The organism is Microlunatus aurantiacus, from assembly GCF_039536605.1.
Classification (GTDB): domain Bacteria; phylum Actinomycetota; class Actinomycetes; order Propionibacteriales; family Propionibacteriaceae; genus Microlunatus; species Microlunatus aurantiacus.
In genome coordinates this window covers 226,170-283,285 of the sequence record NZ_BAAAYX010000002.1, presented here as the reverse complement: position 1 = coordinate 283,285, position 57,116 = coordinate 226,170, and the positions used below count along the sequence as shown (strand labels likewise).

General features: G+C 71.2%; 52 protein-coding genes and 2 pseudogenes (2 of these 54 cut by a window edge). 30 read left to right on the top strand and 24 right to left on the bottom strand.

Features of this window, described 5'->3' with window-relative positions; translation table 11 throughout:
* A protein-coding gene (locus ABD714_RS01490) for a peptidase (protein WP_344810488.1) crosses the window boundary here: on the bottom strand, positions 1–284 show its start. The gene continues 304 nt to the left of window position 1, outside the view; the window shows 284 of its 588 coding nt (coding positions 1–284); its start codon is at positions 282–284; the stop codon falls past the left edge of the window.
* A 161-nt stretch (positions 285–445) separates the two neighbouring features.
* Between ABD714_RS01490 and ABD714_RS01485 the strand changes: the two genes are divergently transcribed.
* The 7 genes and pseudogenes from ABD714_RS01485 to ABD714_RS01455 all read left to right on the top strand — a co-directional run bounded on the left by ABD714_RS01485 (position 446) and on the right by ABD714_RS01455 (position 7,422).
* Positions 446–1,525, top strand: a complete 1,080-nt coding sequence (locus ABD714_RS01485; protein WP_344810487.1) for a LolA family protein — start codon at positions 446–448, stop codon at positions 1,523–1,525.
* Positions 1,522–2,541 carry an ABC transporter ATP-binding protein gene (locus tag ABD714_RS01480; protein ID WP_344810486.1) on the top strand — a complete coding sequence of 340 codons (1,020 nt, stop codon included), beginning with the start codon at positions 1,522–1,524 and terminating at the stop codon, positions 2,539–2,541. Before ABD714_RS01485 ends, ABD714_RS01480 begins: the two co-directional genes overlap by 4 nt.
* Complete coding sequence (locus ABD714_RS01475) at positions 2,534–3,409, top strand: ABC transporter permease (protein ID WP_344810485.1); 876 nt, start codon at positions 2,534–2,536, stop codon at positions 3,407–3,409. Before ABD714_RS01480 ends, ABD714_RS01475 begins: the two co-directional genes overlap by 8 nt.
* Before the next feature lie 153 nt (positions 3,410–3,562).
* Positions 3,563–5,107: a M28 family metallopeptidase gene (locus ABD714_RS01470; RefSeq protein ID WP_344810484.1), complete on the top strand. Its 1,545-nt coding sequence runs from the start codon at positions 3,563–3,565 to the stop codon at positions 5,105–5,107.
* Between the two features lie 120 nt (positions 5,108–5,227).
* On the top strand, positions 5,228–5,971 hold the full coding sequence (gene trmB, locus ABD714_RS01465; RefSeq protein WP_344810483.1) for a tRNA (guanosine(46)-N7)-methyltransferase TrmB: 744 nt from the start codon (positions 5,228–5,230) through the stop codon (positions 5,969–5,971).
* A pseudogene (gene truA, locus ABD714_RS01460) lies at positions 5,968–6,789 on the top strand (tRNA pseudouridine(38-40) synthase TruA); the annotation flags it as partial. The gene trmB and the pseudogene truA, both read left to right, overlap by 4 nt.
* Positions 6,790–6,819: 30 nt before the next feature.
* Complete coding sequence (locus ABD714_RS01455) at positions 6,820–7,422, top strand: class I SAM-dependent methyltransferase (protein ID WP_344811258.1); 603 nt, start codon at positions 6,820–6,822, stop codon at positions 7,420–7,422.
* A 5-nt stretch (positions 7,423–7,427) separates the two neighbouring features.
* On the opposite strand, the gene ABD714_RS01450 is transcribed toward ABD714_RS01455, so the two are convergent.
* Positions 7,428–9,011, bottom strand: a complete 1,584-nt coding sequence (locus tag ABD714_RS01450; protein ID WP_344810482.1) for a hypothetical protein — start codon at positions 9,009–9,011, stop codon at positions 7,428–7,430.
* A complete protein-coding gene (locus tag ABD714_RS01445) occupies positions 8,981–9,772 on the bottom strand; it encodes an ABC transporter ATP-binding protein (RefSeq protein ID WP_344810481.1) in 792 nt (263 codons plus the stop codon). The genes ABD714_RS01450 and ABD714_RS01445 overlap by 31 nt, the downstream gene beginning before the upstream one ends.
* Positions 9,773–9,955: 183 nt before the next feature.
* Here ABD714_RS01445 and ABD714_RS01440 point away from each other — a divergent pair, with 183 nt between their 5' ends.
* From ABD714_RS01440 to ABD714_RS01430, 3 genes and pseudogenes are all read left to right on the top strand, one after another.
* On the top strand, positions 9,956–13,039 hold the full coding sequence (locus ABD714_RS01440; protein ID WP_344810480.1) for a glycosyl hydrolase: 3,084 nt from the start codon (positions 9,956–9,958) through the stop codon (positions 13,037–13,039).
* A gap of 212 nt (positions 13,040–13,251) precedes the next feature.
* A pseudogene (locus ABD714_RS01435) lies at positions 13,252–14,010 on the top strand (S41 family peptidase); the annotation flags it as partial.
* A 153-nt stretch (positions 14,011–14,163) separates the two neighbouring features.
* Positions 14,164–14,787, top strand: a complete 624-nt coding sequence (locus ABD714_RS01430) for a superoxide dismutase (RefSeq protein ID WP_344811256.1) — start codon at positions 14,164–14,166, stop codon at positions 14,785–14,787.
* Between the two features lie 251 nt (positions 14,788–15,038).
* On the opposite strand, the gene ABD714_RS01425 is transcribed toward ABD714_RS01430, so the two are convergent.
* Positions 15,039–15,854, bottom strand: coding sequence for a Type 1 glutamine amidotransferase-like domain-containing protein (locus ABD714_RS01425; protein WP_344810479.1), 816 nt, complete (start codon positions 15,852–15,854; stop codon positions 15,039–15,041).
* Positions 15,855–15,892: 38 nt separating this feature from the next.
* Here ABD714_RS01425 and ABD714_RS01420 point away from each other — a divergent pair, with 38 nt between their 5' ends.
* Positions 15,893–17,353 carry an NAD(P)/FAD-dependent oxidoreductase gene (locus tag ABD714_RS01420; RefSeq protein WP_344810478.1) on the top strand — a complete coding sequence of 487 codons (1,461 nt, stop codon included), beginning with the start codon at positions 15,893–15,895 and terminating at the stop codon, positions 17,351–17,353.
* Here the strand turns inward: ABD714_RS01420 and ABD714_RS01415 are convergent.
* The gene (locus tag ABD714_RS01415; RefSeq protein ID WP_344810477.1) at positions 17,304–18,851 is read right to left on the bottom strand and encodes an ATP-dependent DNA ligase; all 1,548 of its coding nucleotides are present in this window, start codon (positions 18,849–18,851) and stop codon (positions 17,304–17,306) included. The two genes, ABD714_RS01420 and ABD714_RS01415, sit on opposite strands and share 50 nt — an antisense overlap.
* Before the next feature lie 654 nt (positions 18,852–19,505).
* Positions 19,506–19,847 carry a hypothetical protein gene (locus ABD714_RS01410; RefSeq protein WP_344810476.1) on the bottom strand — a complete coding sequence of 114 codons (342 nt, stop codon included), beginning with the start codon at positions 19,845–19,847 and terminating at the stop codon, positions 19,506–19,508.
* On the opposite strand from ABD714_RS01410, the gene ABD714_RS01405 reads away from it, so the two are divergent.
* Genes ABD714_RS01405 through ABD714_RS01385 form a run of 5 tightly spaced genes read left to right on the top strand, consistent with a single transcriptional unit; the run spans position 19,827 to position 25,342 of the window.
* A complete protein-coding gene (locus ABD714_RS01405; RefSeq protein ID WP_344810475.1) occupies positions 19,827–21,653 on the top strand; it encodes an ABC transporter substrate-binding protein in 1,827 nt (608 codons plus the stop codon). The two genes, ABD714_RS01410 and ABD714_RS01405, sit on opposite strands and share 21 nt — an antisense overlap.
* A 32-nt stretch (positions 21,654–21,685) precedes the next feature.
* Positions 21,686–22,696 (top strand): ABC transporter permease, encoded by a 1,011-nt coding sequence (locus ABD714_RS01400; protein WP_344810474.1) that lies wholly within the window; start codon positions 21,686–21,688, stop codon positions 22,694–22,696.
* Entirely contained in the window at positions 22,696–23,658 is a 963-nt protein-coding gene (locus tag ABD714_RS01395) for an ABC transporter permease (protein WP_344810473.1), read from the top strand. Before ABD714_RS01400 ends, ABD714_RS01395 begins: the two co-directional genes overlap by 1 nt.
* The gene (locus ABD714_RS01390) at positions 23,658–24,530 is read left to right on the top strand and encodes an ATP-binding cassette domain-containing protein (RefSeq protein ID WP_344810472.1); all 873 of its coding nucleotides are present in this window, start codon (positions 23,658–23,660) and stop codon (positions 24,528–24,530) included. Before ABD714_RS01395 ends, ABD714_RS01390 begins: the two co-directional genes overlap by 1 nt.
* Positions 24,530–25,342: an ABC transporter ATP-binding protein gene (locus ABD714_RS01385; protein WP_344810471.1), complete on the top strand. Its 813-nt coding sequence runs from the start codon at positions 24,530–24,532 to the stop codon at positions 25,340–25,342. The genes ABD714_RS01390 and ABD714_RS01385 overlap by 1 nt, the downstream gene beginning before the upstream one ends.
* 81 nt (positions 25,343–25,423) lie before the next feature.
* On the opposite strand, the gene ABD714_RS01380 is transcribed toward ABD714_RS01385, so the two are convergent.
* The 12 genes from ABD714_RS01380 to ABD714_RS01325 form a co-directional block, all read right to left on the bottom strand.
* Positions 25,424–26,467, bottom strand: a complete 1,044-nt coding sequence (locus tag ABD714_RS01380; RefSeq protein ID WP_344810470.1) for an NAD(P)-dependent alcohol dehydrogenase — start codon at positions 26,465–26,467, stop codon at positions 25,424–25,426.
* A 189-nt stretch (positions 26,468–26,656) separates the two neighbouring features.
* A complete protein-coding gene (locus ABD714_RS01375) occupies positions 26,657–27,268 on the bottom strand; it encodes a sensor histidine kinase (RefSeq protein WP_344810469.1) in 612 nt (203 codons plus the stop codon).
* A gap of 303 nt (positions 27,269–27,571) precedes the next feature.
* Positions 27,572–28,186, bottom strand: coding sequence for a 50S ribosomal protein L17 (rplQ, locus tag ABD714_RS01370; protein WP_344810468.1), 615 nt, complete (start codon positions 28,184–28,186; stop codon positions 27,572–27,574).
* Between the two features lie 92 nt (positions 28,187–28,278).
* Positions 28,279–29,304 carry a DNA-directed RNA polymerase subunit alpha gene (locus ABD714_RS01365; protein ID WP_344810467.1) on the bottom strand — a complete coding sequence of 342 codons (1,026 nt, stop codon included), beginning with the start codon at positions 29,302–29,304 and terminating at the stop codon, positions 28,279–28,281.
* 148 nt (positions 29,305–29,452) lie between these two features.
* Entirely contained in the window at positions 29,453–30,058 is a 606-nt protein-coding gene (gene rpsD, locus ABD714_RS01360; protein WP_344810466.1) for a 30S ribosomal protein S4, read from the bottom strand.
* Between the two features lie 27 nt (positions 30,059–30,085).
* Positions 30,086–30,490: a 30S ribosomal protein S11 gene (rpsK, locus tag ABD714_RS01355; RefSeq protein ID WP_344810465.1), complete on the bottom strand. Its 405-nt coding sequence runs from the start codon at positions 30,488–30,490 to the stop codon at positions 30,086–30,088.
* Positions 30,491–30,531: 41 nt separating this feature from the next.
* Positions 30,532–30,906: a 30S ribosomal protein S13 gene (gene rpsM, locus ABD714_RS01350; RefSeq protein WP_344810464.1), complete on the bottom strand. Its 375-nt coding sequence runs from the start codon at positions 30,904–30,906 to the stop codon at positions 30,532–30,534.
* A 251-nt stretch (positions 30,907–31,157) separates the two neighbouring features.
* A complete protein-coding gene (gene rpmJ, locus ABD714_RS01345; protein WP_020575560.1) occupies positions 31,158–31,271 on the bottom strand; it encodes a 50S ribosomal protein L36 in 114 nt (37 codons plus the stop codon).
* 71 nt (positions 31,272–31,342) lie between these two features.
* Positions 31,343–31,564 carry a translation initiation factor IF-1 gene (gene infA / locus ABD714_RS01340; RefSeq protein ID WP_013862060.1) on the bottom strand — a complete coding sequence of 74 codons (222 nt, stop codon included), beginning with the start codon at positions 31,562–31,564 and terminating at the stop codon, positions 31,343–31,345.
* 130 nt (positions 31,565–31,694) lie between these two features.
* Positions 31,695–32,570, bottom strand: a complete 876-nt coding sequence (locus ABD714_RS01335; RefSeq protein WP_344810463.1) for a GTP-binding protein LepA — start codon at positions 32,568–32,570, stop codon at positions 31,695–31,697.
* 103 nt (positions 32,571–32,673) lie between these two features.
* The gene (locus tag ABD714_RS01330; protein WP_344810462.1) at positions 32,674–33,039 is read right to left on the bottom strand and encodes a DUF1707 SHOCT-like domain-containing protein; all 366 of its coding nucleotides are present in this window, start codon (positions 33,037–33,039) and stop codon (positions 32,674–32,676) included.
* On the bottom strand, positions 33,036–34,073 hold the full coding sequence (locus ABD714_RS01325) for an LLM class flavin-dependent oxidoreductase (RefSeq protein WP_344810461.1): 1,038 nt from the start codon (positions 34,071–34,073) through the stop codon (positions 33,036–33,038). The genes ABD714_RS01330 and ABD714_RS01325 overlap by 4 nt, the downstream gene beginning before the upstream one ends.
* An 86-nt stretch (positions 34,074–34,159) precedes the next feature.
* Here ABD714_RS01325 and ABD714_RS01320 point away from each other — a divergent pair, with 86 nt between their 5' ends.
* From ABD714_RS01320 to ABD714_RS01305, 4 genes are all read left to right on the top strand, one after another.
* Complete coding sequence (locus ABD714_RS01320) at positions 34,160–35,149, top strand: LacI family DNA-binding transcriptional regulator (protein ID WP_344810460.1); 990 nt, start codon at positions 34,160–34,162, stop codon at positions 35,147–35,149.
* Between the two features lie 87 nt (positions 35,150–35,236).
* Complete coding sequence (arfA, locus tag ABD714_RS01315) at positions 35,237–36,769, top strand: arabinosylfuranosidase ArfA (protein ID WP_344810459.1); 1,533 nt, start codon at positions 35,237–35,239, stop codon at positions 36,767–36,769.
* 135 nt (positions 36,770–36,904) lie between these two features.
* Positions 36,905–38,065: an ROK family transcriptional regulator gene (locus ABD714_RS01310; protein ID WP_344810458.1), complete on the top strand. Its 1,161-nt coding sequence runs from the start codon at positions 36,905–36,907 to the stop codon at positions 38,063–38,065.
* Positions 38,066–38,093: 28 nt separating this feature from the next.
* Positions 38,094–41,126 carry an alpha-mannosidase gene (locus ABD714_RS01305; RefSeq protein WP_344810457.1) on the top strand — a complete coding sequence of 1,011 codons (3,033 nt, stop codon included), beginning with the start codon at positions 38,094–38,096 and terminating at the stop codon, positions 41,124–41,126.
* Positions 41,127–41,196: 70 nt separating this feature from the next.
* Here ABD714_RS01305 and ABD714_RS01300 read toward each other — a convergent pair whose 3' ends face one another.
* Entirely contained in the window at positions 41,197–42,189 is a 993-nt protein-coding gene (locus tag ABD714_RS01300) for a sigma-70 family RNA polymerase sigma factor (RefSeq protein WP_344810456.1), read from the bottom strand.
* 109 nt (positions 42,190–42,298) lie between these two features.
* On the opposite strand from ABD714_RS01300, the gene ABD714_RS01295 reads away from it, so the two are divergent.
* Complete coding sequence (locus ABD714_RS01295) at positions 42,299–42,694, top strand: VOC family protein (RefSeq protein WP_344810455.1); 396 nt, start codon at positions 42,299–42,301, stop codon at positions 42,692–42,694.
* Positions 42,695–42,697: 3 nt separating this feature from the next.
* Here ABD714_RS01295 and ABD714_RS01290 read toward each other — a convergent pair whose 3' ends face one another.
* Positions 42,698–44,788, bottom strand: a complete 2,091-nt coding sequence (locus tag ABD714_RS01290) for a prolyl oligopeptidase family serine peptidase (protein ID WP_344810454.1) — start codon at positions 44,786–44,788, stop codon at positions 42,698–42,700.
* A gap of 107 nt (positions 44,789–44,895) precedes the next feature.
* On the opposite strand from ABD714_RS01290, the gene ABD714_RS01285 reads away from it, so the two are divergent.
* Complete coding sequence (locus tag ABD714_RS01285) at positions 44,896–45,516, top strand: TetR/AcrR family transcriptional regulator (RefSeq protein ID WP_344810453.1); 621 nt, start codon at positions 44,896–44,898, stop codon at positions 45,514–45,516.
* A gap of 132 nt (positions 45,517–45,648) precedes the next feature.
* Positions 45,649–48,333, top strand: a complete 2,685-nt coding sequence (locus ABD714_RS01280; RefSeq protein ID WP_344810452.1) for a PEP/pyruvate-binding domain-containing protein — start codon at positions 45,649–45,651, stop codon at positions 48,331–48,333.
* Between the two features lie 75 nt (positions 48,334–48,408).
* On the opposite strand, the gene ABD714_RS01275 is transcribed toward ABD714_RS01280, so the two are convergent.
* Complete coding sequence (locus ABD714_RS01275) at positions 48,409–48,909, bottom strand: anthrone oxygenase family protein (RefSeq protein ID WP_344810451.1); 501 nt, start codon at positions 48,907–48,909, stop codon at positions 48,409–48,411.
* Positions 48,910–49,000: 91 nt separating this feature from the next.
* Between ABD714_RS01275 and ABD714_RS01270 the strand changes: the two genes are divergently transcribed.
* From ABD714_RS01270 to ABD714_RS01240, 7 genes are all read left to right on the top strand, one after another.
* The gene (locus ABD714_RS01270) at positions 49,001–49,927 is read left to right on the top strand and encodes an AraC family transcriptional regulator (protein WP_344810450.1); all 927 of its coding nucleotides are present in this window, start codon (positions 49,001–49,003) and stop codon (positions 49,925–49,927) included.
* Positions 49,924–50,541 (top strand): LysR family substrate-binding domain-containing protein, encoded by a 618-nt coding sequence (locus tag ABD714_RS01265; RefSeq protein ID WP_344810449.1) that lies wholly within the window; start codon positions 49,924–49,926, stop codon positions 50,539–50,541. The genes ABD714_RS01270 and ABD714_RS01265 overlap by 4 nt, the downstream gene beginning before the upstream one ends.
* An 81-nt stretch (positions 50,542–50,622) precedes the next feature.
* Positions 50,623–50,988: an ArsR/SmtB family transcription factor gene (locus tag ABD714_RS01260; protein ID WP_344810448.1), complete on the top strand. Its 366-nt coding sequence runs from the start codon at positions 50,623–50,625 to the stop codon at positions 50,986–50,988.
* Positions 50,985–51,479 carry an SRPBCC domain-containing protein gene (locus tag ABD714_RS01255; protein ID WP_344810447.1) on the top strand — a complete coding sequence of 165 codons (495 nt, stop codon included), beginning with the start codon at positions 50,985–50,987 and terminating at the stop codon, positions 51,477–51,479. Before ABD714_RS01260 ends, ABD714_RS01255 begins: the two co-directional genes overlap by 4 nt.
* The gene (locus tag ABD714_RS01250; RefSeq protein ID WP_344810446.1) at positions 51,476–52,036 is read left to right on the top strand and encodes a TIGR03086 family metal-binding protein; all 561 of its coding nucleotides are present in this window, start codon (positions 51,476–51,478) and stop codon (positions 52,034–52,036) included. The genes ABD714_RS01255 and ABD714_RS01250 overlap by 4 nt, the downstream gene beginning before the upstream one ends.
* Positions 52,037–52,141: 105 nt before the next feature.
* Positions 52,142–53,524, top strand: coding sequence for a hypothetical protein (locus ABD714_RS01245; protein ID WP_344810445.1), 1,383 nt, complete (start codon positions 52,142–52,144; stop codon positions 53,522–53,524).
* Positions 53,525–53,663: 139 nt separating this feature from the next.
* Positions 53,664–55,448, top strand: a complete 1,785-nt coding sequence (locus ABD714_RS01240; RefSeq protein ID WP_344810444.1) for a hypothetical protein — start codon at positions 53,664–53,666, stop codon at positions 55,446–55,448.
* 162 nt (positions 55,449–55,610) lie between these two features.
* On the opposite strand, the gene map is transcribed toward ABD714_RS01240, so the two are convergent.
* The 3 genes in view from map to secY are tightly spaced (at most 5 nt apart) and all read right to left on the bottom strand, a layout consistent with a single transcriptional unit that may run on beyond the window.
* The gene (map, locus tag ABD714_RS01235) at positions 55,611–56,435 is read right to left on the bottom strand and encodes a type I methionyl aminopeptidase (protein WP_344811255.1); all 825 of its coding nucleotides are present in this window, start codon (positions 56,433–56,435) and stop codon (positions 55,611–55,613) included.
* 5 nt (positions 56,436–56,440) lie between these two features.
* A complete protein-coding gene (locus tag ABD714_RS01230; protein WP_344810443.1) occupies positions 56,441–57,049 on the bottom strand; it encodes an adenylate kinase in 609 nt (202 codons plus the stop codon).
* Positions 57,049–57,116, bottom strand: partial view of a preprotein translocase subunit SecY gene (secY, locus tag ABD714_RS01225; protein ID WP_344810442.1) — the 3' end only. It continues 1,240 nt past the right edge of the window; the window shows 68 of its 1,308 coding nt (coding positions 1,241–1,308); its start codon lies beyond the right edge, outside the window — the gene reads right to left on this strand; it ends in the stop codon at positions 57,049–57,051. Before secY ends, ABD714_RS01230 begins: the two co-directional genes overlap by 1 nt.

Here is a 57,116-nt window from a genome sequence, read left to right as displayed (position 1 = left end):
AGACCGACGGCGCCCGCCTGAGGATGGTCCGGCAGCTCCTCGCGGACCCGGAAGACCGTGCTCATCGGCAGCATCCCGGGCACGGCCGCCATCCGGACGGCGAGGACGAGGAACTTCGCCCACTCGACCGTGTCCTGGGGCCAGCGCCCGATCAGCAGGAAACCGTAGAGGGCGCCCTTCGACTGCAGCGGCGCCACCTCGATCGATGACCGGAAACCATCCATGATGCCTCCCCACTCATCCCCCAGCAGGTCCCGGCTGGGGCCGGGCTCCTCATGCTCCACATCGGACGGCTGCAGCACAAGAGGGCGCGACCGCGGCTGTCGATACCGTGACGAGACTGAAACACCCGATGTCAGGCCGGTCACGGCCCCGGTCGAGGACGATCGCGGGGTCGATCCGGCCGACCCCTCCGATTACGGCGATTCCGCGTCACAATGGCTGCATGCTCACTCGTCAGTGGCTGCGTTGGCTCGTCCCGCTCGCCGCCGTCCTCGCCATCGTCGCCACCACCCTGGTCGCCGGGAACGCGTCCGCCGACGAGAAGCTGCCGCCCCGCAGCGCCGAGCAGCTCCTGGTCGACCTGCAGCAGGCGCGGGTGGACGGCTTCTCCGGCACCGTCCAGCAGTCCGCCGACCTCGGCATCCCGGCCCTGCCGGGCATGGGCGACCAGGGCGACGACTTCTCCTCGCTGATCTCGGGCAGCCACACGCTGCGGGTCGCGTACGCCGGGAACGACCGGTCGAAGGTGGCCCTGCTGGGCGATCTCTCGGAGACCTCGGTGATCCGCAACGGCTCGGACGTGTGGACCTGGTCCAGCAGCGACAACGCGGTCACCCACGCCACGATCGACGCGGCCGACCGCCCGAGCACGGACCGTGAGCTCCCGGCCGATGCGCCCAAGACCCCGCAGGAGGCCGCGACGCGCTTCCTGGCCGCGGTCGGACCCACCACGCAGGTGGGTGTCGCCACCGACACCACCGTGGCGGGCCGGCCGGCGTACGAGCTGGTGCTGACGCCGAAGCAGACCGGGTCGCTGCTCAGCAGCGTCCGGATCGCCGTCGACGGGACCGAGCACGTGGCCCTGCGGGTGCAGGTGTTCGCCGGCGACCGCCCCCAGCCCGTCGCGGCGATCGGCTTCACCGAGGTCGACTTCGCCACCCCGGCGGCCGCCGAGTTCGCCTTCACCCCACCGAAGGGGGCGAAGGTCACCGAGGTCACCCCGGACGACCACGCCGACCGGAGCACGCCCGACACCGCCGAGGCCGCGAAGCCGAAGGTCGTGGGTGAGGGCTGGACGACAGTGGTGGTCGGCACGCTGCCGAAGGGTGAGGTGCCGTCGGGCGCCGAGAACGGCGAGGGCCCGGATCTGCAGACCTACCTGGCTCAGCTGCCCAGGGTGTCCGGGAGCTGGGGATCGGGTCGGCTGCTGGCCGGCACCGCGTTCTCTGCGGTGATCACCGACGACGGTCGGGTCGCCGCCGGCGCGGTGGGACCCGAGCTCTTGTACGACGCCCTCGGGTGAGTCCGCCCTCCGACGTGTCAGCGTCCGTGGTGGCACGGACCGCCACCGAGGCTGACCACTCGGCACCCGTGCGGACCCGGGGCCTGACGAAGCGGTTCGGTCACCAGATCGCGGTGGACGACGTGGACCTGGTGGTGCCGGCCGGCGCGGTCTACGGGTTCCTCGGCCCGAACGGCTCGGGCAAGACGACCACCATCCGGATGCTGCTCGGGCTGATCAGCCCGACCTCGGGCACCGTCGACCTGCTGGGCGCCCCGATGGCCGGCGCCGGCCGCAGCGAGGTGGCCGTGCTCCGCCGGGTCGGCGCCCTGGTCGAGGGGCCGGCCTTCCACCCGTACCTGTCCGGTCGGGCCAACCTCCGGCGCCTCGAGGCTGCCGACCCGTACGCCGACGCCCGCACCAGCAGCGCCCGGGTGGACGCGGCGCTGGACCGGGTCGGCCTGCTGGTCGCGGCCCGGAAGCGCTATCGGGCGTACTCGCTGGGGATGCGGCAGCGGTTGGCCATCGCCAGCGCGCTGCTGGTGCCGCGGGACCTGCTGGTGCTGGACGAGCCGACCAACGGCCTCGACCCCCAGGGCACCCGGGAGGTCCGTCACCTGGTCTCCGACCTCGCGGCGGACGGCACCACAGTCCTCGTGTCCAGCCACCTGCTGAGCGAGGTCGAGCAGATGTGCGACCACGTGGGCGTGATGGACGCCGGTCGACTGGTCGCCCAGCAACCCCTGGCCGAGCTGCACGCCGGAACCGCCGCCCGGGTCCGGGTGCGGACCACCGCCGGTGGGGCCGATCCGACGCTGGCCACGCTGACCGCTCTCGGCCTGACCGCCGCGGAGCGCCAGGCCGCTCCGGGCGACCTGGCCACGGTCACCGCCGCGCTCGGCGGCGTCGAGCTGGACCGGATCGTGCCCGCGCTGGTCGCCGCCCGGGTCCCGGTGCTCGGCTTCGAGGTGGTCGCGGCCAGTCTGGAGGACGTGTTCGTGTCCCTCACCGGAGAAGGGTTCGAGGTCAGTGGCTGAGCCCGAGGTGCTCGGCGGAGAGCAGGCCGGGTCCCGCGCCCCGGCCGCCGCGGCCCGCTGGCTGCCGACCCGCTTCCTGGTCTCCGAGCTCGAGCTGATCTTCCGCCGCCGGCGCAACCTGGCCGGGCTGGCCGTGCTGGCGGTCGTGCCCATCATCCTGGCCGTCGCGGTGAAGACCGCCGGTGGCGGCGGCGGTGGTCCCGACTTCATCGACGCGATCCTGGGCAACGGGCTGTTCGTGGCGTTCGCGGCCCTCACCCTGGAGCTGCCGCTCTTCCTGCCGCTGGCGGTGGCCACCATCGCCGGCGACTCCGTCGCCGGCGAGGCCAACATCGGCACCCTGCGCTACCTGCTGACGGTGCCCGCGGGGCGCACCCGGCTGCTGGTCGTCAAGTACGCCGCGATCACCGTCTTCGCCTTCGCCGCCGCGCTGCTGGTCGCGCTGGTCGGCAGCGTCATCGGGCTGGCGCTGTTCGGCGGTGGGGAGATGGTCCTGCTGTCGGGCACCACGACCTCGTTCGCGGGAGCGGTGGGCCGGCTGCTGCTCACCGTCGCGTACGTGGGGTGTGGTCTGGCCGCCCTGGGCGCGATCGGGCTGTTCGTGTCCACCCTCACTGAGCAGCCGATCGGCGCCACGGTGGCGGTCGTGCTGATCAACCTGATGATGATCATCTGCGACACCATCGAGCAGCTGTCCTGGCTGCACCCGTGGCTGCTCACGCACTGGTGGACGGCGTTCGGCGGGCTGCTCCGCGACCCGATGGCCACGGCGGAGCTGGAACGCGGTCTGTTGACCTTCGCCGCCTATGCGGTGGTGTTCTGGCTGCTCGCCTGGGCTCGGTTCACCACCAAGGACGTCACGAGCTGATTCCTCGGTTTCTTTCGCCGACCACCGGAACTCGAACGGCAATTGTTCACCGCCGAAATCTTGACCCCGACAGAATCTGTCGCTTAGGTGAGCAGGGTCACACAGCGCGGCCACAGCCGGCGCTTCCTCACCTACCTCCCCCCGAGAGGCACCATGAGACCCTCCCCCACCCGACGCGTCGCCACCGCGGCGGTCGCCGTGCTGAGCGCCGGCGCCCTGTCCGTCGGCTTCCTGGCCGCCCCGGCCGAAGCAGCCGCTGACCCGGCCACCCGACTGGCCGAGCGCCTGGTCCGCCAGACCAACGGCGGCGATGCCAACCGCCACCTGATCGCCCTGCAGCGGATCTCCGACCGCAACGGCGGCAACCGGGCCGCGCCCGACGGCGAGAGCGCGGCGGCGCCGGGCTACGAGGCCAGCGTGGAGTACGTGTCCGGTCAGCTGCGCCGCGCGGGCTACCTCGTCGACGTCCAGGACTTCACCTATCCGGTCGAGGTCGAGCTGGCCGCGTCGATCACGGTCGGCGGCACCGCGTACCGGATCGACAAGATGAACGAGAGCATCGACACCCCGGCCGGCGGGATCACCGGCCCGATCCGGGTCGTGCCCGAGGACGCCACCACCGGCTGTGAGGCGACCGACTTCGCCGGGCAGGTCTTCACCGGCTCCGTGGCGCTGATCCGGCGCGGCGGCTGCACCTTCGAGCAGAAGTCGCTGAACGCGGCGGCGGCCGGTGCGGTGGCAGCGGTCATCTCCAACAACACGGCCGGTCCGCTGAGCAACGTGACCATCACCAACACCGGTCCCATCCCGGTGGGTGGGATCAGCCAGGCTGACGGCACCACGCTGGCGGCCCAGGCCGGCGCGGCGGCCACTGTGGAGATGCGCTACGAGGAGCAGACCCGGACCAGCCAGAACGTGATCGCCGAGACCCGGACCGGCAAGCGCAACAACGTCGTCATGGCCGGTGCCCACCTGGACGCCGTCTACGCGGGCATCAACGACAACGGCTCCGGCTCGGCGGCCCTGCTGGACGTGGCGCTCAAGCTCGGCGGCTCGCCCAACGTGGGCAACCGGGTCCGGTTCGCCTGGTGGGGCGCCGAGGAGCTCGGTCTGATCGGGTCGTCGGAGTACGTCAAGAGCCTGACGTTCGAGCAGCAGCTCGACATCGCGCTCTACCTGAACTTCGACATGGTGGCCTCGCCCAACGCGGCCTACTTCGTCTACGACGGCGACAACTCCGACGCCGTGGGCGCCGGCTCCGGACCGTACGGCTCGGCGCAGATCGAGAAGACGTTCACCGACTTCTTCAGCGACCGGCTCGGGATCGAGACCGAGGGGACCGACTTCTCCGGGCGTTCCGACTACGGCGAGTTCATCGCCAACGGCATCCCCGCCGGCGGTCTGTTCAGTGGCGCCGAGGGCATCATGACCGCGGCGCAGGCGGCCAAGTGGGACGGCACGGCCGGGATCGCCTACGACCCGTGCTACCACCAGGAGTGCGACAACCTGGGCAACATCAACCGGGAGGCGCTGGACCGCAACCTGGACGCGATGGCCTGGTCGGTCGGCCTCTACGCCTACTCGACCCAGGAGATCAATGGCGTGCCCCCGCGGGCCCAGCGGTTGACGATGCGGTCGGCGGCGAAGAACAAGATGAAGCTGGCCGGCACCTACGTGCCCAGCGACAAGGCGGCCTGACCACAGCCGGTCTCCCGTCCCCCGTCACCGGTCCGTCGCGCTCGTCGCGGCGGGCCGGTGGCGCGTTCAGGGCCCGACCGAGCGCGCGCGAGCCGGGCGGGCACTGGGTAGGGTCTGGCCGTGACCGAGCCGACCCAGCTGCCTGCGCGCGCCCCCCGGGTGCACCGGGAGGTCACCTCCTTCGTCCGGCGCAGCACCCGGATGCGGCCGGTCCACCAGCGCGCCTGGGAGCGTCTCCGGCACGCGTACGTGGTCGAGGTGCCGCAGCGCGCGACCAGCACCTCGGTCGCTCCTGGCCACGCCCTGGACCTGGCGGCCGTCTTCGGCCGGGAGGCCCCGCTGGTGGTGGAGATCGGCCCGGGGACCGGTGAGTCGCTGGTGGCCATGGCCGCCGGCCGCCCCGAGGTCGACGTGCTCGCCTTCGAGGTCTACCTGCCCGGCGTGGCCCGCGCCGTCCACCGGCTGCACGAGACGGGAGTGGGCAACGTGCGCCTGCTGCAGACCGACGCGGTCGACGGTCTGACCCACCTGCTCGGGCCGGCCAGCGTGACCGAGCTCTGGACGTTCTTCCCCGATCCCTGGCCCAAAGTGAAGCACCACAAGCGGCGCCTGGTGGACCGCGCGTTCGCCGACCTCGTGGCCGAACGGCTGCGCCCGGGCGGGCACTGGCGGCTGGCCACCGACTGGGCCGACTACGCCGAGCAGATGCGCACGGTGCTGGACGCCCACCCCGACCTGGTCTCCGCCGCCTCCTCGGTCGACGGCTGGGCCGACCGTCACCCCGACCGCCCGCTGACCCGCTTCGAGCAGCGCGGCCTCGACGCGGGCCGCACGGTCCGCGACCTGCACTACCGGCGTCGATGAGCGCCCTCGAGGCCCTTCCCCTCCGGCGGTGGCGGCTGGACGTCCGCTACGACGGCACCGAGTTCTCCGGCTGGGCCGCTCAGCGCGACCGGCGCACCGTCCAGGGCGAGCTCGAGCTCTGGCTGGGTCGGGTGCTGGGCCTGCCCGAACCGCCGCGATTGGTGTGTGCCGGCCGGACCGACGCCGGGGTGCACGCCCGCGGCCAGGTGGTGCACGTCGATCTCCCCCCGTCCGCGCTGCCCGACCCGGCGTCCGTGCTCCGGCGACTGCGTCGTGCCCTGCCCGCGGACCTCGCGGTGACCTCGGTGCGACCTGCCCCCGAGGGTTTCGACGCGCGCTTCGCGGCGCTCTGGCGCCGTTACTGCTACCGGATCAGCGACTCCGAGTCGGTGCCGGACCCGCTCCGCCGTCGCGACACGACCGCCATCCCGCGCCCGGTGGACGCGGCCCGGCTGGACCAGGCCGCGCAGACCCTGCTCGGGCTGCGCGACTTCGGCGCCTTCTGCAAGCGCCGCGAGGGGGCCACCACCGTGCGTACGCTCCTCGAGCTGTCCGCCCGACGAGGACCGGACACCCTGATCGAGGTGACGGTGCGCGCCGACGCGTTCTGCCACTCGATGGTGCGGTGCCTGGTCGGCGCCCTGGTCGAGGTCGGCTCCGGACGGCGGACGGTCGCGTGGCTGACGGGGATCACGGCCGCCGCGGTGCGCAACAGCGAGGTCCCGGTGCTGCCGGCCCAGGGCCTGACGCTGGAGGAGGTGGGCTATCCCGGCGACGCCGGGTTGGCCGAGCGGGCCGCCGCGTCCCGGAGTCTGCGCATCCTGCCCCCGACCCCCCCTGGAGACATCGTGACCGAGCACTACTTCAGCGGCACGCCGACCGGTCCGGAGCACCGCCGGGACGTCACCGTCGAGCTGTTCGGCCGGACCGTGACGGTGGCGACGGCCAACGGGATCTTCGCCGGCGAAGGACTCGACCGGGGCACGGCCGTCCTGCTGCGCCACGTGCCGCCGCCGACCGGGAGCCCCCGGATCCTCGACCTGGGGTGCGGCTGGGGACCCATCGCCCTCGGTCTGGCGCTCGCCTGTCCGGGCGCCACCGTCGACGCCGTCGACGTGAACGAGCGTGCGCTGACCCTGTGCCGCGACAACGCCGGCCGGCTGCGGGTCGCCGGCCGGGTCCGGGCGGTCCGGCCCGACGAGGTGGGCGAGGGGACCAGGTACGACCAGATCTGGTCCAACCCGCCGATCCGGATCGGCAAGGCAGCCCTGCACGACCTGCTGCTCCGCTGGTTGCCCCGGCTGGAGCCGACCGGGGTCGCCCACCTGGTGGTCGGCAAGAACCTCGGCGCGGACACCCTCGCGACGTGGCTGACCACCGAGGGTTTCCCCTGCACCCGGACCGGCACCGCCAAGGGGTTCCGGGTGCTGGCGGTGCAGCCGCGCCGCTGACCGGCTCAGTGCTCCGAGACGCTCGAGAGCACCTCGGGCCAGCGTCGGTCCAGCACCGCGCCACCGCGCACCACGCCCTGCCACAGCACGACGCCCCCGATCACCAGGCCGAGGCCGAGGCCGAGCCAGTCCAGCCCCGGCACCCAGGACGACCCGATCACCAGGGCGATGGTGGGCACGGCCAGCAGCAGGCTGACGCCGCTGGTCACCCCGAACGCGGCGAGCGACGGCAGACCACCGCTGCTGCCCTTCTGGAAGGGGCTGGCGCCCGGGGGTGGGGCCGGCCACTGCCACAGCGTGCCGACGAAGGAGCCGACGCCGAGACTCACCAGGGTCAGGGTGACGCTGACCGCCAGCACCGCCGGCCAGACCCACCACGCACCCGACAGCAGCAGACCGAGAACGGTCAGCACGACCAGCACCGGGCCGAACACGGTCACCGTGGACAGGACCCGGCCCAGCCGGTCCGCCGCGCCGCGGACCCCGGTGGTGGCGTGCAGCCAGAGCGCGCTGCCGTCGTAGCTGAGGTCCTGGGCCATGCTGGCGCCGATCAGCCAGCACAGCAGCGTCGGGGCGAAGGCCGCCACCAGCGGCTCACCGTCCGGGTTCGCCAGCTGCGCCACCATCACGATCACCGGGCCGATCAGGAAACCGGCGATCCCTGCCACGTAACGGGGATCGCGCCGCCAGTAGCGCAGCGTCCGCGCCGCCACGGCTCCGGCCGGGGTGGCCGGGTAGAGACGGTCGACCAGGTGACCGGCACGCATCCGGCCGGCCCCCCGCAGCGCCTCCAGCGGCTCGGTCAGCCGCTTGTCGAGATGGTGCTGCCAGGTCAGCCACAGGGCCGCCACCAGTCCCAGGGCCAGCAGCAGGCGGACCCCGGCGAGCAGCCAACGACCCTCGGCGACGTCGGCCGGAACGGCCCAGACCCAGCCGAACGGTGTCCAGCCCGCCACGGTGGCGGCGTCCCCCAGCACTGCCAGCCACCGGTCGAGACCCACCCCGGCCAGCCCACCGAGCAGGTTGGCCCCCACCCCGAGCAGCAGGCCCAGACCGGCCAGCCCGACGAACGCGAAGTCGCGGAAGCGCCGGGAGCTGAGCACCGCGGCGAAGGTCGTCGTGCCGGCGCGGGAGAACAGGAAGCAGGTGACCACGCCGATCGGGATCGCCACGACCGTGGCCAGCACCGGAGCCGGACCCCGCCACCAGCTCACCAGCAGGCCGAGCGACACCAGCACGGTGGCCACCCCGGTGCTGCCGACCAGCCCGGACACCAGCAGCCCCGGCATGATCTGCCGGGCCCGTACGGGCAGCAGGGCGAACCGGGCCGGGTCCAGGGTCTCGTCGACGCCGAACACCAGCAGCGACAGCACCAGCCAGCCGGCGGTGAGCGCCGCGAAGGCCACCACCGTCGCGTCCGCGGTCACCGCCACCGACGTCCAGCGCAGGGCGACCAGACCCACCAGCGCCACCACCACGAGGCCGAGCGCGTAGACCAGCCCGAGGATCAGGCCGACGGTCCGCCAGACACTGCGCCGGAGCGCGTTGCGCAGCAGGCTCAGCTTGAGCCGGACGAGGATCGCAACCACGACAGGGCCTCCTCTCCGGCCGCCGTGTAGCCGACCAGCTCCAGGAAGCGCTGCTGGAGGCTGGAGGATCCCCGCACCTGGTCGAGCGTCCCGGCGGCCAGCACCCGACCCTGGGCGACGACGGCCAGCTGGTCGCACAGGCTCTCGACCAGCTCCATCACGTGGCTCGACAGCACCACCGTGCCGCCGCCGGCGACGTAGCCCCGCAGGATGGTGCGGATGTGCTCACCGGAGACGGGGTCGACCGACTCGAACGGCTCGTCCAGGATCACCAGCCGGGGTGCGTGGATGAGGGCACAGGCCAGCCCGATCTTCTTGGTCATGCCGGCCGAGTACTCGACCACCAGGGTGTTCGCGTCGTCGGCCAGGCCGAGGGCGGCCAGCAGCTCCGCGGAACGGGAGACGATGTCGGTCTCGGGCACCCGGCGCAGCAGCCCGACGTAGCGCAGCAGCTCCTGACCCGTGAGTCGGTCGAACAGCCGCATCCCGTCGGGCAACATGCCGATCAGGCCCTTGGCTCCGGCCGGATCGCTCCACACGTCCCGGCCCAGGATCTCCGCTCGGCCGGCGTCGGGCCGCAGCAGCCCGGTGGCCATCGACAAGGTCGTGGTCTTGCCGGCACCGTTCGGCCCGACCAGTCCGAAGAGGCAGCCAGAGGGCACGGTCAGCTGCAGTCCGTCGACGGCGACCTTGGTGCCGAACCGCTTGACCAGGCCGGTCAGGGCGAGGGCCGGCGGCCGGGATCGGGGAAGCTCGCTCATGCCTCCAGTGAACACGGCCGCCCCGGTAACTCCTTTCCGGAATGAGACCTTGTGAGGTTCGTCATTGACGTGGCTCACATTTTCTCGTTACCTTGATTTAACACTGAGAGCGCTCCCACGGTCTCGGTTTCTCTCCCCCACCCACCCGCTCAGCCAGTCTTCATCCCCCGAGGAGACTCCCCCATGGCAACGCTGCCGCCCCCCTTCTCGAGCGACCCCGAACACGGGTCCTCGACCTCCCCCCACCCCCTCGCCACCCCCGCGCCAGCCGGGCCGGGACCCTCCCACCCTCGACGCCGGCGCTCCCGGTTGGCCGCCTCGTTGGTGGCCCTCAGCCTCGCCGCCGGCACGCTCGTAGCCGGTGTGGTCACCCGACCGGCCGAAGCCGCCGTCACCAGCGTCGGAGCGGGGTCGTACACCACGACCCTGCCCGCCGGGAAGTCCCTGCCGACCGGCTGCGGTGACATCTCGACCAACCCCCGTGGCGCCCTGACCGCCAACGCCCCGAAGGGACCGGTGCCCACCAACGACTGGTGGTCCTCGATCCTGTTCAAGAAGACCGACTGCGCGTTCGGCGAGCCGCTCTACGCCCACCCGGCCGCGTACGACACGTATCCCGGCGGTCTGGGCATCTCGTACACCGACAAACCGACGATCACCGGCACGGCGACCGGCGTCGGGGAGTACAAGTTCAGCTACACCCGTGACCTGCTGGTCGGCGTCGCGGGTCTGACGGCCGGGCGCGTCCAGGTCGACGACTGGTCGGACTGGACCGTCACCCCGGCGTGGACCGACGGCACCCGGTCCCTCAAGGCGACCATCGGTCACGGCCTGCCGTTCTCCTACTTCGACGTCGACGGCGGCGGCAGTGCGCAGATCAGCACCGACGGACCGCCGAAGGTGTGGGCGACCAGCGGTTCCATGATCGGCTTCAGCATCCGCGACCACGACTACGTCGCGTACGCCCCGAGCGGCGCGAGCTGGGTGGTCAACGGTTCGTCGATCACCTCGACGCTGGGTGGCAAGGACTACTTCAGCGTCGCGGTGCTCCCGACCAAGGCCGCCGACAGCGACAGCACCCGGACGACCCTGGCCACCTCGTACGGCCGGTACGCCCAGGCCCACGTCACCGGCACCAAGATCAGCTACCAGTACTCCCCGAGCACCGGCAAGGTGAACAGCACCTACGCCTTCACCACCGAGGCCAAGGAGGGCAGCGAGAGCAAGACCGTCGTGTCGCTCTACCCGCACCAGTGGAAGGACCTGGCCGGCGGGTCGCCGATCAGCCAGACCTACGTCTCCCCACGTGGGCTGATGAAGAACCTGGTCGGCGTCTCCAGCTTCGCGACGTCGATGACGTACCACGGGATCCTGCCGGAGCTGCCGGCGGTGGCCACCTCCGCGGGGGCCGACAAGGCCACCCTCGTCAACTACCTGAACCAGGTCGCCAACGACCCGGCCGGGGAGCAGAAGCCGGACACCTACTGGGCCGGCAAGGGTCTGGGCCGCTCGGCCCGGATCGCCGAGATCGCCGACCTGGTGGGAGAGACGGCCATCCGGGACAAGGCGCTGACGGCGATGAAGCGGACCCTGGAGAACTGGCTGACGGCGTCGGCCGGTGAGAACGACCACCTGTTCTACTACGACAAGAACTGGGGCACCCTGATCGGCTACGAGGCCAGCTACGGGTCCGACCAGGAGCTCAACGACCACCACTTCCACTACGGCTACTTCATCGCCGCGGCGGCCACGGTGGCCAAGTTCGACCCGAGCTGGGCGAAGTCCAGCCAGTACGGCGGCATGATCGACCTGCTCATCCGCGACGCCAACAACTACGACCGGGACGACAACCGCTTCCCGTACCTGCGTGACTTCGACATCTACGCCGGTCACGACTGGGCGTCGGGCCACGGGGCGTTCGCCTCCGGCAACAACCAGGAGTCCAGCTCGGAGGGGATGAACTTCGCGGGGGCCCTGATCCAGTGGGGTCAGGCCACCGGCAACACCGCCGTCCGGGACGCCGGGATCTACATCTACACGACCCAGGCCGCGGCCATCGCCGACTACTGGTTCGACGTCGACAACGACATCTTCCCGGCGTCGTTCCAGCACAGCACGGTCGGCATGGTCTGGGGTGACGGCGGCGCGTACGCCACCTGGTTCACCGCCGATCCGGAGAAGATCCAGGGCATCAACCAGCTGCCGATCACCGGCAGCCACCTCTACCTGGGTCTGCACCCGGCGTACAACAAGATCAACTACGACGAGGTGGTCCGCAACCGCGGGGGCGAACCCACTGCCTGGCAGGACATCCTGTGGGAGTTCCTGGCTCTCGGTGACCCCGACCTGGCGCTCAGCAAGTTCACGGCGAACCCGAACTTCCTCTCCGAGGAGGGTGAGTCCAAGGCCCACACGTTCCACTGGATCCGCAACCTGGCCGCTCTGGGCAACGTGGACTCCGGGATCACGGCGGACAACCCGCTGGCCGCGGTCTTCACCAAGAACGGGCAGCGCAGCTACGTGGTCGCGAACATCTCCTCGGCCGCGCTGACCGTCACGTTCTCCAACGGGACCAAGGTGACGGCTCCGGCCGGCAAGACCGTGGTCACGGGGGCGATCACCTGGAGCGGCGGGAACGCGTCCGCGACTCCGGGCACCGACCCCACGCCGACGCCGGACCCGACCACCCCGACGCCGGATCCGACCACCCCGACGCCGGACCCGACCACCCCGACCCCGACGCCGACCACCCCGACGCCGGACCCGACCACCCCGACCCCGACGCCCACGGCGCCGGGCCAGGCGGGACGGTACTTCCTGACCGCTGACCAGAAGCTGGCCACGAGCGCCCCTGCTCCTGGCACGGTGACCCTGGTCGGGGCGAACTGCCAGTGCGACGGGGCGCCGGAGAAGGCCAAGGTGTTCACCGCCACCGGCGTGAACGGGACCTGGACCGGTGCCGCCGCTGCCTTCGACCTCGCGATCGATGCGGGCAGCTCGGTGGGCAACGCCAGCCAGGTCCGGATCTCCTACGACCTGACCGGCAACGGGTCGTTCGACCGGGTGGAGACCTACCGGTACTTCGCCACCGACCCGGTGCCCGGCTACGAGCACTACACCCAGGACCGGCAGCTGCTCGGCGCCACCGGGACCATGGGCGGGCTGACCGGCGGCACCATCAAGGTCGAGGTGTGGAACGCGATCGGCAACCAGCCGACCACCCTCGGCGTCGGATCGCTCTCCCGGCTGGACCTGCCGCTGCGGTGACCCGGATACTGCGGTGACCCTGACGTCGGGTCACCACAGCTCGAGCCCACCCGAAGGGCTGACGACGACCACGGCACCCACCGGACAGTTCCGGTGGGTGCCGTGGTCCGTCCACGACCGGCCGTTGCGAGCGGGACCAGTACCGTGTCGGGCGGGGTGGCGGCGACAGGTCGGACGACCAGCCAGAGGCGAACGAGCGAGGTGATCGGAGCGTGGCGGTGGACCCCCGGCTGGTCGAGTCACTCGCCACCACCATCGAGCGTCACTACGTCTTCGCGGAGCAGGCCCGTGAGATCGCCACAGTGGTCCGGTCCTGGACGCCCCCGACCGACGAGGTCCCCTTCGAGGAGTGGACTCGCGTCCTCCGGGGCTTCGACCGGCACTTCCGCGTCCGGTCCTCGGTGCCGGCGCCCGCGCCCGCGCCGGGCGCCGAGTCCGTCCGCGATGTTGCGCGCTTCCTGCGGACCGAGGCTCGCGACCGCGTAGGGATCCTGCGGGTCAAGGAGTTCGTCGACCCGGACGCACCCGGGCGGCGGGATGAGGCCGGTGCCGCACTCCGCTGGCTGAGCTCGTTCGATGCGGCGATCATCGACCTGCGGGCCAATCCAGGCGGCTGGCCCTCGATGGTGTCCGTGCTCGCCGGCCCCCTGCTCGGACCCCTCCCCGTCCACGTCGTCGACTTCGTCTCACGTACGGCCTCGGAGACGTCCTTCACGGAGCCCCGGCCGGAGCTTGTCGCGCTGGCGGAGATGCCGGTCGCCGTCCTGATCGACCGGGCCACGGCGTCGGCGGCCGAGAGCATGGCCTATCTGCTGCGGAGCACGGGACGGGCCGTCGTCGTCGGCGAGACCTCGGCGGGTGCCGCCAACCCCGGGGACTGGTTCGACACCGGTGCGCGAGCCGCGGTCTTCGTGTCCACGGGGGCACCGGTCGATCCACGGACCGGGAGCAGCTGGGAGGGCGTCGGCGTCGTCCCGCACGTCGCCGCAGACAGCGACCGGGCCGAGGTGGTGGCCCTCACGGTCCTCGCGGACCGACCGACCACCACGGAGCGGTCGGCCGCGGTCCCGGGCCACGGACTAGGATCGAGAGCGATTTCACCTGCGTCCATCACGAGGAGAGCAATGGCTGACTACGTCCTGCCCGATCTGCCCTACGACTACGGGGCACTGGCTCCGCACATCTCCGGCGAGATCATGGAGCTCCACCATGACAAGCACCACGCCGCCTACGTCAAGGGCGTCAACACCGCGCTCGAGCAGCTGGCCGAGGCGCGCGACAGCGACTCGTTCGGCAGCCTGGTCGGTCTCGAGAAGACCCTCGCCTTCCACCTCGGTGGACACATCAACCACTCGGTCTTCTGGCCGAACCTGTCCCCGGACGGGGGCGACAAGCCCGACGGCGCCCTGGGCGCGGCCATCGACGAGTACTTCGGGAGCTTCGACAAGTTCCGCGCCCACTTCGAGGCGAACGCCAACGCCATCCAGGGCTCGGGCTGGTCGATCCTGGTCTGGGACGCCCTCGGGCAGCGGCTGAACATCGTCCAGCTGTACGACCAGCAGGCCAACGTGCCGCTCGGCCAGGTCCCGATCGTGCTGCTCGACATGTGGGAGCACGCGTTCTACCTGCAGTACAAGAACGTCAAGGCCGACTACGTCAAGGCCTGGTGGAACGTGGTCAACTGGGCGGACGCCCAGACCCGGTTCGCCGCCGCCGTGGCGCAGACCCCGGGGCTGATCACGCCCTGATCGACGACCATCGGCAGTGAGCGCGGCGTCCACCCCCGGGGTGGGCGCCGCGTCGTCGTTTCACCCCTCGTCCCGGCGCGCCCCACATCGTACGGCGGCCGGACCAGGCGCAGACTGGTGCCGTGAGCGACCTCGGGCTCTGGATCCACGGGAGCGGCGACCACCCCCTCGTGGTCGTGCACGCACCGGAGAGCGTGAGCGCAGCGCGGTGCACCAGCCGGGGCTCGATCGGTGCGGGCTCGTCGCACGTATCAGCCGGAGCGCGCCCGGAGTCCAGATGGGTGTGACCGAGACCGTGCCGCCGAACGCCGCAGGACCCGCACCCCGTCGCCGTCGCCCGTCACGAACCACGCCTGCCCGGCGCCGGCGACCGCGGCAGTCCCCGGCCCCGCGGCTTCGTCGGCGGTTGGGTCGAGGATGACCACCGTGTTCTCGTCGACAGCGATCCCCGCCGCCGCCGCACCGGTGTCCACCGCCGCGACCAGGCGCGACAGCGTGCCCCACTGGGCCGTGTGCACCTCGATGGTGGCCGCGACCAGACCGAGACCGTCGACCACGGTGACCTGGTCGAGGTCCTCGGCGTTGTCCTCGTGCGTCACCGCCGTGGTCCCGACCTGCCAGCCGCCCAGCAGGGCGCGGGCCGCCGCGATCATCGCCCCGGCGGAGAACCCGGCGTACGGCAACCCGTCGGCCACAGCGGTCCGGATCACGCCGGCGTACGGCAGGAGCGCCCGGTGGTAGTCCGGGGTGACGCCGCCACCGACGAGCAGCCCGTCCAGGCCCGACCACCAGGGCTCGGTGGGCGCGGCGCCGTCGCCGAGAGCGAGCGGCGCACCGGGGCTCGCGGAGACACCGACCACGTCGACCGGTGCGCACCGCCGGAGCGCCTGCCGGAACCAGTCCACGCCCTCGGCGTGACCGTCGGCCTCGGTCACGACCACCACGGCGACCCGGGGCGAGGACCGTCCGGCCGCGGTGGCCCGCCCGACGCACTCGGCCACGAACTCGCCGTAGACGATCACGGCGGCCCCGAGATCCCGACCGCCCCCCACCAGGTGCACGCTCATGGATCCCGGAGCGTAGCCGCCCGAGAGCGGGTGGGCTGATGGCCCCCGGGGGCGACCCGGGCGCCACCACGTCGGCGAACCCGAGCCACGCCGTGATCATCGGCGCGAGCATGGCCGGGCTCTGCGCAGCGGCGGCGCTGGCGCAGCAGGGCCTCACCGTCACGGTGCTGGAGCGGGACCGGTTGTCCACCGAGCCGGGGCACCGGCGGGGCGTCCCGCAGGACACCCAGGCCCACGTCCTGCTCTACCGCGGCATCACGGTGCTGGAGCAGCTGCTCCCGGGGTTCCGCGCGGAGCTGCTGGCGGCCGGGGCGGTGGCGTACGACTCGGGACGGATGCCGTGGCTGGGCGAGTACGGCTGGCTGGACACCGACCTGGACGGCTACGAGGTCGTCTCGGCCACCCGCCCGCTGATGGAGGCGGTGACCCGGCGACGGGTGGTCGCCCTCACCGGCGTCCGGCTGCGCGACGGCGTGACGGTCACCGGTCTGACTCCGGCGTCCCCGGGCTGGCGGGTCCGGATCGGGAACGGGACCGACGGGCCCGAGGCCGCTGCCGAGACGATGTCCGCGGCCGACACGATGGCCGACGGCGACGAGGTGGTGGCCGCCGACCTGGTGGTCGACGCCTCCGGCCGGTCCTCCCGGCTGGACCGCTGGGGCGTGGTGGCCGAGCCCCCCGCCGTGGAGGAGGTGGACGCCCGCGTGGGGTACGCCAGTCGTCTCTACCGCGCGCATCGCCAGCTCCCTGTCCGGACGGGCGTGATGATCCTCGCCGACGCCGGCTCCGGCACCGCCGGGCTCGCGCTGCCGGTCGAGCACGGTCGGTGGCTGGTCGCCGCGGCCGGGTTCGGCGAACGACGACCGCCCCGTGACACCGCCGGCTTCGTCCGGTTCCTGTCGGGCCTACGGGACCCGGCGCTGGCCGATCTGGTCGCTCTGCTGGAGCCCGCCGGGGAGGTCAGCATCCACCGCCAGACCGCCAACCGGCGCCGACGCTGGGACCGCGTGGCCGACTGGCCGGAGGGCCTGCTGGTGGTCGGCGACGCTCTGTGCTCGCTCGACCCCGTCTACGGCCAGGGCATCACCGTGGCTGCGCAGCAGGCGTGCGCTCTCGGCGAGGCCGTCCGCCGGGGGCGCCCGGTGGACCGCCGCCTGCAGCGCCGGCTGGTGGACCTCACCGCCACCCCGTGGGCGATCGCCACCACCGGTGACCGGCGGCAGCCGACCTGCACGAGCGAGCCGGGACCGGCGGAGCGGGTCAGCGCGGGCTGGGTGGCACGCCTGTCCCGACTGGCGGCCACCGGGCACCCCCGGGCCACCGCCGCCCTGCTCGCGGTCAACAACCTGATGGCTCCCCCGTCCTCCCTGCTGCACCCGGCCCTGCTGCTGGCGGGCGCGCGACCGTCGCCGACCGCCCGGCTGGCCCGGCCGGCGGTGCTGGACGACCTCAGTCGGCTTCGTCGTCAACCGCCACCGGCGGACCCAGCAGCCGCTTGACCTCGTCCAGGGTGTCGGCCTCCGCAGGCGACTTGTCGGGCCGGTAGCGCAGCACCCGGGCGAAGCGGAGGGCCACCCCACCGGGGTAGCGGGTGGAGGTCTGCAGACCGTCGCAGGCGATCTCCACCACCGTGGTGGGGGCGACGTGGACGACGTGCCGGTCGCGTCGCGTGGCGATCTGGGTGAAGTGCTCCGTCTGCCAGCGCAGCAGCTCGTCGGTCATGCCCTTGAACGTCTTGCCCAGCATCACCGGCTCGCCGGTGACCCCGTCCCGGGCGGCGAGGTGGATGTTGGAGAGCCAGCCGTCGCGCCGTCCGTATCCCCACTCGACCGCGGTGACCAGCAGGTCGAAGGTGTGGCGCGGCTTCACCTTGATCCAGGAGGCCTGTCGGCGGCCCGCGGCGTAGCCCGCTTCCGGCTGCTTCACCACCACGCCCTCGAAGCCGCGGGTGACAGCGGAGTCGAAGACCTCGGTGAGCTCCGCGACCGTGGTCACGGTGGTCCGCTCCACCCGCAGCTCCGCGGGCAGCAGCCGGTCGAGCTCGGCCGCGCGCTGCACCAAGGGAGCGTCCAGCAGCGTACGACCGTCGACGTGCAACAGGTCGAAGAAGAACACCCGCAGCGCCAGGCCGTGCGCACCGTCATCCCCGCGGGTGGCGGTGCGGGACGCCACCAGCTGGAAGGCCTCGGGACGCCCGTCCGGCCGCAGGGCGAGCACCTCCCCGTCCAGCACCAGCTCCTCGGCCGCGAGGGTGCGGACCGCCGCCACCACCTCGGGCAGCCGCTCGGTGATCTCGTCCAGCGACCGGGTGAACACCGACACCTCGTCGCCGCGGCGGTGGACCTGCACCCGGATGCCGTCGAGCTTCACGTCGACGACGACCGGTCCGCCGGTCTTGGCCAGCGCCGCTTCCGGATCCGGTGCACTCGCCGCCAGCATCGGCTGCACCGGGGTGCCGACCGTCAGACCGACGGCCGCCAGCGCCGCGGCGCCCCCGGAGGCCAGCAACCGGGCGGCCTCGGTGGTCGAGGACAGCAGCATCGCCGCGCGCCGGAGGACGGCGGGCTCCACCCCGTACGCCTTCGCCATCCCCTCCTGGACCAGGGCGTCCATCGCCCCCTGTCGCAGGTCGCCGAGCACCAGTCCCCGGAGGAAGCCCTGCTCCCGCTCGGTGGCCCGGGCGAACAGCTCCGCCGCCAGCGCGCTGCGGCGGCCGGCCGACCCGGCCCCCGAGAGGCCGGCCATGCCGGCGAACGCGGTGTCCACCTCGACCAGGGTCAGGCTGGGCCGGTCCGCGGGCGGAGGTGGGGCGGTCAGGCCCCGCCAGCCCAGCCCCGTACGCCGCTGCCGCAACGCTCCGCCGAGGTAGCTGACCGCGATCTCCAGGTCACCCGGTCCCGCCTCGGCCAGCACCTCCGCCAGCAGGTCCCGCTTCGCGTTGCGGGAGCGGGTCGCGCTCAGGGCGGTCCAGGTCTCGGCGAGTCGATCGAGCAGCACCGCCCCATCCTCGCCCGGACCACCGACACCCTGCGGCTTCCCGGCTCGAACATTCCGTCACTCGACGGCTTCCTCCGCCCCACGGAGCCCCTGGACTCGAACATTCCGTCACTCGACGGCTTCCTCCGCCCCACGGAGCCCCTCGGCTCGAACATTCCGTCACTCGACGGTTTCCTCCCCCACGGACGCCGTACGCTGCGTGGTTCTCCGTCGGGTGACGGAATGTTCTGCGACCGTGGGACACGAAGGCGGGCCGACGGACCACGTCAGCAGGCCGGAGCGACTGGGCCGCGAACCTCAGCGGCGCGACTCCGGGAGGGCGAGATCCAGGTCACGATTCGGTAGCTTCGGGGGCTGACGGAGATCTCTGTCGGCGGAAGACCGTTCCTCGTGGGGAAGTGGTATACCCTCCGGTGTAGGAGCGCTCTCACAACGACGCTCCACAACGATGCGGTTACTAAATGAGCGTTAGGCATTGACACCGAACCGGTTAAGTGGTGTGTTGTCACCTGAACGTTCGTTGAGAGTGGGGGACGCGATGACGCAGACCACGGGGGTACTCCGCCGTGCCTGTTTCCCTGCCGTCTCTCGCCCCGGTCTCGTCCCGGCTCACCGTTCACCTGCGCGGCGTCAGGCCGCGCAGCACCCGACGGCTCACCCCCGTGCCGGGGGAACCCGCATCCCCGATCGTCCGGCGACCGCCCCACCCGTGGCGGCCCCGTCCGGATCGATCGTCCTGTCCGCGAGGGCAACCACCAGTTCGGCCGTCGGCCGGAGCACGACAGGTTCGGCCTTCGGCCGGAGCACCTCAGGTTCGGCCTTCGGCCGGAGCACCTCAGGTTCGGCCTTCGGCCGGAGCACCTCAGGTTCGGCCTTCGGCCGGAGCACCTCAGGTTCGGCCTTCGGCCGAGACACCCACGGATCGGCCGTCGGCCGTGACGACAGTTGCATCACGCGTTTCCAAGGAAGGAAGCAATGAACGATCAGCAAGATCACGACTTCACCGGTGAGGACCTCAAGTCCGCGGTGGCCGGCTGGTCCCCGAACCGTCGCCGGTTCCTGTCCGTCGCCGGCCTCGCCGTCGGCGGTGCCGTCATCGGCACCACGGCGGCCGGCTGCGGCACCGCCCAGACCGGGAACAGCACCGGGAGCGGCACCGACGCCAAGGGTCGGGCCGGCGCTGCCGGCGAGACCCTGTTCGTGGCCGGGTTCCAGTGGGGCCCGCCCACCAACTACAACCCGTTCGCGCCCTCGCCGGCGTGGCCCACGGCAGGTGGCCAGAGCCAGCTGATCTACGAGTCGCTGGTCCGGTTCAACCTGCTGGACGGCTCGCTCACCGGCGGCCTGGCCAAGGAGATCCAGGAGCCCGACGCGAACACCTTCGTGCTCCCGCTGCAGGACGGCACCAAGTGGTCCGACGGCTCCGAGCTGACCGCGGAGGACGTGGCCTTCACGTTCGACCTGGCCAAGCAGACCTCGCTGTCGTTCTCCACCATCTGGAACTACGTCGACAGCATCGAGGCCACGGACGCACGCACGGTCACCATCAAGATCAAGGCCAAGCCGAACAACCCCGGCTTCGTGAAGAACGTGCTGGCCGGCACCTTGATCGTGCCCAAGTCCTACTGGAGCAAGGTCGCCGCGGACAAGATCACGGCCGACACGAACCTGCAGCCGATCGGCTCCGGTCCGTTCAAGCTCGACAAGGGCGACCAGACCCAGATCAACCTGAAGCGGGACGACGCCTACTGGGGCAAGGACGTCTTCGGCACCCCGGCGATGACCACCGTCAACCACCCCATCTTCAAGAGCAACAACGACGGCGACCTCAAGCTGGAGAGCGGCGAGATCGACGTCTCGCAGCAGTTCACGGCCCAGATCTGGAAGATGTGGGAGGACAAGAAGGCCCCGGTCGGCACCTGGCTGAAGGACAAGCCGTACTACGTGCCGGGCAACATCCCGCTGATCATCTTCAACCTGACCGTCAAGGGTCTGGACAACCCGCTGGTGCGCAAGGCGATCGCCCACTCGATCGACTACGCCAACATCGCCAGCACGGCCATGTCGGACTACTCCGACCCGGCCAACGCCTCCCTCATCATCCCGACCGGCTACGAGTCGAAGTTCTACGACTCCGCCGCCGTCGAGTCCGAGGGCTGGAAGTACGACAAGGACAAGGCCGTCGAGATCCTCGAGGGCGAGCTCAAGGCCAAGAAGGGGTCCGACGGCATCTACGTGCTGCCCGACGGCACCAAGCTCGGCGGCTGGAAGGTCATCTGCCCGACCGGGTGGACCGACTGGAACACCGCGCTGGAGATCGTCGCCAAGTCCGCCCAGGCGGTCGGCATCGGCATCACCACCGAGTTCCCGCAGGCGCCGACCTGGACCCAGAAGATGCAGAACGGTGACTTCGACATCGTCATGAACGGCTACTCCGGTGTCTCGCCGGCGAGCCCGTGGATCCGGTTCCGGGACGCGCTCGACGACCGTGGCGTCGCCGACGTGGGCAAGCGGGCGGACTGGAACTACGGCCGCTTCAAGAACGCCGACGTGCCGGCTCTGCTCGACACGGCCGCGGGCGCCGCCTCCGACGACGAGGCCAAGACCGCCCTGTCGGCGCTGGACAAGATCTACCGCGAGGAGATCCCCTGCGTCCCGTTGATGTACCGCCCGCTGGAGTTCTACGAGTTCAACCAGAACAACTGGGAGAACTTCCCGACCGAGGAGAACCCGTACGCTCCGCCCATGTGGCAGGGCGCCGGCATCGGTTGGTTGTTCAAGATCAAGCGCGTCGGCAGCTGAGCGACTGATCCCCTAGAGGCGGAGGCACCCACATGAACCTGGCGCGCTACTTCATACGCAAGATCGGCTGGTACCTGCTCGTATTCTTCGCAGCCCTGGTCATCAACTTCATCCTCCCTCGACTGATACCCGGGAACCCCGTCGATGCGCTCGTCGCCTCGATGACCCGCGGTGGCGGTGCGAGCGGAGATGCGGTCAAGGCCATCTACGAGAACTACATGCGGGAGTTCGGACTCGACCAACCGATGTGGAAGCAGTTCCTCACCTACGTGGGCAACGTGCTGCAGGGCAACCTCGGTACGTCGTTCGCGCAGTACCCGGCTTCGGTCAACACGCTGATCGGCCAGGCGCTCCCCTGGAGCGTCGCAATCCAGCTGCCGGCCATCATCGTCGGCTGGATCGTCGGGAACATCGTGGGTGCCATCGCCGCCTTCAAGGGAGGGTGGTTCGACCGGGGGATCTTCCTCTCGTCGCTCTTCCTCTCCTCCATCCCCCCGTACTGCCTCGCGATCATCCTGCTGTTCGTGGCCGCTGTGCAGCTCGGCTTCTTCCCGGTCGGCGGCGCCTACTCCTTCGGTCTGTCGCCGGAGTTCTCGCTGGCCTTCTTCGGTGACGCCATCACCTACTTCTGGCTGCCGTTCTGGTCCATCGTGCTGGTCTTCATCGGTGGCCAGGCGGTCGGCATGCGGTCGATGGCGATCTACGAGAACGGCGCGGACTACGTCAACTACGGTCGCGGTCTGGGTCTGCGCGACAGCACCACCGTCCGCTACATCTTCCGGAACGCGATGCTCCCGCAGATCACCGGTCTCGCCCTGTCCATCGCCGGCATGATCGCCGGCGCGCTGATCATCGAGCTCGTCTTCTCCTACCCCGGGCTGGGCACGCTCCTGTTCAGCGCGATCGGGCAGAACGACTACCCGGTGATCCAGGCCATCCTGCTCATCCTGACGCTGGCCATGCTGGTGGCGAACTTCTTCGTCGACCTCCTGTACGGCATCATCGATCCCCGAATCCGGGCCGCACAGAGTGGAGACCGCTGATGAAGTCGGTCAGCTTCACCCCCCGTTTCTACGTCGCCGCGGCGATCATCGTCCTGGTCGTGCTGATCGCGATCTTCGGACCTCTGCTCGTGCGGACCGACCCCAACGCCACGATCGGTGGGCTCTACGACGAGCCGGCCGGCTGGGGCCCGCTCCTGCTGGGCACCGACAACGAGGGCCAGAGCGTGATCGCCAACCTGGTCTACGGGACCAGGACCTCGCTGATCGTCGGTCTGCTGGCCGGCACCATCGCCACCGTGCTGGGGCTGGCCATCGGCCTGGTCGCCGGCTTCAAGGGCGGCCTGGTCGACAACCTGCTCTCCAGCCTGACCAACATCTTCCTGGTCATCCCCGTGATCATCGTGGTCATCCTGCTCAGCGTGGCTCTGGACAACCGGAGCATCTTCACGCTGGCCTTCGTGATCGGCATCGGCTCCTGGCCCTGGTTGGCGCGAGCCGTCCGGGCCCAGACCACCAGCGTGCGCACCCGGGAGCACATCGACGTCGCGATGATGTCCGGAGCGAACTTCTGGTCCATCCTGATCCGCGACGTCCTGCCCTACCTGCTCTCGTACGTGGTGATGGCCTTCGTGCTCCAGGTGTCCGGCGCGATCCTGTTCGAGTCGACGCTGAGCATGCTCGGCCTCGGTCCGAGCGGCGCGGTGAGCCTCGGCGTGATGCTCTACTGGGCGATCGCCTGGGGTTCGGTGCGCACCGGCGCCTGGTGGGCCTTCGTGCCGCCGACGGTGATGCTGACGATCATCTCCTTCTCGCTGCTGCTGCTGCAGTCCAGCCTGGACGAGCTGTTCAACCCGCGCCTCCGGCGCGGCAAGATCAAGAAGAAGGCGGCCGCGACGAAGTACCAGATCCCGGCTGCCGAGGGCCCCGCTCCCCAGCTCACCGCTGCGGGCGTGGTCGAAGGTCCGGCACCGATCGACGACAACCAGGGAGGTCGGGTCTGATGGCGGAGCTGCTGAACGCGCAGAACATCCGTGGCGTCTACTACACCCCGACCGGTCAGGAGGTGGTGGGCGTCGACGACGTCTCGATCCAGATGGCCGAGGGCGATGTGCTGGGGCTGGCCGGTGAGTCGGGCAGTGGCAAGTCCACCCTCGGCTCGATCATCTCGCTGACCGCCCGACCGCCGCTGGTGGTCGAGCACGGCACCCTGGCGATCGACGGCAAGGCCCAGGACCTGTCCGACATGGCCGGCATCCCCCGGACCTGGCGCGGTGCGGTGGTCTCCATGCTGCCGCAGGGCGCCATGAACTCGGTGAGCCCGACCATGCGGGTCCGTGACCTCGTGTTCGACGTGATGAAGGCCCACGACGGCAAGATCAAGAAGGACGAGGCCCTGGACCGGGCCCGGGACCGCCTGGTCACGCTCGGTCTGCCCACCCGGGCGCTGGATGCCTACCCCCACCAGCTGTCGGGTGGCATGAAGCAGCGTGTCGTCACCATCATCAGCACGCTGCTCAACCCGCGGCTGCTGGTGGCCGACGAGCCGACCTCGGCCCTCGACGTGTCCTCGCAGAAGGCGCTGATCGAGATGCTCCTGGAGATGCTGGAGAAGGAGATCATGTCCGGCGTCATCTTCGTCACGCACGACCTGCCAGTGCTGCGGACCGTCGCGAACCGGATCGCGGTCATGTACCAGGGCAAGGTCGTCGAGTCCGGACCCACCAACGTGATGGTGGACGACCCGGAGCATCCGTACACGCGGGCGCTGCTGAGCTCGGTCCTCACGCCCGAGCCCAAGTACGCCAAGATCAGGATCGAGGGCATGCGCGCCTTCGACCGGGAGTCGTTCAAGGCTCCGGAGGTGAAGCACTGATGGACGGGATCTTCACGGCCCAGAACCTGACCAAGACGTTCGGCAGCGGGACGGGGGCGGTCACCGCCGTCAACGACGTCTCCTTCGCCCTGAAGAAGGGGCAGATCACCACGATCGTCGGTGAGAGCGGCTCGGGGAAGTCGACCATCGCGCGGATGGTGCTCGGTCTGCTGCCGATCACCTCGGGCACCTTGACCTTCCAGGGCAAGGACGTCACCAACCCCAAGGGCAAGGACCGGGCGAGGTACTGGCAGGACGTGCAGGCGGTCTTCCAGGACCCCTTCTCGGCCTTCAACCAGTTCTTCACGGTCAAGACGCTGCTCCACCGGTCGATGCGGCTGCTGAACGAGAGCGTCGGCCAGGATCGTCTCGAGGAGGCCCTCGGGCACGTCGGGATGGACCTGTCGGTGCTCGACCGCTACCCTCACCAGCTGTCCGGTGGCCAGCGCCAGCGGGTGATGATCGCCCGGGCGCTGATGCTCCGGCCGACGCTGCTGGTGGCGGACGAGGCCACCTCGATGCTCGACGCGTCGCTGCGGGTGAACATCCTGAACGTGCTCACCGACCTGCGCGACGAGCTGGACATGACGGTGCTGTTCATCACCCACGACATCGGCCAGGCGTGCTACGTCGCCGACCAGGTGCTGGTGATGGAGCACGGCGTCATGGTCGAGCAGGGCACCGTCGACAAGGTGATCTTCAACCCCGAGCACGACTACACCAAGAAGCTGGTGGCCGACGTGCCCAAGCTGCACCAGGAGATCGAGCTCAACATCGGCGATCACGAGGCCGCGGCCGTCGACCTGGCCTGACCTCCGTCAGTACCGCAGCGGCCCCGCCACTCCTCGAGTGGCGGGGCCGCTGCGTCTCTCGGCGTGACGTGCCGGCCGGGGTCAGGCCAGGGTCGAGATGTCGATCACGAACCGGTAGCGCACGTCGGAGGTGAGCACCCGCTCGTACGCCTCGTTGATCCGGTCGGCGGCGATCACCTCGACGTCGGCTGCGAGCTCGTGCTCCGCGCAGAAGTCCAGCATCTCCTGCGTCTCGCGGATGCCGCCGATGCCGGAGCCGGCGAACGAGCGGCGGTTGCCGAAGAGCGAGAACACGTGCAGCGGCAGCGCCTCCGGCGGGGCGCCGACGTTGACCATCGTGCCGTTGAGGGCCAGCAGCCCGAGGAACGCGTCGATGTCGATGGGGGCGCTGACGGTGTTGACGATGAGGTCGAAGCCGTTCTTCAGGTCCTCGAAGGTCGCGGGGTCACTTGTGGCGTAGTAGTGCTTGGCTCCGAGCCGTAGACCGTCCTCCTGCTTGCGCAGCGACTGCGAGAGCACCGTCACCTCGGCGCCCATGGCGTGGGCGATCTTGACCGCCATGTGGCCCAGCCCACCCAGGCCGACCACGGCCACCCGGGAGCCCGGTCCGACCTTCCAGTGCGACAGCGGCGAGTAGGTGGTGATGCCGGCGCAGAGCAGCGGGGCCGCCGCCTCGTACGGGATGGTCTCGGGCACCCGCAGGACGAAGTCCTCGTCCACCACGACGTGGGTGGAGTAGCCCCCCTGGGTGATCGTGCCGTCGCGGTCGACGGCCGCGTAGGTGCCCACGTTCCCGTTCAGGCAGTACTGCTCCTCCCCCGCCCGGCAGTTCTCGCACTCCCGGCAGGAGTTGACCATGCAGCCCACCCCGACCCGGTCCCCGACCGCGTGCCGGGTCACCCCGGAGCCGACCTCGGTCACCTCACCCACGATCTCGTGACCGACGGTGAGCGGATAGGCGACCTCGCCCCACTCACCGCGCACGGTGTGGATGTCGGAGTGGCAGATCCCGGCGTAGCGGATCGCGATCAGGACGTCCTTGGTCCCGACGTCGCGCCGGTCGATGGTCGTCGGGACGAGAGGGTCGGTGGCCGACGGTGCGGCGTAGGCGTTGACGGTGAGCAAAGGGTCTCCTCTGTGACGAGCTGGCAGCCTCCCATCGTAGGTCGGCGACGTCGGATCGGGTCGGTCGAAGGGGGTACTGACAGGGCACCCTTCCCCTCGGGGGCGCCGGTGGCGTCGACGTCCCCGGACCGTCGCGGGACGATCCCGCGGTTCCCGTCCGGGCGGACGCTCCCGACCCGTGGACCGGGCTCAGGCCGAGGGGTCGCCGGCCGGCGGCTCGGTCCGCCGTTCCGGAGCTCCTGCGACAGCCCGTTCGGGGAGCCAGATGACGAAGGTGCTGCCCCTGCCCCGGACAGCGGCGAGGACGAGGCGACCGTCGTGGCTCTCGACGATCTGCCGCGCGATGGCCAGTCCCAGCCCGGAGCCAGGTGACTCGGCACCGCGGTGGAACCGGTCGAACACGCGCGAACGGTCCTCCTCCGCGATGCCGGGACCCTGGTCGGTGACCGCGACCCAGGCCCAGCCGAGCCGGCTTCCGATGGCGACGGTGATCGTGCTGTGCGTGGGAGCCAGCCGGATCGCGTTGCCCAGCAGGTTGGCGAGCGCCCGCTCCAACGCGGCCCGGTCGGCGAAGACGACCGGGCCCACCGCGGCTCGCAGCTCGATCCACAGCGACCTGCCGGCCGCGACGGCGGCGTGCTCGCCGACCACCGCTTCGGCGAGGCCGGCGAGGTCCACGTCCGCGTCGGCGAAGGCGGTGGACCGTCGGCGTGCAGAGGCGAGCAGGTCGTCGAGCAGTTGCACGTCGACGAACAGCCACCGCATCCCCGGGGCAGCCAGCACGACCAGAGCCAGCACCACGGCCGGGAGCGCACGCCGCCCTCGCTCGGGGCCGCCGGGGGCCCCGACGACGGGCAGCGGTCCCGATCCGATCCGGCCATCGTGTCGCCTCTTCCCGCACTGGTGGCGGGCCGCCGTCCGGCGACCCGCTCACGCATCCTGCGCGGGTCGGCTGTGACCTCCGACGGATGCCCCTGTGGGGGACCTGTGCGACCTCGGCCCGAGCGCGCAGGACACCTCGTGGACGGCCAGACCGCCCGTGGACGACGAGACGGCGCCCTCCCCGAGGGGAGGACGCCGTCTCGATCGCGTACGCGGGCTGGCTCAGGCCTTGTCGGTGGCCTGCGCCTCTTCGGCGGAGGTGTCGTCACTCGGCTTCTCCTGGTCGGAGACCGCTTCGTCACGCTCCTCGGTGCCCTCGACCAGGTCGCCGGCCGGGGACTCGTCAGCGCTGCCCGGCGACGCCGGGCTGTCGGCGCTGTCCGGGCTGTCGGGACTGTCGGACGAGACCGGGCTGACCGGTGCCGCCGGGGCCGCGGCCGTCGCGCCGGCGGCGGCCGGGGTCGACGTCCTGGCCGTGACGGGCTCGGTGACGAGCTCGATCAGCGCCATCGGGGCGTTGTCGCCCTTCCGCGGGCTCACCTTGGTGATCCGGGTGTAGCCACCCGGACGGTCGGTGAAGGTCGGGGCGATCTCGGTGAACAGAACGTGCACCACACCCTTGTCCCGCACGGTCTTGAGCACCTCACGGCGAGCGTGGATGTCGCCGCGCTTCGCCTTGGTGATCAGCTTCTCCGCCACCGGCCGCAGCCGCTTGGCCTTGGTCTCGGTGGTCAGGATCCGCCCGTGCTCGAACAGCTGGCTGGCCAGGTTCGCCAGGATGATCCGCTCGTGAGCGGGGCTGCCGCCCAGGCGCGCGCCCTTGGCTGGTGTTGGCATCTCAGTTCTCCGTCTTCTTCTTCATGATCAACTCGTCAGCTCGTCAAAGATCGCGCGAGCGGAGTGAGCACCAGCCCGTGCGGCGAGCACTGTCAGTACTGCTCGGTCTCGGTGAAGTCGGCTTCCTCTTCTTCGTCGAGGTCGTCGTAGCGTCCGATCGCGCTCAGCGGATCGAAGCCAGGTGCGCTGTCCTTCAACGACAGCCCCATCTCGTGCAGCTTCAGCTTGACCTCGTCGATGGACTTGGAGCCGAAGTTGCGGATGTCGAGCAGGTCCTGCTCACTGCGGGAGACCAGCTCGGACACCGTGTGGATGCCCTCGCGCTTGAGGCAGTTGTAGGACCGCACCGTCAGGTTCAGGTCCTCGACGGGCAGCGCCAGATCGGCGGCCAGCTGCTCGTCGATCGGCGACGGGCCGATCTCGATGCCCTCGGCCTCGACGTTCAGCTCACGGGCCAGACCGAACAGCTCGACCAGCGTGCGACCGGCGGACGCGACCGCGTCGCGCGGACGGATGGCGGGCTTGGACTCGACGTCCAGGATGAGCTTGTCGAAGTCGGTGCGCTGCTCGACGCGGGTGGCCTCGACCTTGTACGTGACCTTGAGCACCGGCGAGTAGATCGAGTCGACCGGGATCCGGCCGATCTCGGCGTCGATGGTCTTGTTCTGGACGGCGGAGACGTAGCCACGGCCACGCTCCACGACGAGCTCCATCTCGAGCTTGCCGTTCTCGTTCAGGGTGGCGATGTGCAGGTCGGGGTTGTGCACCTCGACGCCGGCGGGCGGGGCGATGTCGGCCGCGGTCACGGCACCGGCACCGGCCTTGCGCAGGTACATCGTGACCGGCTCGTCCTCCTCGGAGGAGACGACCAGGCCCTTGAGGTTCAAGATGACCTCGGTGACGTCCTCGACGACGCCCTCGATCGTCGAGAACTCGTGCAGGTTGCCGTCGATCTTGATACTGGTCACGGCCGCGCCCGGGATGGACGACAGCAGCGTGCGACGCAGCGAGTTACCGAGCGTGTAGCCGAAACCGGGCTCCAGCGGCTCGATCACGAAACGGGAGCGGAAGTCCGACAGGACCTCCTCGGACAGCGACGGGCGCTGAGCGATCAGCATGGTGTTCCTCTTCCCCTGCGAGAACCTCTATTTGATCTCACAGAACCTGGGTCCATCCGGGACCCGGGTGTGATGCGTCTCTGAGCTGTCAGACGCTGTGGTGGCGTGGGCGACCACAGCGACTGACAGCTCGGAGAGGGTGGAGTGCTTACTTCGAGTAGAGCTCGACGATCAGCTGCTCCTGGACGTCGATCACGATCTGCTCGCGGATCGGCAGCGAGTGGATCAGGATCCGCATCCGGTTCGGCAGCGCCGTCATCCACGCCGGGACGTCGCGCTCGCCGTGCGTCTCGCGGGCGACCACCAGCGGGGTCAGGTTGAGCGACTTCTCCTTGACGTCGATGACGTCGTGGGTGCTCACCCGGTACGACGGGATGTTGACCTTCTGGCCGTTGACCACGAAGTGGCCGTGGACCACGAGCTGACGGGCCTGCCGACGGGTCCGGGCGAAGCCGGCCCGGTAGACCACGTTGTCGAGCCGCGACTCCAGGATCTGCAGCAGGCTGTCACCCGTCTTGCCCTGGCTCTTGTTGGCCTCGACGTAGTAGCGCCGGAACTGCTTCTCCAGCACGCCGTACGCGAACCGGGCCTTCTGCTTCTCACGGAGCTGGAGCGAGTACTCCGACTCCTTGGTGCGACCCCGACCGTGCACGCCGGGCGGGTAGGGACGGCGCTCGAACGCCGTGTCGCCACCGACCAGGTCAACACCCAGCCGACGCGACTTCTTGGTCATGGGACCGATATAGCGAGCCATGTTTCGTTAGTCCTGTTCGTTTTCGGGTCAGACGCGGCGGCGCTTGGGCGGGCGGCAGCCGTTGTGCGGGATGGGGGTCACGTCGGAGATCGCACCGACCTCGAGGCCCACGGCCCCGAGTGAGCGGATGGCGGTCTCGCGGCCCGAACCCGGACCCTTGACGAACACGTCGACCCGCTTCATGCCGTGCTCCATGGCCCGACGTCCCGCGGCCTCGGCGGCCATCTGCGCGGCGAACGGGGTGGACTTGCGGGAGCCCTTGAAGCCGACGGTGCCGGCCGAGGCCCACGCGATCACCGCACCCGTGGGGTCGGTGATCGAGATGACGGTGTTGTTGAACGTGCTCTTGATGTGCGCCTGACCGGCGACGACGTTCTTCTTCTCCTTGCGCCGGACCTTCTTGGCGCCGGTGTTGCGGCCTGCTGTAGCCATGTGTGCCTAACTCTCCTGGGTCTCTACTCGCACAAGCCCGCTCAGCGGGCTTTCTTCTTGCCGGCGACGGGCTTCCGCGCGCCCTTGCGACCGCGGGCGTTGGTCCGCGTCCGCTGACCGCGGACGGGCAGGCCGCTGCGGTGACGACGGCCCTGGTACGAGCCGATCTCGACCTTGCGACGGATGTCGGCGGCTACCTCGCGGCGGAGGTCGCCCTCGGTCTGGTAGTTGGCCTCGATCCAGTCACGCAGAGCGACCAGCTGGTCGTCGTCGAGCTGGTGGACGCGGGTGTCGCCACTGATCTCGGTGGCGGCGAGAGTCTCCAGGGCACGGGTGTGGCCGATGCCGAAGATGTAGGTGAGAGCGACCTCGAGCCGCTTGTCGCGCGGGAGGTCGACCCCGATGAGACGTGCCATCAGGCGGTACTGCCTTTCGAATGACGTACGGGCTCGGGACTGCCGAGGATCCGACGCGGAGGTGTCTGCGTGATGCGTCCCCGTACGTTGCCCACCCGGTGTGGTTCGGGTGGCGGGGCCCCGGCCTCCGACCGGGGGTGAACCCGGATCTCTCCGCTGACGGGGAGACCCGGGGGTGCTATCACGTTGGTGTTGTTCAGTTGTGGCTTGGTTGCCGGTGACCTGATCAGAACCCCGGCGAGCTCAGAGCCTCAGCCCTGACGCTGCTTGTGCCGCGGGTTCTCGCAGATCACCATCACGCGACCGTGCCGGCGAATGACCTTGCACTTGTCGCAGATCTTCTTCACGCTCGGCTGGACCTTCATCGAGCTACTTTCTGTCGGCGCCGAGCCCGCCGGAGCGAGCTCGAGTGAGGGTGGACACGGGGCCTTCGGTGTTACTTGTGCCGGTAGACGATGCGACCCCGGGTGAGGTCATAGGCGGAGAGCTCGACAACCACTCGGTCCGACGGGAGGATGCGGATGTAGTGCTGCCGCATCTTGCCACTGATGGTGGCAAGAACCTTGTGCCCGTTGGCCAGCTCGACCCGGAACATCGCGTTCGGCAGAGCCTCCACGACGGTCCCCTCGAGCTCGAGTGCTCCTTCTTTCTTCGCCATGAACTCACTATCTATCGACAACATGCGGAAACGGACCACCGAGAAGGTGGCCGACGGGTAATAGTAGTTCAAACCGTGGGCCCACCCAAATCTGGAGACCCGAGCGAGCGCTCGCTACCGCTCGCTCGGGTTACGCGGCTTCGCGGAGGGTGCGCTCGGTGTAGAGGTCGACGCTCTCGCGGAGGGCCTTGAGGATGTAGGGCGGGAAGTCCATGCCGTTCCGGTTGGCCCACAGCAGCCTGGCCTCCAGCCGACCGATCTCGCGGGCGTAGCCCTCCAGGTCGGCGTCGAGACCCAGATCGGCGACGACGCGACCCATGTCCGCCTTGTAGCGGTCCATGGCGTTGGTGCCGACCAGGTTGTACGACTTCTCCCGCAGCACCCGAGCGAGGTAGAGCTGCCAGGGCTTGAGCACCCCGTCCTGGATCATCGCGGTCGCCGACATCTGGTAGAAGGCGAAGTGACCGGGCTCCTGCTGCTTGATCGGGGTGATGATCGTCTCGGCGATGGCCGACTCACCCAGCTCGACCATGCCGCCGTTGATCTGGTTGTAGGCCAGCACGGCCTGCCGCTCGGTGCTCGCCCCGGTGAGGAAGTAGAGCAGCTTGGCCACGTCCTGGATGGGCGACAGGTTGGCCAGCGCACCCAGGATCTTGATCTTGAACGACACCTCCAGGTGCGGTTCCGCCGCGGTCCGACCCAGGTCCTGCTGCAGCCGGTCCAGGATCAGCCCGTGCTGGATCTCCTGCGGCTGCCACACGTCGGCGTAGAACGTCTTGTTGGTGTCGTCGACGTCGGGGAGCAGGCACAGCAGCTCCAGCACGTTGCGGTCGACCTCGAGCTCGACCCGGGCCAGGTAGTCGATGACGTGCCCGTACGAGGCGGCGACCACCGTCGGGTTCTTGATGGTGCGGTCCACCGAGTCCAAGGTGATCGGCGGGTAGAGCTCGCCGAGCCGCTGGACGTGTTCAGCGATCTTTCGCTGAGTGATGGGTTGCCTCGGCACACCACAATGCTATCGACGTCCGGCGCCGGGCACCGCCCTCCCGGGTGTGCTTCCGGCCACAACAAGTTAGGTCGTCCTAACCTCGGCAGCGGACCGAGGACGACTACAGCAGCATGAGCAACAGGATGACGATCAGCAGGACGGCGCCGACCACCACCCCGCCGGCGACCAGCGCCAGTCGGCTGGCGTCCCGGGGCTGGGTCAGCTCGCCGGGCTGTCCACCGGCGCTGGCCACGATCGCCGGGTCGGCGTACGTCTGCAACGGCGGCAGCCCCTGCACCACCGGCAGCAGCTCCCCCATCCGGTGGGCGGCGAACAGCTGGTCGAGCCGCAGCCGGAAGTCGTCGCCGTCGATCCGGCCGTCGGTGAACGCGGCGTTGAGCTGGGTGCTTAGCTGGTCGCGCAGCTGGTCCGGCACCGGGGCGTCGGGAGTGCTCCGGTACGGCGAGGAGATCGGCAGCTCGCTCATCGGGCCAGGGTACTCGCCACCCTCGGCATCACCTCCGTGCCGAGGAGCTCGATGCTGCGCAGCATGGTCTCCGGCGCCATGATCGCGTTGGTCATCTGGACGGTGAACCGGCTGAGCCCGCCGAGGGCCGGCGAGAGGGCGGCCATCTTGGCGGCCACCGTGGCGGGGCTGCCGATGAAGTAGGGGCCGTGCTCGCCGAGCGAGGCGTCGTAGCCGAACCGGGTCGGCGGCGGGAACCCGCGCTCGCGGCCCATGGACGTGAAGGCCTGCTCGTAGCCGGGCCAGAAGAGGTCGGCCGCCTCCTGGTCGGTCTCCCCCACGAACCCGAAGCAGTGGACGCCCACGCGCAGCGACTCGGGAGCGTGACCCGCCTGCGCGCCGGCGCGGCGGTAGAGGTCGATCAGCGGCCCGAACCGGCGCGGCTCGCCGCCGATGATGGCCACCATCAACGGCATGCCGAGCAGACCCGCCCGGACGAACGAGGCCGGGGTGCCGCCGACCCCCAGCCACATCGGCAGCCGCTCCTGGACCGGGCGGGGGAAGACGCCCTGGCCGGTGAGGGCGGGCCGGTGGCGACCGGACCAGTGCGGGTAGGCGTCATCCCGCAGCTGGAGCATCAGCTCCAGCTTCTCCTCGAACAGCGAGTCGTAGTCTGCGAGGTCCAGTCCGAAGAGGGGGAACGCCTCGGTGAAGGAGCCGCGGCCGAGCACCAGCTCGGCCCGGCCGCCGGAGATCAGGTCGAGCGTGGCGAACTCCTCGAACACCCGCACCGGATCGGCGGCACTCAGCACCGTCACCGCACTGCGCAGCCGGATCCGCTCGGTCTGCGCCGCCGCCGCGGCCAGGATGACCACCGGCGCGGAGTCCAGGTAGTTCGCGCGGTGGTGCTCTCCCACGCCGAACGTGTCGACGCCGGCCCGGTCGGCGGCGACCACCTCGGCCAGGAACTGGCGCATCCGCTCCACGGACGAGTACGACGTCCCCGTACGCGGGTCGGTCACCTCCGAGACGAAGCTGTCGATCCCGATCTCCACGGCTCTCTCCTGCTGCTCGGTGCGCGCGCAGACGCGACGTCGCTGGAACTCCTATCATCTCCTGCAGGACACAGGAGGGAGCCGACGTGGGCCGGGCCACCGTCAAGGACGTCGCCGCACGCGCCGGGGTCTCCCCCAAGACGGTCTCCAACGTGATGAACGCGACCTTCCCGGTCGCCCCCGCCACCCGGGAGCGGGTGGAGCGGGCCATGCACGAGCTCGACTACGTGCCCAACTTCTCCGCTCGCGGCCTGCGCAACGGGCGGACCGGGATGATCGCGCTGGCCCTCCCCGAGCTGAACACCGCGTACTCGGCGGAGATGGCGCACCACTTCGTGCACGCGGCCCGGGCCAGAGGCTGGGCGATCCAGATCGAGGAGACCCAGGGGGGGACGGCCCCCGAGCACGAGCTGCTGCTCAAGGCCCGGGCGCACCTGGTCGACGGACTGATCCTGAACCCGGTCTCGCTGGAGACGTCGGCCATCCAACCGGGGGTCGCCCTGCCGCCGGTGGTGGTGATCGGTGAGGTCGACCAGCCGATCGCCGACCACGTCTGGATCGACAACGTCGCCGCGACGGCGGCCGTGGTCGCCCACCTGGCCGCGACCGGTCGGCGCCGGATCGCGGCCGTCGGCCTGATGGACTCCGAGAGCGCCCGGTTGCGGACCCGCGGCTACCGCGAGGGTCTGGCCGCGGCGGGTCTCCCCCACGACCCGCGCCTGGAGGTGCGGACCGACGGCTGGGGACCCGACGGGGCCCGGGACACCGTCGCCGACCTGATCGCGCGGGTGCCCGAGGTCGACGCCCTGTGCTGTTTCACCGACGCCCTGGCGATGGGGGCGCTGCACGCCCTGGCCGCCACCGACCGGCGGGTGCCGGACGACATCGCGGTGACCGGCTACGACGACGTCTGGGAGTCCGCCTACTTCGTGCCGGCCCTCACCACCATCGGGTTCGACAAGGCCGAGCTCGCCCGGCGGGCCATCGACCTGCTGGCGGCGCGGATAGCCGAGCCGGAGCGCCCGCCGGAGACGGTCACGCTGCCGTACACGCTCGTGGTCCGCGCCAGCACCTGAGAAACGCGGCGGCGGGGTGGTTGTCGGGCGGGGTTACATCGTTGTAGCCTCGATCCGTCGTCCACCGCTTTGACCCCAGGAGCGCCCGTGCCCACTGCCCGTCTCGTCCTCGACTCCGCCTTCGCCCTGGCTCCGGTCCCCCGACGCCTGTTCGGCTCCTTCGTGGAGCACATGGGGCGGTGCGTCTACACCGGCATCTTCGAGCCGGACCACCCGGCGGCCGACGAGGACGGTCTGCGCACCGACGTGCTGGAGCTGACCCGGGAGATCGGGCCGACGGTGGTCCGCTACCCCGGTGGCAACTTCGTGTCCAACTACCGCTGGGAGGACGGGGTCGGACCGCGGGAGGAGCGGCCCACCCGGCTCGATCTGGCCTGGCACTCGGTCGAGACCAACCAGTTCGGGCTGCACGACTTCATGACCTGGGCCGACCGGGTCGGCACCGAGCCGATGATGGCGGTGAACCTCGGGACCCGGGGGCTGCAGGAGGCCTGCGACCTGCTCGAGTACACCAACCACGCGGGCGGCACCTACTGGTCGGACCGCCGGATCGCCAACGGGGCCGCCGACCCGTTCGACGTCAAGCTGTGGTGCCTGGGCAACGAGATGGACGGACCCTGGCAGGTCGGCCACAAGACCGCGGCCGAGTACGGTCGGCTGGCCAACGAGACCGGCAAGGCGATGCGTCTGATCGACGGGGAGATCGAGCTGGTGGCCTGCGGGTCGTCGAACTCCTCGATGCCGACGTTCGGATCGTGGGAGTCGACGGTGCTGGAGCACTGCTACGACACCGTCGACTACATCTCGCTGCACGCCTACTACGAGGAGTACGACGACGACGCGCTGTCGTTCCTGGCCAGTGCGGTGAACATGGACCGCTTCATCGAGTCCGTGGTCGCCACCGCCGATGCCGTCCGGGCCCGGGGTCGGCACAGCAAGAAGATCAACCTCTCGTTCGACGAGTGGAACGTCTGGTACATGCGCCGGTTCGGTGGCGACGGCCCCAAGTCCTCCAGCGTGGAGTGGAAGCCACAGCCGCGGCTGATCGAGGACGAGTACACGATCACCGACGCGGTGGTGGTCGGCACCTTCCTGAACTCGCTGCTGCGCCACGGGGACCGGGTGACGGTGGCCTGCCAGGCCCAGCTGGTGAACGTCATCGGGCTGCTCCGCTCCGAGCCGGGCGGCGAGGCCTGGAAGCAGACGATCGCGTACCCGTTCGAGCAGATGGTGCGGCTCGCGCGCGGTCAGATCCTGCAGGTGGTCGCCACCTCGGACCTGTTCGACTCCGACTCCTACACCGACGTCCCGGTGGTCGACGCCACCGCGACGTACGACGCCGAGACCGGCCGGGCGGCCGTCTTCGTGGCCAACCGCAGCCTGACCGAGTCCGCATCCCTGGAGGTCGACCTGCGTGGCATCGGGGGCACCGCGGTGCGAGCGGCGTCCACCCTGCACGCCCGCGACGGCCAGGACCGGCACACCACCAACCTCGAGCGGCACGACGCCGTGACCCCGGTCCGCTTCGACGACCACGCGGTCACCGAGGGCCTGCTGACGGCGACGCTGCCGGCCCTGTCCTGGACGGTCTTCGAGCTGGACGCCCGCCGGGAGGGCTGACCCGGCCGGGTCTGCCGGCGCGGTGCAACAGCCCCTACGCCCGCGCCTGCTCCAGCACGAGCCCCCACCCGCGTGCCGCAGCGCGCGGGTCGGGTCGGGTGGACCTCTTGTACGCTCACCGCCGGAGGTGGTGGCGTGCTGCAAGGGGCCGACCTGCCGGTCCTGGGTGACCGCAACCAGCGGCTGGTGCTGGACGCCATCCGCCGCCATCCCGAGGGGATCGGCCGCGTGGCGGTGGGCGCGGCGACCGGGCTCACGCCGCAGACGGTCTCCAACATCGTCCGCCGGCTGGGCGAGGCCGGACTGGTCACGGCGGGCGAACGCGTGCGGACACCACGGGGCAAACCGCCGACCCTGCTGCACGTCGAGCCGACCCGACACGTGGCCGTCGGCATCCACATCGACCCGGCCCTGGTCTCGGCGTTGAGCATGGACCTGGCCGGCGGGGTGCACCGGGTGGCCAGCACCCCCACCCCGCCCGACGTCAGCCCGGACACCGTGGCCGACCTGGTCCGCGACCTGACCGGCGAGGTGCTCCGCGACTGGCCCGGCACCGAGGTCGACACCGTGCTCGGCGTCGGCGTCGCCGCTCCCGGTCCGATCGACGTCGTCGCCGGCCGGCTCCGGCAGCCCCCGCAGCTGCACGGCTGGGCGGACGTCCCGCTGCTGGACACGCTGCACCGGGCGCTGGGCCGGCCGGTGCTGCTGGACAAGGACGTGATCGCGGCGGTCACCGGCGAACGGTGGGCGCCGGACGGACCCCGGGACGACTTCCTGTACGTCTACCTCGGCTCCGGTCTCGCCGTCGGCGCCTGCCTGGGCGGACGGGTGCACCGGGGCACCACCAACAACGCCGGCGAGATCGGCGGGCTGTTCAGCCACGCACCCATCCCCCACAACATGGTCGCCGCGGCCGCCGCCGCCGGACTCGGACCGGCGGCACCCCCGTCGTACACAGCGGTCCGTCCCGCCTTCGACCAGCTGTGCCGGCGGGCCGACGAGGACCCGCGTGCCGCGGCCCTGCTGACGGAGGCGGCGGACCAGCTGGCCCGCGGCATCGCCACCCTGGTCAACGTGCTCGACGTCGGGCACGTGGTGCTCGGCGGACCGTCCTGGCCGCCGGTGGCGCGGCACTGGCTGCGGGTGCTGCCCGACCAGGTCGCCCCACGGTTGGCGACCCGCTCCGGCGCGCTGGTCGAGGGCAGCCGGCTGGCCGACCACGGGTCCGCCTACGGCGCCGCCGCCCTGGTCCTGCACCGGTTCCTGGACCCCGGAGCGGCGTCGCACCCTAGTTAAATCAATCGGCTTGCGTTAATCTCGGGTCGTGCATTCCCACTCCGACATCCTGACCCAGCGCCTCGACCGCTTCGTCCGCGACCACCTCGTCCCGCGCCTCCACCGCGAGCGCACCCCCCTCACCCTGGCCGCCTGGCCGGTGCCCGACGAGCCGGTGCCCTTCGCGGAGGCCGTGGGGCAGACGTACGAGCCGATCGAGGCGGGCACCCGCTGGGGACGCGCCTGGTCGACGCTGTGGCTGCGGGTGCAGGGCAGCGTGCCGGCGGAGTGGCGGGACGTGCCCGGCACCCGGGTCGAGCTGGACATCGACCTCGGCTTCACGGGCGGCCCGGGCTTCAACGCCGAGGGCCTGGCCTGGCGGCCCGACGGCAGCACCATCAAGGCCATCTCGCCGGACAACCGCTGGCTCCCGGTGGAGTCCGACACCATCGACTTCTACCTGGAGGCCGCGGCCAACCCCGACGTCGGCGCCGCGATGTCCGGCGGGACCTTCGTGCCCACGATGCTGGGCGACAAGGCCACCGCCGGCGACGCCCCGCTGTACGAGCTGCGGGCCCTGGACGTGGTGCTGCTCGACACCGAGGTCTGGGAGCTGCTCCGGGACATCTGGACGCTGCGCGGTCTGATGGGCGAGCTGGCCGTCGACGACGCCCGCCGGTACGAGATCCTGCTGGCCCTGAGCCGGATGGTCGACGTGGTCGACCCCACCGACGTCGCGGGCACCGTCAGCGCCGGCCGCGAGCAGCTGGCGCCCGTGCTGGCCGCTCCGGCGGCCGCCTCGGCCCACCGGATGGTGGCCGTCGGGCACGCCCACATCGACTCGGCCTGGTTGTGGCCGCTGCGGGAGACGGTCCGCAAGGTCGCCCGCACCTGGAGCAACGTCGCCGACCTCGCCGACCGCGACCCCGAGTTCGTCTTCGCCTGCTCGTCGGCGCAGCAGTACGCCTGGATCAAGCAGTACTACCCGGCGCTCTTCGAGCGGATCCGCGGCCTGGTCGCGCGCGGGCAGTTCGCACCGGTCGGCGGCATGTGGGTCGAGTCCGACACCAACATGCCGGGCGGCGAGGCGATGGCCCGCCAGTTCGTGGCCGGCAAGCAGTTCTTCCTGGACGAGTTCGACGTGGAGACCGAGGAGGTCTGGCTGCCGGACTCCTTCGGCTACTCCGCGGCGCTGCCGCAGATCGTCGCGGCCTCCGCGTCGCGCTGGTTCCTGACCCAGAAGATCTCCTGGAACCAGGTCAACAAGATGCCCCACCACACCTTCTGGTGGGAGGGCATCGACGGGTCGCGGGTCTTCACCCACTTCCCGCCCGCCGACACCTACAACTCGGTGATCTCCGGGACCGAGCTCGCCCGGGCGTCCCGTCAGTACGCCGAGAAGGGCGCAGCCAACCTGTCGCTGCTGCCGTACGGGCACGGTGACGGCGGTGGCGGCCCCACCCGCGAGATGATCGCCGCGGCCCACCGCACGGCCGACCTGGACGGGTCGGCCCGGGTGGAGCTGTCCACCCCTCGGCGCTTCTTCGAGCGCGCCGAGGAGGAGTACCCGAACGCGCCGGTCTGGCGGGGCGAGATGTACCTCGAGCTGCACCGCGGCACCCTCACCAGCCAGCTGAAGACCAAGCAGGGCAACCGGCGCAACGAGCACCTGCTCCGTGAGGCCGAGCTCTACGCCGCCACCGCCGCCGACCGGACCTCGTACGCGTACCCGTACGAGCGGCTGGCCGAGCTCTGGGAGCTGCTGCTGCTGCACCAGTTCCACGACATCCTGCCGGGCTCCTCGATCGCCTGGGTGCACCAGGACGCCGAACGGAACCACGCCGCCATCACCGCCGGCGCCGAGGCCGTCATCGCCGAGGCGCTGGCCGCCATCACCGGTCCGGGCTCCGCCGACGTCGTGGTCAACGCCACCCCGCACCGCCGGGCCGAGGTGCCCGCGCTGGGTGCGGTGGTCGGCAGCGACCTGACCGCCGCCACCCCGACCTCGGTGACCACCGAGGGCGAGGACGTCGTGCTGGACAACGGGATCGTCCGCGCCGTCGTCGACACCCACGGGCACCTGGTGTCGCTGGTCGACCACGCCACCGGCCGGGAGGCACTGGCCACCGACACCCCGTCGAACGCGCTCCGGCTGCACCGCGACGAGCCGGCGAACTGGGACGCCTGGGACATCGACGAGTACTACCGGCGCACCGTGATCGAGCTGGACGAGGTCGACTCGCTCAGCACCTCCGACACCGACGGTCGCGGCGTGGTGACCACTGTCCGGCGGACGCCGGCCGGCTCCATGATCACCCAGCGGCTCACCCTGGCGCCGGGTGCCTCGGCGGTCGAGATCGGACACGACATCGACTGGCACGAGGAGCAGAAGCTGCTCAAGCTGGGGTTCGGTCTCGACGTGCACGCCGACGCGGTGGCCGCCGAGACCCAGTTCGGCCACCTGTTCCGCCCGACGCACACCAACACGTCGTGGGAGGACGCCAGGTTCGAGACCTGCGCCCACCGCTTCGTCTGGGTCGGCGAACCGGGCTACGGCGTGGCGGTCACCAACGACTCGACGTACGGCTTCGACGCGGCCCGGCACACCCGGGACGACCGCGGCACCACCACCACGGTGAACCTGTCCCTGATCCGCGCACCGCGCTACCCCGACCCGTACGCCGACCAGGGCGAGCACACCCTGACGGTGTCCATCCGGCCCGGCGCGCTGATCGCGGACGCGGTCGAGGAGGGCTACCGGACCAACCTCCCGGCCCGGGTGGTGTCGGGGGGATCCGGCTTCGCCCCGCTCGTCACCGTCGACAACCCGGCGGTGGTGGTCGAGTCGGTCAAGCTGGCCCACGACCGGTCGGGCGACGTCATCGTGCGGCTCTACGAGTCCCGTGGCGCCCGGGCCCGGGCCCGGGTGGAGCTGACCGACGGCGCGTCAGCGGTGGTGGCGACCGACCTGCTCGAGCGCACCGGCACGTACGGCGTCCGGGACTGCGGCGAGCTGGCCGACGGCGTGGCGACCCTGAGCCTGCGACCCTTCCAGCTGGTCACCCTGCGGTTCTCCCGCTGAGCCGGGCCCGCCCGACGCCGGCACGCCAGGCTCCCGGTCGGTCCTGCCGGCCGGGAGCCCGGTCGGCCGTTCAGCCGGCCGGGAGCACCTCGGGCAGCCCGAAGCGGGCGAACAGGGTCGTGTCGAAGTAGGCCACCACGTGGGCGACCCGGCCGTCCCGGAGCTCCAGCTGCTGCAGCTGGAACGCCCGGTGCACGCCGTCGTCGCCCCGCATGTAGAGGGCGAACGCGGGTTGGCCGTTGGCCCGGACGGGCACCATCCGCTGGTCCCCCGGACCGGAGGCGGGGCAGTAGTTCGAGATCAGCTGGTGGATGGCCTGCCGGCCCTGGTACCAGGCGGTGAACGGCGGCATCTCCCAGACGGCGTCGCTCTTCAACGTGGCGATGATCTTGTCCACGTCGTAGGCCTCGAAGGCGGCGACGTAGTCCTCCAGCAGCTGCCGGGTGTGCGGGTCGTCCAGCGACTCCGCCGGCTGCTCGGCCTCCGGGTCGAGCTTGGCCAGGTGCGCCCGGGCGCGCTGCAGGCTGCTGTTCACCGCGGCCACGCTGAGGTCGAGCGCGGCGGCCACCTCGCTGGCCTGCCAGGCCAGCACGTCGCGGAGGATCAGCACCGCCCGCTGGGGTGGGGTCAGGTGCTGTAGGGCGGCGATGAAGGCCAGGCGCACGCTCTCCCGGGAGACGATCTCCTCCCCCGGGTCCTGCGCCGCCCGCTGCCAGACCACGGAGTCCGGCAGCGGCTCCAGCCACGCCACCTCCTGGCGGATCGCGAGCTCCCCGGTCGGCGGCCCGCTCGGCTGCCCGACCCCGGTCGGCAGGGTCCGTCGGTGCTTGCTGCCCAAGGCGCTCAGGCAGGCGTTGGTGGCGATCTGATACATCCAGGTCCGCACCGAGGAGCGGTTCTCGAAGTTGTGGTAGGCCTTCCACGCCCGCAGATACGTCTCCTGCACCAGGTCCTCGGCGTCGTGCACCGACCCGACCATCCGGTAGCAGTGCGCGGTCAGCTCTCCCCGCAACGGCTCGACCAGCTCCATGAACGTCTCGTCGACCGAGGTTGCCAGACTCATGGGCAGCAACCTACTCGCGGGCACCGACACTGTCAGGCGGTCGCGGCCGATGAGTTCCGCGCCCGGGACCAGTCCCACGACTGACGGATCCACGACGTCAGGAGCCCCTGTGCCTCGCCTGCTCTTCCTCAACCTGCCGGTCGCCGACCTGGCCGTCGCGACCACCTTCTACACCGGCCTGGGCTTCGGCCTGAACCGCGACTTCTCCTCCCTCGACTGCAGCTGCATCGTCGTCTCCGACGCGATCTTCGTGATGCTGCTGACCCGTGACCGGTTCGCCGACTTCACCGCCGGACCGGTGGCCGACCCGCAGGCCGGCACGTCGGCGATCGCCTGCCTGACGGCCGAGAGCCGGCAGGAGGTCGACGATCTGGTGGTCCGCGCCCTCGCCCACGGGGGCAAGCCGTGGCTGGACACCATGTCCGACGGTCCGATGTACGGGCACAGCTTCGCCGACCCGGACGGTCACGTCTGGGAGGTCCTGTCCATGGACAGGCCGCTGTGACGGTCAGCCGGGCGGCACCAGCCCGGTGTGGTGCGCGCAGAAGGCCAGCAGGTCCGCCCACTCCGCGGCGACCAGCGTTGTCGGCTTGCCGGCGCCGTGCCCGGTGGCGGTCTCGATCCGGGTGAGCACCGGTGCCTCGCCCGCCTGGGCCCACTGCAGCGTGGCCAGGAACTTGTGGCTGTGCAGCGGGACGACGCGGTCGTCGTGATCACCGGTGAGCACCAGGGTCGCCGGGTAGCGGGTGCCCGGGCGGATCGCGTGCAGCGGCGAGTAGGCCAGGGCGGTGGCGAAGTCCCCGGGGTCGTCGGGGTCGCCGTAGTCGGACTTCCACGCCGCGCCGACGGTGAACAGGTGGAAGCGCAGCAGGTCCAGCACGCCGACGCCGGGCACCATCGCGGCGAAGAGGTCCGGTCGCTGGGTCAGCAGCGCCCCCACCAGCAGCCCACCGTTGCTGCGGCCGTACGCGGCCAGCTGCGCCGCGGTGGTGACCCGGGTGGCGATCAGGTGCTCGGCCACGGCGATCGCGTCGTCGAAGACGTGCTGCTTGCCGGCCAGCCGCCCGTCGTCGTACCAGTCGGTGCCGAACTCTCCGCCACCGCGGAGGTTGGTGATCACCAGCGCGCCGCCGGCGGCCAACCAGCCCGACCAACCGGGCCGGTAGTCGGCGAAGATCGGGATCTTGAAACCGCCGTAACCCCACAGCAGCACGGGTCCCGAGCCCGACCAGCCCTCCGGGGTGATCAAGAAGTACGGCACCTCGGTGCCGTCGGCGCTGGTGGCGCGCCGCCGCTCGACGGTGGTCACCGGCTCCGGAACCGGCGCGGTCGCCAACGGCACCAGGTCCGGTAGCGCCTCGACCTGTCCGGAGCGCGCGTCGACCACGTAGGCGGTCGTGGGCGAGGTCACCGACGACAGCCCGACGAACAGCGCGTCGTCGTCGTGCCGCCCGTCGAGCCCGACGAGCGAGCCGCCGGCCAGGTCGAGCCGGTGCCGCAAGGCACCGTCCCACTCCAGCACCTGCACCAGCGGCTGGACGTCGGCCAGCGTGGCCACCGCGACCCCGCCGGCCGCGGGCGTCGCCATCAGCAGCGTGTCCGTCTCCGGCCGGTACACCTCGGTCAGCGCGGGCAGTCCCGGGGTCGTCGGCGCGGTGACGTCCACCGCCACCAGCCGGCCCCGCGGTGCGTCGAGATCGGTCTGGAGGTAGAGCCGGTCCCCCACCAGCTCCACGTACGCCATCTCGGCGACGGCCTCGTCGATGATCGGGATCGGGTCGCCCAGGGTGCTGACCCCGTCCTCGGTGGTCAGCGGGTACAGCCAGAGGCGGTTGCGGTTCTCGGTGCCGCGGGTGATCGACACGACCACGAAGCGTCCGTCGGCGGTCACCGTCGGGTGCAGGAAGAGCTGGTCGTCGTCGGGGAACTCCGCGATCACCGGATCGTCCTCGGCCGGCTCGCCCACCCGGTGCTGCCGCAGCCGCCCGCCGGGGAGCGCGCCGGTGCCGGTGCCGTCGTCACCGGCATGACCGAAGTCCAGGTAGAGGTACGAGCGGTCGTCCGGCAGCCACTCGGCCGCGCTGAACTTCGTGGTGATCACCGTGTCGGGCACCGGTTCCCCGGTGGTCAGGTCCTGCAGCCGGAAGGTCTCCCAGTCGCTGCCCGCCTCGCTGATCCCGATAGCGGCGTACCGACCGGAGTCGGAGACGGTCAGGCTCTGCAGCGACGCGCGGCCGTCGGCGGACAGCGTGTTCGGGTCGACCAGCACCCGACCACCGGCCCGCAGCTCGGCGAGCGAGTCGGCCACGTACCAGATGTCCTGGTCGGTGTGACCGTCGTTGCGGGACACCACGTACCGGCCCCTGCGCCGGAACGGCGTCCCGGCCCGCGGTCGGTGCAGCACGGCCTGCAGGGTCCGGCTGAACCAGGGCCGTTCGGGCAGGGCGGCCAGATAGGCCTCGCTGACCTCGTTCTGCCGGCGCACCCAGTCGACGGTGTCCGCGGCGTCGGGATCCTCCAACCAGCGATAAGGGTCGGCGATCTCGTGCCCGTGCAGGGTCTCGACCAGGTCGTCGCGCCGGGTGTGCGGGTAGTCCATGATCACCACGCTACCCAGCCGGGACGCCGGAGCACCGGCGTGCGGTCGGGCCGCGACCGGCAGGACGCACCGGTCAGCAGCGCGACCTCGATCACTAGGCTGACCGGGTGAGTGACCCGGCGACGCCCGCAGCGGACGAGCCGGTCCGGCGGCGCCGGGGTCGGCCCCGCAAGGGCGAGTCGGACGCCCGCGACCGCATCCTCGCGGCGGCCACCGACGAGTTCGGTGAGCACGGCTACGACGCGTCGACGACCCGGGCCATCGCCGGCCGGGCCGGGGTGGACCCAGCCCTGCTGCACCACCACTTCGGCACCAAGGCCGACCTCTTCGCAGCCTCCATCGGTGCTCCGCTACGACCCGACCTGGCCGTACCCGAGATCTTGACCGGTCCCCGGGAGCGCACCGGGGAGCGGCTGGTCGCGTACGTGCTGGGGATGTGGGACTCGCCGACGGTCGGGCCGCGGGCACTGGTGATGCTCCGGACCAGCCTGGGCAGCCGGCGAGCGACCCCGCTGCTGGCGGGGTTCCTGCGTCGCGAGCTGCTGGACAAGGTGGCCGCCGGTCTGGAGGCGGAGGACGCCGGGTTGCGGGCCGACCTCGCCGCTTCGCAGATCGCCGGGTTGATCATCGCCCGCTACGTCCTCCGGTTGCCCGATCTGGTGGCCGCTCCCACCGACGTGCTCGTGGTCCGGGTCGGGGCCACGGTGCAGGGCTACCTCTTCGACTGAGGCGGCGGCTGGTGACGGAAATCGGCTGCTCATGGCGGCTGCGGACCCCAAACACGGCGTGTCGCCGCCGCGAGTCGCGCGTTTCCGTCACTCCCCCTTGACCCCCGCCACCACGCGGGCATAATTCATCACATGGTGAATAAGACGCCGGTGGTCGATCTCTCCACGATCGGACCGGACGACCTGACCGCGGTCGGGGGCAAGGCGCTCAACCTCGGGCGGATGCTGGCCGCCGGCCTGCCCGTGCCGCCCGGCTTCTGCGTCCTCACGCCGGCCTACCGGTCGGTCCTGGGCGACCGGCTGACCGACGTGCTGCCGGGCCTGGCGACCGCCGGTCCCGCCGAGCGGGTGCAGCTGGCCGGACGGGCCCGAGACATCGTCCTGGCCGCTCCGGTTCCCCCCGAGCTGACCGGCGCCATCGCGGCGCGCTACCGCTCCCTCGGGGCGGACGTGCCGGTGGCCGTCCGGTCCTCGGCCACCGCGGAGGACCTGCCCGGAGCCAGCTTCGCCGGACAGCAGGACACCTTCTTGAACGTCGTCAGTGTGGACGCCGTGCTGGACGCGGTGCGGCGCTGCTGGGCCTCGCTGTGGACCGACCGAGCGGTGAGCTACCGCGCCAGCCAGGGCATCGACCACGCCGAGGTGAGTCTGGCGGTCGTCGTGCAGCGGCTGGTGGATGCCGAGGTGGCCGGGGTGATGTTCACCGCCGACCCCGTGTCGGGGAACCGCGGTCAGCTGGTCATCGACGCCAGCCCGGGTCTGGGCGAGTCGGTGGTCTCGGGCGCGGTCAACCCCGACCGCTTCGTCGTCGACGCCGCCTCGGGAGCCGTCGTCGAGGTCACCGTGGGCGACAAGCGCACGGCCGTCCGGTCGGTCGCCGGTGGCGGGACCCGCACCGAGTCGACCACCGGCCCGACCGACCCCTGTCTGACCCCCGACCAGCTGGGTTCGCTCCGCAGGTTGGCCGTCGCCGTGGCCAGGGTCTACGACAGCCCCCAGGACACCGAGTGGGCGATCGACACCGCAGGCACCGCCTGGCTCACCCAGTCCCGGGCCATCACCACCCTCTTCCCGGTGCCGTCCTCCGACGTTCGGGCGGCCGGTGTCCCCCGACACGGCCCGGATGCCGCGCGCGCCTACCTGTGCGCCAGCCTGGCCCAGGGCCTGACCCGACCGATCACCCCGATGGGCCTCGCCGCCTTCCGCCTGATCGCGACCTCGGTCGCCACCCTCGCCGGCCACCCCCCGGCCGACCGTCACCGCGGGCCGTCCGGGTTCGTCGCCGCCGGCCAGCGGGTGTTCGTGGACATCACCCCGCTGCTCCGGCACGCCCGGGTACGCCGGGTGGTCGTCCGGGTCGCCGGGGTGATGGAGGCGCGTACAAAGGCGGTGCTGGAGCACCTCGAGGACGACCCGCGCTTCGCACCGGAGGAGGCGACCGGCCCGGCCTGGCCGCTGGTGCTGACCGTGCTGGCCCGCACTCGGGCGCCGCTGCGGTTGCTGCACGGGCTGCTGAGCCCGACCTCGGCGCTGCTCCGGGTCGACGCGATCGAGCGGGATGTGCACGCGCGCTGGCGGATCCCGGCGGAGGCCACCCCGCAGGAGCGGCTGGACGCGGTCGAGGAGCGCCTCGGTCGGGACACGTTCCTGGTCATGCCGGGTGTCTTCCCGTATGCGGCCGCCGGTCTGCTCTCCATCGCCGTGGCCCAGCGACTGGCGCCGGCCGATCTCGACCCGGTCGTGTTCGCCCAGGTCCGCCGCGGGCTGCCGCACAACGTAACCACCGAGATGGATCTGGATCTGTGGCGACTGGCCGGGCAGATCGGCGCCGACCCCGAGGGGGCCGCAGCCCTCACCGCGCTCCCGGTGGACGAGGCGGCGCAGGCGTACGCGCGCGGCACGTTGCCCCCGGTGGTCCAGCAGGGTCTGGCCGGTTTCCTCCAGACGTACGGGCACCGGGCGGTGGCCGAGATCGACCTGGGGATGCCGCGCTGGCGGGACGATCCGACGCACCTCCTGGGCGTGCTAGCCAACTACCTGCAGCTGGACGATCCCGACCTCGCACCGGAGCGGCAGTTCGCCGCCGGAGCCGTGATCGCCGAGGACGCCGTGGAGCGGATCGTGCGCGCCACCCGGCGCAGCGGCCCCACCGGAGCACTGCGCGCCGTCGTCGTCGGCCTGGCCCTGCACCGCGCCCGCGTCCTGATCGGGCTGCGGGAACGGCCCAAGGCCCTGTGGGTCTACGCCCTCGCGGCCGCGCGCGCCGAGCTGCAGCGGGTCGGCGAGGCGGCCGTCACGGCGGGCGCCCTCGCGGACCCCGACGACATCTTCTTCCTGGACCTCGAGCAGGCCCGGCAGTCGCTGCGCGGGATCGACCTGCGCGCCGCCGTGCGGGCGAACCGGGAGGCGTACGCGGTCGAGCTCCGCCGTCGCCACATCCCCCGCGTGCTGCTGTCCGACGGCACCGAGCCGGAGACGATGATCCACACCGACGCCCCGGACGGAGCCCTGCTGGGCAGCCCCGCCTCCGTCGGAGTGGTCAGCGGCCGCGCCCGGGTCGTGCTGGATCCGGCGGGGGCCTACCTGGAGCCGGGCGAGATCCTGGTCGCCCCGTCCACCGACCCCGGCTGGACACCGCTGTTCCTGACCGCCGCCGGTCTGGTGATGGAGATGGGCGGGTCGATGTCGCACGGCGCGGTGGTGGCCCGGGAGTACGGGCTGCCGGCGGTGGTCGGGGTCCCCGACGCGACCAGCCGGATCAGCACCGGTCAGTGGGTGACCGTGGACGGGGCGGCCGGCACCGTGGTTCTTGCGTGAACCTCACCCCGACCGGGCCGGATCGGCCGCGACACGCCGATGGCGCCACCAGTCGGGCTTACTTTTCCGCACCGCTCAGCTCGCTCCCCGACCGAGCAGGAGCAGCAGGCAGCCGAGCGCGGCCGAGGCGGTCCGGACGTGGTTGAGGCGGGTCCAGTCGGTCAGGTACGTGCGCCACGCCTCGACCGTGCCGGGGGCCGCCGGATCGAGCACGGCCAGCGCGTCGTTGCGGGGCACGTGGTACGCCACTGTCAGCCCGATGCAGACCAGGTACGCCAGCGCGCCGACCACCACCAGCCACCGGCCCGGGCTGCCCGCCGCCAGGGCCACCGCCCCGAGCACGACGGCCAGCAGCGCCGTCCCGAAGAGCGTGACCATGAACACCGGGTTCGGGGCAGCCCGGTTGATCTCCTGCATGGCCCGCACCCCGACCGCCGCCGGGGCGCGCCCGAGTCCGGTCATCACGAAGCTGGAGAAGGCGAGGAACACGCCGGCCGTCAGACCGGCCCCCAACCCGGCCAGCAGCGTCAACCAGCCGACCAGGGCCTCGCCGGTCGATCCGACGGGGTCCGTCATCGCTGCACCTGAGTCATGTCGATGAGTCAACCGGGTCGAGCCGGGACGATCCATGGGCTGAACGCTCAGGTTCCTGCGTTATCGTCTCGGTGTGGATGAACTGGCGGCACTGCTCGACGGCCCTCGCGCTCGCGGAGCCTTCACGCTCAAGGTGGTGATGTCGGCCCCCTGGGGACTCGCCGTCCGGGACGAGGCGCCCCTCACCGTCCTGGCGGTGACCACCGGCGAGGCCTGGCTGCGGGTGGCCGACTCGGCTCCGTCCCGCCTGCTGCCCGGGGACGTGGCCCTGCTGTGCGGGCCGGAGCCCTACGTGGTGGCCGACTCTCCCGACACCGTCCCCGGCATCACGATCCTGCCCGGCCAGGTCTGCGTCGGCCCCGACGGTCAGCACCTGGCCCAGACCATGAGCACCGGACTGAGCACCTGGGGCAGCCCCGACGGGGAGACCACGATGCTGGTCGGCACCTACGCCTCCGACGGCGAGGTCGGCCGACGTCTGGTCGATGCCCTCCCCCGCACGCTGGTGCGGCCGGCCGCCGAGTCGGCCACCCCCCTGGTTGGGCTGCTGGCCGCCGAGCTGACCGCCGAGCACCAGGGTCGAGGGGCGGCGCTGGACCGGCTGGTCGACCTGCTGGTCATCGACCTGGTCCGCACCTGGGCGCGGGACGAGGCCTCGCCGGGCTGGTTGACCGGTGGCGCCGACCCCTGCGTCGCCGAGGCCCTGCGGCTGATCCAGGACGACTACGGGCAGCCGTGGACTGTCGCCTCCCTGGCCCGCACCGTCGGCCTCTCCCGGGCGGCGTTCGCCCGTCGCTTCACCGAGGCAGTCGGTCGGGCACCGATCGCCTACCTCACCGACTGGCGGATGGCGGTGGCCGCCGACCTGCTGCACGAACCCGGCCGCACCGTCACCTCCGTCGCCGCCCAGGTGGGCTACCCGAGCCCGTTCACCTTCAGCGCCGCCTACAAACGGCACTTCGGCGCCAGCCCCCGCCACCACCTGCAGGCCTCGGCATGACCCGCACCCCGGCGAGCCAGCCTCGGTACGACGGACCCGGGCTCCGGGTCGCCTTCGTCCCCGGCGTCACGCCGGACAAGTGGGCCCGCTCCTGGCGCGAGCGGCCCGGCCGGATCAGGCTCCAGCTGGTCGCCCTGGACGCGGCCGAGGCCGAGGCGGCGGTCCGGTCCGGGGAGGTCGACATGGCCCTGGTCCGGCTGCCGGTCGAGCCCACCGACCTGCACCTGGTTCGGCTCTACGACGAGGTGCCGGTGGTCGTCGTCTCCCGGGAGCACCCGATCGCCGCGTACGACGACATCGCGCTGGCCGACCTGGCCGCCGAGCAGCTCGTCACAGGACCGCCCGGCGACCTCGTGCCCACTGTCGACCAGCTCGACTTCCCGGTCATGTCGGACCAGGACGCGGTCGAGGTGGCCGCCGCCGGCACCGGCGTCGTGGTGCTGCCCATGTCGGTGGCACGGCTGCACCACCGCAAGGACGTGGTCGCCCGGCCGGTCCGCGATCTGGAGCCGACCACCGTCGCCCTGGTCTGGCGGGTGGACCGCGACGACGAGCTCACCCAGGCTTTCGTCGGCGTGGTCCGTGGCCGAACCCCTCGCAGCTCGCGAGGCTGACAAGCTTATTCAACCAAACGGTTGACAGGCCGATGACCTGACTCTACAGTTGTTATCAACCAGACAGTTGAGGAAGGGTCCATGGCCGATCAGCTCTCCCGGGTCTTCGCCGCGCTGGCCGATCCCACCCGGCGCGATCTGGTGGCCCGGTTGACCGTCGCCGACGCCACCGTCAACGAGCTCGCCGAGCCGTACGAGGTCAGCGTGCAGGCGATCTCGAAGCACCTGAAGGTGCTCGAGGACGCCGGACTGGTGACCAAGGGCCGCGTGGCCCAGACCCGCCCCGTCCACCTGGAAGCGGAGGTGTTCGACCTGATGACCGCCTGGATCGAGCGCTACCGCCGACGGGCCGAGCAGCGCTACCGCCGCCTCGACGCGGTGCTGGCCGAGATCGCCGACCAGACCCCTCCCCGCACACCACCACCCACGGAAGGACCACGAGCATGACTCGTACGACCACGGCCCCCGAGGCCACCATCACCGCCGACGAGAAGCTGCCGATCATCCGGATCACCCGGGACTTCGACGCCACCCCCGCGAAGCTGATGCGCGCCCATCTCGATCCCGAGCTGTTCGCCCGCTGGGTCGGCCCGGACGGGATGGACACCACCGTCGACGTCTGGGACGTCCGCGACGGCGGCAGCTGGCGCTACGTCGCGGCCCGCGACGGAGAGGAGTTCGGCTTCCGTGGCTGCTTCCACCGGATCGGGGAGGACACCATCGTCCAGACCTTCACCTGGGAGGGGATGCCGGAGGAGGTCTCGCTCGAGACGCTCCGGTTCGAGCTGCTGGACGACGGTCGCACCCGCCTGCACGCCCAGTCGCTGTGCGACTCGTTCGAGGACCGCGACGCCTGGCTGCGCAGCGGGATGGAGGTCGGGGTGAACCAGGGCTACGCCAAGCTCGACGACGTCGTGTCCGACCTGGCCGGCGCATGACCCCGGCCGAGCGGCACGCCTGGCTGGCCGGGACCTTCACCGAGCGCGTCGATGGTGTCTCGGACTGGGAGGTGCCGGCCCCGGTGCCCGGCTGGACCGCGCGCGACGTGGTTGCGCACCTGGTCGACTGGCTGCCCGGCTTCCTGTCCGGCGGCGGGATCACCCTGACCAGTGACGGTCCGCCCGTATCCGACGACCCCGCCGCCGCCTGGCGCGCCCACGCCGCCGCGGTGCAGGGTCTGCTCGAGGGCCCCGACGCCGACCGACCCTTCGACCACCCGATGGTCGGCGGCCACCGGCTCGCCGCGGCGATCGACCAGTTCTACAGCACCGACGTCTTCCTGCACACCTGGGACCTGGCGCGAGCCAGTGGCCAGGACGACACCCTCGATCCGACGCTGGCCGGGGAGCTGCTGGCCGGGATGCAGCCGATCGACGCCATGCTGCGCTCGTCCGGACAGTACGGACCGCAGGTGCCGGTGCCGGCGGACGAACCCGTCACCGACCGGCTGATGGGCTTCATCGGAAGAGACCCGGCCTGGCGCCCTCCTGCCTGAGAAATTACTGAGTCTTTATTTCGGGTCCAGCACAGAACAAGTTCTCGTGACTAACCTTCTGGCATCGACGCTTCCCGGCTCGGGGGAGATGAGAAGCGGCCGACGGTGAAGACACCCGTGGCCGCCTCCGTCGGCCGCGCCTGGATGGCTCGAGTCGTGATCATCACCGCCGGCGTGGCTCTGGGACTCGTGCTCGGCACCGGCACGGCCCGAGCCGACTCCCCGCTCGATCTCGGCAAGGCGGCCGACAAGGTCGTCTCGTCGGTCCACAAGACGACCTCGTCGGTGACCAAGAAGCCGACCTCGAAGGTCCGTACGGTCGTGAAGCGGGCGACAAAGCCAGTGCGGACGGTGACCAAGACCGTTCAGCGGGTCACGAAGCCCGTGCACCGTGCCACCAAGCCGGTGCAGCGCGCGATCAAGCCGGTGCAGCGGGCCACCAAGCCGGTGCAGCGGATCAACAAGCGTGTCGAGCACACCAAGCCGGTGCACAAGGTCACCAAGCCGGTCCAGAAGGTCACCAAGCTGGTCCAGAAGGTCACCAAGCCGGCCCAGAAGGTCACCAAGCCGGCCCAGAAGGTCACCAAGGGCGTCCAGAAGGTCACCAAGGGCGTCCGCCACACCGTCCGCCCCCACCGGGCGGCCGAGCCGGAGCCGACCGCCACCGGTCAGTCGCCGACGACGGCCCCCGCGCTGTCCTCCACGGTGAAGACCGGGACAGCCTTGGTGGGCGCCCTGACCGCCGACGTCGCGACGGGGGTCGTCGCCACCGATGGCACGCTGACCGCGACCACGACGCCTCTGGTGACCGGTGTGACGCACCAGCTCCCGAGCTCGCTGCGAGCGGTGACCGACGGCGTCCTCCAGCCCGTGGCCGCGGTGCACGACACCACTCTCGGACTCCTCGACAGCACCCTCGTCGTCACCGTGCCCTCGGTCGTCGACCAGGTCACCACTCCCCTGCTCCCCGTCCTGGACGAGGTCGAGAACTCCCTCCCCGGAGTCCCCGGAGTCCCTGGAGTGCCGGCGGTCCCGATGTCGCCCGTCGTGCCGGTGCCACCCACCACGTCGTTCGAGGCCCCTCCGGCGCTCACCGCTCCCGGACTGACCGGCACAGCGGCAGTCCACGATCGACGCGCCGTCCGCACCTCCGACGAGAGCGCCACCACGACGCAGCTGTCCGACACGATGGCTCCCTGGCTGGGGGGCGCGGATGCCGCTGAGGCCTCGGCTGGTGCAGCGTCCGTCGTCGCTGTCGCGGCGACCGTGGCCACGCTCGCTGATGACCTGCTCGGCGGCTTCGGTGACACCTCCGTCGGTGTCGGTCCCTCCGGATCGGCCACGGCCACCGCCCTCACGCTCCTTCTTCTCGCGCTGGCCTCGTCGGCCGGCGCGTTCGGCGCCGGCGCTCGCTCGCTGCGCGTCCTCGGACCCCTGCCGCAGGGGCCGTTCCGCCGGGCTCATCGGCCCGGCTTCTCTCCCGACTGAGGTTCTCTCTCACCTCGACCGACCACCGCATCGCGGTGCGTCGGACCGGTCGCGGGTCGGCCGGCCACCCACTCCTCGCGCGTGGGGTGGCGCCTCGACCCGATCCAGGAGAGATCCCTCGACGAGAGAGAACACGCACATGAACGCATGGTTGGTGAGAGTGCTGGGCGGAGCCGCCTGCACCCTCGGAGCACTCAGCCTGGGAGCCGGCATGGCCCATGCCGACGCCCAGAAGGGCCCGTTGGACGGGCTGGAGAACACCGTGAAGGTAGTCACCAAGCACCTGTCTCCCGGCACGTCGGCGAAGTCGAAGAAGCACACCCCCCGGGCCGCCGCCAAGGCCGAGATCAAGGTCGACCTCGGCGGCCAGCGCCAGCACCGGTCGACGGCCGCACCGCGCGCCGCCGTGAAGGTGAAGGTCGGTCTGGGGTCCTCGCGCAGCAGCGCGAAGAAGCACGAGTCCGTACGCCCGCGGGTCACCGTCCGGGCCGCGGTGGGACCGAAGGCCGCGCAGCACCGGTCCGGAGGAAACGACCGTCGCCCCTCGGTAGACCGTCCGACCGAGCGGAAGGCTGACCAGCGGGCCGAACGACGCGCCGAGCAGAGTGCCGAGCGACGTGCCGAGCAGAAGGCGGAGCGACGCGCCGAGCGTGAGGCCGCCCGGCGGGCCAGCGAGAAGGCCGAGCGGCGGGCCGCGGCCCGTACGGCCACGATGACGTCCACCGCGACGGCGGAGACAGCCCAGCGGTCGCCGGCGGCGCCGCGCACCGCGTTGCTGGCGTCGGTGAGGGCCGACGTGGAGGCTCGGGTGCTGGACGTCCCGATCGACGTCTGCGTGCGGCTGATCGCCGGCGCCTGCGCCGACCAGTCGCCGACCGTTCCCTCCGGGAGCGCCGGCGGTACCGGAGCCGGCTCGGGTGGTCAGAACGGTTCGGGTTCTGTAGCGCCGTCCAAACCGGCCCTGCCGCTCGTCGTGGACAGCGTCACCGACGCCCATGTCCTCGACATCCCCGTCCTCGCCTGCATCCAGGTCAACACCACTGGTTGCGACAGGGGCTCGGACTCCACCGGGTCCGGGTCCGGGGACGGCGGGACCGGCAACGGCGGGGCCATCGACGGACCGGTCACCTCGGCCCTGCCCGTCACCGTGGACAGCGTCACCGACGCCAGCGTGCTCGACATCCCCGTCCTCGCCTGCCTCCAGCTCAACACCGTTGGTTGCGTCGGTTCGGACACCGACGGGTCCGGCAACGGCGGCGGCGCTGACGGACCGGTCACCCCGGCCCTGCCCGTCACCGTGGACAGCGTCACCGACGCCACCGTGCTCGACATCCCCGTCCTCGCCTGCCTCCAGCTCAACACCACGGGCTGCGGGGACGGTACCGGAGGTTCGACGCAGCCCGGGAACCCGGCACTGCCGGTCATCGGCACTGACGTGACGGCGGTCGTGACTGACGTCGTGGATGCCGTCGTCTGCGTCCGGGTGAACGGGGGCAGCTGCGGCGGGGGGAGCGGCGGTGGAGACCCCACCGATCCGACGGATCCCACCGATCCCACCGGTCCCACCGGTCCGACCGATCCGACGGATCCCACCGACCCGGCCGGTCCGGGCGCGAGCGATCCGGACGACAGCATCACCGATGTCCGACCGATTGTGACGGCGGCGAGCTTCACCACCCCGATGGGCGGCACAGCCCAGCCGACCGTGGCTGATCGGGTGCTCTCGGATCGCCAGCTGGCGATGACCGGAGCCGCCGCCGGTCTGACCGGCGCGCTGCTGGCCGGGCTGCTGGCCCTGCTGATGAGCGGGCTGGTCCTGCGCCTGGCCAACTCGGTGCGCCTGGCCAACTCGGTGCGCCTGGCCAACTCGGTGCGCCTGGCCAACTCGGTGCGCCTGGCCAACTCGGTGAGGCGGCGCAGCTGACCGTCTGAGCGGCAGACCACCTGACGTGGTCCCGGAACGGCTCCGTGCCGGTCCGGGACCGGGTCAGGCCCGGTCGGTACCGGCAGGACCCGGGTACAGGAAAGTGCGGGAACAGAAGGGCGGGGAGCCGGCTGCGTCCGAACCTGCTCGCCGCGGGACCGATCAGTCCGCGAGCGACCCGAAGGGGGCGCCGAGCTCGGCCAGCATCGCCTCTCCCCCGTCAGGTGAGGTGAGCACCCAGATGCCACCCTCGGTGACCGTCATGGTGTGCTCCCAGTGGCAGGCCAGCGACCCGTCGTCGGTGACGACGGTCCAGTCGTCGTCCAGCACCGAGTTGGCCGGATCCCCCACTGTCAGCATCGGCTCGATGGCCAGGGCCAGCCCGGGGACGATCTTGGGGCCCTTGCCGGCGCGACCGAGGTTCGGCACGTCGGGGGGCTGGTGCATGGCCGAACCGATCCCGTGACCGGTGTACTCGCGCACGATCCCGTACGGCGTCGGCCACGACCGGACGAAGCCCTCGACGGCGGCCGAGACGTCGCCGACCGTGCCCCCGAGGCGGGCCGCGGCGATCCCGTGCCACATGGCCAGCCGGGTCGCCTCACTGAGCTCCCGCGCCTGCTCGCTGCCGTTGCCGACCTGCACGGTCACGGCGGAATCGCCGTGCCAGCCGTCCACGATGGCCCCGCAGTCGATGGAGACCGAGTCGCCCTCGGCCAGGACGCGTGGACCCGGGATGCCGTGCACGATCTCGGAGTTCACGGAGATGCAGGTGACGGCCGGGAAGCCGTGGTAGTCCAGGAAGGAGGGCGTGGCCCCGGAGGTGCGGATGACCTCGGCGGCCACCGCGTCCAGGTCGGCGGTGGTGACCCCGGCGCGGACCGAGCCGGCGGTGGCCTGCAGGGCTGCCGCCACCACCAGCCCGGCTCGGCGCATGCCGATCAGCTGGTCCGGCGTCTTGAGCTCGATCCCGCTGCGCCGCCGCAGGAGGTTCAGGAGGGGGCCCCGATCAGCTCCGCGCTTCCGGCGCCACCTCGGGCGTCATCCAGCGCGGCGAAGACCCGGCCCGAGACCTCGGCGATCTCACCCAGTCCGTCCACCTCGACCAGGAGGCCGCGGGCGGAGTACACGTCGAGCAACGGTGCGGTCTGCTCGGCGTAGACCTGCTGCCGGACCCGGATGGTGTCCTCGTTGTCGTCGGCGCGGCCCTCGGTCTCGGCCCGCTTGAGCAGCCGCGCCACGACCGCGTCCTCATCGGCCCGCAACGACAGCACGACGTCCAACGGAGTCCCGCGGTCGGCCAGCGCGGCGTCGAGGGTGTCGACCTGGTCAGGGGTCCGCGGGTAGCCGTCGAGCAGGAAGCCGTTCTCGCAGTCGGCCTCCGCAAGCCGCTCGGCCACGATCTGGTTGGTGATCTCGTCGCTGACGTAGCCGCCGGAGTTCATGATGTCGCGCACCTGCTGGGCGAGCGGGGTGTCGGCGGTCTTCATCGCCCGGAAGATGTCGCCGGTGGAGATGGCGGGGATCCCGTAGTGCTCGGCGATCAGCTTCGCCTGGGTGCCCTTGCCGGCCCCGGGCGGTCCCATGATGAGGAGGCGCATCAGCGGAGAAACCCTTCGTAGTTACGTTGCTGCAGCTGGCTCTCGATCTGCTTGACCGTGTCCAGAC

What these genes read in the sequence shown, in the direction of transcription:
- ABD714_RS01485 (WP_344810487.1), top strand. Translation starts at nt 446, where the DNA reads ATGCTCACTCGTCAGTGGCTGCGTTGGCTCGTCCCGCTCGCCGCCGTC.
- ABD714_RS01470 (WP_344810484.1), top strand. Translation starts at nt 3,563, where the DNA reads ATGAGACCCTCCCCCACCCGACGCGTCGCCACCGCGGCGGTCGCCGTG.
- ABD714_RS01445 (WP_344810481.1), bottom strand. Translation starts at nt 9,772, where the DNA reads ATGAGCGAGCTTCCCCGATCCCGGCCGCCGGCCCTCGCCCTGACCGGC.
- ABD714_RS01440 (WP_344810480.1), top strand. Translation starts at nt 9,956, where the DNA reads ATGGCAACGCTGCCGCCCCCCTTCTCGAGCGACCCCGAACACGGGTCC.
- ABD714_RS01430 (WP_344811256.1), top strand. Translation starts at nt 14,164, where the DNA reads ATGGCTGACTACGTCCTGCCCGATCTGCCCTACGACTACGGGGCACTG.
- ABD714_RS01425 (WP_344810479.1), bottom strand. Translation starts at nt 15,854, where the DNA reads ATGAGCGTGCACCTGGTGGGGGGCGGTCGGGATCTCGGGGCCGCCGTG.
- ABD714_RS01420 (WP_344810478.1), top strand. Translation starts at nt 15,893, where the DNA reads ATGGCCCCCGGGGGCGACCCGGGCGCCACCACGTCGGCGAACCCGAGC.
- ABD714_RS01405 (WP_344810475.1), top strand. Translation starts at nt 19,827, where the DNA reads ATGAACGATCAGCAAGATCACGACTTCACCGGTGAGGACCTCAAGTCC.
- ABD714_RS01400 (WP_344810474.1), top strand. Translation starts at nt 21,686, where the DNA reads ATGAACCTGGCGCGCTACTTCATACGCAAGATCGGCTGGTACCTGCTC.
- ABD714_RS01395 (WP_344810473.1), top strand. Translation starts at nt 22,696, where the DNA reads ATGAAGTCGGTCAGCTTCACCCCCCGTTTCTACGTCGCCGCGGCGATC.
- ABD714_RS01390 (WP_344810472.1), top strand. Translation starts at nt 23,658, where the DNA reads ATGGCGGAGCTGCTGAACGCGCAGAACATCCGTGGCGTCTACTACACC.
- ABD714_RS01385 (WP_344810471.1), top strand. Translation starts at nt 24,530, where the DNA reads ATGGACGGGATCTTCACGGCCCAGAACCTGACCAAGACGTTCGGCAGC.
- rplQ (WP_344810468.1), bottom strand. Translation starts at nt 28,186, where the DNA reads ATGCCAACACCAGCCAAGGGCGCGCGCCTGGGCGGCAGCCCCGCTCAC.
- ABD714_RS01365 (WP_344810467.1), bottom strand. Translation starts at nt 29,304, where the DNA reads ATGCTGATCGCTCAGCGCCCGTCGCTGTCCGAGGAGGTCCTGTCGGAC.
- rpsD (WP_344810466.1), bottom strand. Translation starts at nt 30,058, where the DNA reads ATGGCTCGCTATATCGGTCCCATGACCAAGAAGTCGCGTCGGCTGGGT.
- rpsK (WP_344810465.1), bottom strand. Translation starts at nt 30,490, where the DNA reads ATGGCTACAGCAGGCCGCAACACCGGCGCCAAGAAGGTCCGGCGCAAG.
- rpsM (WP_344810464.1), bottom strand. Translation starts at nt 30,906, where the DNA reads ATGGCACGTCTCATCGGGGTCGACCTCCCGCGCGACAAGCGGCTCGAG.
- rpmJ (WP_020575560.1), bottom strand. Translation starts at nt 31,271, where the DNA reads ATGAAGGTCCAGCCGAGCGTGAAGAAGATCTGCGACAAGTGCAAGGTC.
- infA (WP_013862060.1), bottom strand. Translation starts at nt 31,564, where the DNA reads ATGGCGAAGAAAGAAGGAGCACTCGAGCTCGAGGGGACCGTCGTGGAG.
- ABD714_RS01330 (WP_344810462.1), bottom strand. Translation starts at nt 33,039, where the DNA reads ATGAGCGAGCTGCCGATCTCCTCGCCGTACCGGAGCACTCCCGACGCC.
- ABD714_RS01300 (WP_344810456.1), bottom strand. Translation starts at nt 42,189, where the DNA reads ATGAGTCTGGCAACCTCGGTCGACGAGACGTTCATGGAGCTGGTCGAG.
- ABD714_RS01290 (WP_344810454.1), bottom strand. Translation starts at nt 44,788, where the DNA reads ATGGACTACCCGCACACCCGGCGCGACGACCTGGTCGAGACCCTGCAC.
- ABD714_RS01280 (WP_344810452.1), top strand. Translation starts at nt 45,649, where the DNA reads ATGGTGAATAAGACGCCGGTGGTCGATCTCTCCACGATCGGACCGGAC.
- ABD714_RS01275 (WP_344810451.1), bottom strand. Translation starts at nt 48,909, where the DNA reads ATGACGGACCCCGTCGGATCGACCGGCGAGGCCCTGGTCGGCTGGTTG.
- ABD714_RS01265 (WP_344810449.1), top strand. Translation starts at nt 49,924, where the DNA reads ATGACCCGCACCCCGGCGAGCCAGCCTCGGTACGACGGACCCGGGCTC.
- ABD714_RS01260 (WP_344810448.1), top strand. Translation starts at nt 50,623, where the DNA reads ATGGCCGATCAGCTCTCCCGGGTCTTCGCCGCGCTGGCCGATCCCACC.
- ABD714_RS01255 (WP_344810447.1), top strand. Translation starts at nt 50,985, where the DNA reads ATGACTCGTACGACCACGGCCCCCGAGGCCACCATCACCGCCGACGAG.
- ABD714_RS01250 (WP_344810446.1), top strand. Translation starts at nt 51,476, where the DNA reads ATGACCCCGGCCGAGCGGCACGCCTGGCTGGCCGGGACCTTCACCGAG.
- ABD714_RS01240 (WP_344810444.1), top strand. Translation starts at nt 53,664, where the DNA reads ATGAACGCATGGTTGGTGAGAGTGCTGGGCGGAGCCGCCTGCACCCTC.
- ABD714_RS01230 (WP_344810443.1), bottom strand. Translation starts at nt 57,049, where the DNA reads ATGCGCCTCCTCATCATGGGACCGCCCGGGGCCGGCAAGGGCACCCAG.